The 49,354-nt window shown below is 50.9% G+C and carries 41 protein-coding genes; 22 read left to right on the top strand and 19 right to left on the bottom strand.

From position 1 onward, the window contains the following. The first annotated feature begins 606 nt into the window (after positions 1–606). From AC2215_RS09300 to AC2215_RS09290, 3 genes are all read left to right on the top strand, one after another. Entirely contained in the window at positions 607–3,141 is a 2,535-nt protein-coding gene (locus tag AC2215_RS09300; RefSeq protein ID WP_486809702.1) for a CHAT domain-containing protein, read from the top strand. Positions 3,142–3,215: 74 nt separating this feature from the next. After that, positions 3,216–4,010, top strand: coding sequence for a DUF928 domain-containing protein (locus AC2215_RS09295; RefSeq protein ID WP_486809701.1), 795 nt, complete (start codon positions 3,216–3,218; stop codon positions 4,008–4,010). A 395-nt stretch (positions 4,011–4,405) separates the two neighbouring features. Continuing rightward, positions 4,406–4,948, top strand: coding sequence for a GNAT family N-acetyltransferase (locus tag AC2215_RS09290; protein ID WP_486809700.1), 543 nt, complete (start codon positions 4,406–4,408; stop codon positions 4,946–4,948). 22 nt (positions 4,949–4,970) lie between these two features. Here AC2215_RS09290 and AC2215_RS09285 read toward each other — a convergent pair whose 3' ends face one another. After that, positions 4,971–5,900 (bottom strand): LysR substrate-binding domain-containing protein, encoded by a 930-nt coding sequence (locus AC2215_RS09285; protein ID WP_486809699.1) that lies wholly within the window; start codon positions 5,898–5,900, stop codon positions 4,971–4,973. 330 nt (positions 5,901–6,230) lie between these two features. Between AC2215_RS09285 and AC2215_RS09280 the strand changes: the two genes are divergently transcribed. After that, positions 6,231–8,306 carry a cation:proton antiporter domain-containing protein gene (locus AC2215_RS09280; RefSeq protein ID WP_486809698.1) on the top strand — a complete coding sequence of 692 codons (2,076 nt, stop codon included), beginning with the start codon at positions 6,231–6,233 and terminating at the stop codon, positions 8,304–8,306. Between the two features lie 324 nt (positions 8,307–8,630). Here the strand turns inward: AC2215_RS09280 and AC2215_RS09275 are convergent, their stop codons facing one another. Together AC2215_RS09275 and AC2215_RS09270 are read right to left on the bottom strand one after the other, a co-directional pair. After that, on the bottom strand, positions 8,631–9,533 hold the full coding sequence (locus AC2215_RS09275) for a bestrophin family protein (RefSeq protein WP_486809697.1): 903 nt from the start codon (positions 9,531–9,533) through the stop codon (positions 8,631–8,633). A 644-nt stretch (positions 9,534–10,177) separates the two neighbouring features. Continuing rightward, positions 10,178–10,684: a DUF4214 domain-containing protein gene (locus tag AC2215_RS09270; protein ID WP_486809696.1), complete on the bottom strand. Its 507-nt coding sequence runs from the start codon at positions 10,682–10,684 to the stop codon at positions 10,178–10,180. A 366-nt stretch (positions 10,685–11,050) separates the two neighbouring features. Between AC2215_RS09270 and AC2215_RS09265 the strand changes: the two genes are divergently transcribed. From AC2215_RS09265 to argJ, 5 genes are all read left to right on the top strand, one after another. After that, positions 11,051–11,302 (top strand): hypothetical protein, encoded by a 252-nt coding sequence (locus tag AC2215_RS09265; protein WP_486809695.1) that lies wholly within the window; start codon positions 11,051–11,053, stop codon positions 11,300–11,302. A gap of 275 nt (positions 11,303–11,577) precedes the next feature. Beyond that, complete coding sequence (locus tag AC2215_RS09260; protein WP_486809694.1) at positions 11,578–13,149, top strand: PhnE/PtxC family ABC transporter permease; 1,572 nt, start codon at positions 11,578–11,580, stop codon at positions 13,147–13,149. 51 nt (positions 13,150–13,200) lie between these two features. Continuing rightward, positions 13,201–13,629, top strand: coding sequence for a hypothetical protein (locus AC2215_RS09255; RefSeq protein WP_486809693.1), 429 nt, complete (start codon positions 13,201–13,203; stop codon positions 13,627–13,629). A gap of 335 nt (positions 13,630–13,964) precedes the next feature. Further along, a complete protein-coding gene (locus AC2215_RS09250) occupies positions 13,965–16,220 on the top strand; it encodes a DUF5682 family protein (RefSeq protein ID WP_486809692.1) in 2,256 nt (751 codons plus the stop codon). Between the two features lie 238 nt (positions 16,221–16,458). Next, positions 16,459–17,709 (top strand): bifunctional ornithine acetyltransferase/N-acetylglutamate synthase, encoded by a 1,251-nt coding sequence (argJ, locus tag AC2215_RS09245; RefSeq protein WP_486809691.1) that lies wholly within the window; start codon positions 16,459–16,461, stop codon positions 17,707–17,709. Between the two features lie 128 nt (positions 17,710–17,837). On the opposite strand, the gene AC2215_RS09240 is transcribed toward argJ, so the two are convergent. The 3 genes from AC2215_RS09240 to AC2215_RS09230 all read right to left on the bottom strand — a co-directional run bounded on the left by AC2215_RS09240 (position 17,838) and on the right by AC2215_RS09230 (position 20,768). After that, the gene (locus tag AC2215_RS09240) at positions 17,838–19,142 is read right to left on the bottom strand and encodes a homoserine dehydrogenase (protein ID WP_486809690.1); all 1,305 of its coding nucleotides are present in this window, start codon (positions 19,140–19,142) and stop codon (positions 17,838–17,840) included. Between the two features lie 164 nt (positions 19,143–19,306). After that, positions 19,307–20,122, bottom strand: coding sequence for an alpha/beta hydrolase (locus AC2215_RS09235; RefSeq protein WP_486809689.1), 816 nt, complete (start codon positions 20,120–20,122; stop codon positions 19,307–19,309). An 85-nt stretch (positions 20,123–20,207) separates the two neighbouring features. After that, positions 20,208–20,768 (bottom strand): NUDIX hydrolase, encoded by a 561-nt coding sequence (locus tag AC2215_RS09230; protein WP_486809688.1) that lies wholly within the window; start codon positions 20,766–20,768, stop codon positions 20,208–20,210. A 273-nt stretch (positions 20,769–21,041) separates the two neighbouring features. Between AC2215_RS09230 and AC2215_RS09225 the strand changes: the two genes are divergently transcribed. The 3 genes from AC2215_RS09225 (at position 21,042) to AC2215_RS09215 (ending at position 23,789) form a co-directional block, all read left to right on the top strand. After that, positions 21,042–21,581 carry an O-acetyl-ADP-ribose deacetylase gene (locus tag AC2215_RS09225; RefSeq protein ID WP_486809687.1) on the top strand — a complete coding sequence of 180 codons (540 nt, stop codon included), beginning with the start codon at positions 21,042–21,044 and terminating at the stop codon, positions 21,579–21,581. 136 nt (positions 21,582–21,717) lie between these two features. Then, positions 21,718–23,148 (top strand): DUF2157 domain-containing protein, encoded by a 1,431-nt coding sequence (locus AC2215_RS09220; RefSeq protein ID WP_486809686.1) that lies wholly within the window; start codon positions 21,718–21,720, stop codon positions 23,146–23,148. Continuing rightward, the gene (locus tag AC2215_RS09215; protein ID WP_486809685.1) at positions 23,145–23,789 is read left to right on the top strand and encodes a GDYXXLXY domain-containing protein; all 645 of its coding nucleotides are present in this window, start codon (positions 23,145–23,147) and stop codon (positions 23,787–23,789) included. Before AC2215_RS09220 ends, AC2215_RS09215 begins: the two co-directional genes overlap by 4 nt. Positions 23,790–23,812: 23 nt before the next feature. Here the strand turns inward: AC2215_RS09215 and AC2215_RS09210 are convergent, their stop codons facing one another. Then, the gene (locus AC2215_RS09210; RefSeq protein ID WP_486809684.1) at positions 23,813–25,207 is read right to left on the bottom strand and encodes a CRTAC1 family protein; all 1,395 of its coding nucleotides are present in this window, start codon (positions 25,205–25,207) and stop codon (positions 23,813–23,815) included. Positions 25,208–25,740: 533 nt separating this feature from the next. Beyond that, positions 25,741–25,977, bottom strand: coding sequence for a DUF7219 family protein (locus AC2215_RS09205; protein WP_486809683.1), 237 nt, complete (start codon positions 25,975–25,977; stop codon positions 25,741–25,743). Positions 25,978–26,956: 979 nt separating this feature from the next. On the opposite strand from AC2215_RS09205, the gene ntcA reads away from it, so the two are divergent. Beyond that, positions 26,957–27,628 carry a global nitrogen regulator NtcA gene (gene ntcA / locus AC2215_RS09200; protein WP_486809682.1) on the top strand — a complete coding sequence of 224 codons (672 nt, stop codon included), beginning with the start codon at positions 26,957–26,959 and terminating at the stop codon, positions 27,626–27,628. A gap of 151 nt (positions 27,629–27,779) precedes the next feature. Next, entirely contained in the window at positions 27,780–29,297 is a 1,518-nt protein-coding gene (locus AC2215_RS09195) for a DUF3084 domain-containing protein (RefSeq protein ID WP_486809681.1), read from the top strand. A gap of 199 nt (positions 29,298–29,496) precedes the next feature. Here AC2215_RS09195 and AC2215_RS09190 read toward each other — a convergent pair whose 3' ends face one another. The 4 genes from AC2215_RS09190 to psbE form a co-directional block, all read right to left on the bottom strand. Further along, entirely contained in the window at positions 29,497–29,616 is a 120-nt protein-coding gene (locus AC2215_RS09190; protein WP_486809680.1) for a photosystem II reaction center protein J, read from the bottom strand. Between the two features lie 68 nt (positions 29,617–29,684). After that, on the bottom strand, positions 29,685–29,807 hold the full coding sequence (gene psbL, locus AC2215_RS09185) for a photosystem II reaction center protein PsbL (protein ID WP_486809679.1): 123 nt from the start codon (positions 29,805–29,807) through the stop codon (positions 29,685–29,687). 9 nt (positions 29,808–29,816) lie between these two features. After that, complete coding sequence (psbF, locus tag AC2215_RS09180; RefSeq protein WP_486809678.1) at positions 29,817–29,951, bottom strand: cytochrome b559 subunit beta; 135 nt, start codon at positions 29,949–29,951, stop codon at positions 29,817–29,819. A gap of 22 nt (positions 29,952–29,973) precedes the next feature. After that, positions 29,974–30,222 carry a cytochrome b559 subunit alpha gene (gene psbE, locus AC2215_RS09175; protein ID WP_486809677.1) on the bottom strand — a complete coding sequence of 83 codons (249 nt, stop codon included), beginning with the start codon at positions 30,220–30,222 and terminating at the stop codon, positions 29,974–29,976. Between the two features lie 651 nt (positions 30,223–30,873). On the opposite strand from psbE, the gene fabI reads away from it, so the two are divergent. Beyond that, positions 30,874–31,650, top strand: coding sequence for an enoyl-ACP reductase FabI (gene fabI / locus AC2215_RS09170; protein ID WP_486809676.1), 777 nt, complete (start codon positions 30,874–30,876; stop codon positions 31,648–31,650). 290 nt (positions 31,651–31,940) lie between these two features. Here the strand turns inward: fabI and ctpC are convergent, their stop codons facing one another. From ctpC to rpsT, 4 genes are all read right to left on the bottom strand, one after another. Further along, entirely contained in the window at positions 31,941–33,200 is a 1,260-nt protein-coding gene (gene ctpC, locus AC2215_RS09165; protein WP_486809675.1) for a carboxyl-terminal processing protease CtpC, read from the bottom strand. A gap of 136 nt (positions 33,201–33,336) precedes the next feature. Further along, positions 33,337–34,563, bottom strand: coding sequence for a (E)-4-hydroxy-3-methylbut-2-enyl-diphosphate synthase (gene ispG, locus AC2215_RS09160; protein ID WP_486809674.1), 1,227 nt, complete (start codon positions 34,561–34,563; stop codon positions 33,337–33,339). A 326-nt stretch (positions 34,564–34,889) separates the two neighbouring features. Continuing rightward, on the bottom strand, positions 34,890–35,666 hold the full coding sequence (locus AC2215_RS09155; protein ID WP_486809673.1) for a TatD family hydrolase: 777 nt from the start codon (positions 35,664–35,666) through the stop codon (positions 34,890–34,892). Positions 35,667–35,758: 92 nt separating this feature from the next. Further along, positions 35,759–36,067: a 30S ribosomal protein S20 gene (gene rpsT, locus AC2215_RS09150; RefSeq protein WP_486809672.1), complete on the bottom strand. Its 309-nt coding sequence runs from the start codon at positions 36,065–36,067 to the stop codon at positions 35,759–35,761. A 209-nt stretch (positions 36,068–36,276) separates the two neighbouring features. Here rpsT and hisD point away from each other — a divergent pair, with 209 nt between their 5' ends. The 7 genes from hisD (at position 36,277) to AC2215_RS09115 (ending at position 45,623) form a co-directional block, all read left to right on the top strand. Next, a complete protein-coding gene (hisD, locus tag AC2215_RS09145) occupies positions 36,277–37,602 on the top strand; it encodes a histidinol dehydrogenase (RefSeq protein ID WP_486809671.1) in 1,326 nt (441 codons plus the stop codon). Between the two features lie 291 nt (positions 37,603–37,893). Next, positions 37,894–39,354 carry a WD40 domain-containing protein gene (locus tag AC2215_RS09140; protein ID WP_486809670.1) on the top strand — a complete coding sequence of 487 codons (1,461 nt, stop codon included), beginning with the start codon at positions 37,894–37,896 and terminating at the stop codon, positions 39,352–39,354. Between the two features lie 154 nt (positions 39,355–39,508). Continuing rightward, positions 39,509–40,105: a hypothetical protein gene (locus tag AC2215_RS09135; RefSeq protein ID WP_486809669.1), complete on the top strand. Its 597-nt coding sequence runs from the start codon at positions 39,509–39,511 to the stop codon at positions 40,103–40,105. A gap of 343 nt (positions 40,106–40,448) precedes the next feature. After that, complete coding sequence (locus AC2215_RS09130; protein WP_486809668.1) at positions 40,449–40,700, top strand: hypothetical protein; 252 nt, start codon at positions 40,449–40,451, stop codon at positions 40,698–40,700. Positions 40,701–41,635: 935 nt separating this feature from the next. Next, positions 41,636–42,916 (top strand): serine--tRNA ligase, encoded by a 1,281-nt coding sequence (gene serS, locus AC2215_RS09125; RefSeq protein WP_486809667.1) that lies wholly within the window; start codon positions 41,636–41,638, stop codon positions 42,914–42,916. A gap of 187 nt (positions 42,917–43,103) precedes the next feature. Beyond that, on the top strand, positions 43,104–44,195 hold the full coding sequence (gene rseP, locus AC2215_RS09120) for an RIP metalloprotease RseP (protein WP_486809666.1): 1,092 nt from the start codon (positions 43,104–43,106) through the stop codon (positions 44,193–44,195). A gap of 438 nt (positions 44,196–44,633) precedes the next feature. After that, positions 44,634–45,623 (top strand): glycosyltransferase family 2 protein, encoded by a 990-nt coding sequence (locus tag AC2215_RS09115; RefSeq protein WP_486809703.1) that lies wholly within the window; start codon positions 44,634–44,636, stop codon positions 45,621–45,623. Between the two features lie 398 nt (positions 45,624–46,021). On the opposite strand, the gene AC2215_RS09110 is transcribed toward AC2215_RS09115, so the two are convergent. The 3 genes from AC2215_RS09110 to AC2215_RS09100 form a co-directional block, all read right to left on the bottom strand. Next, positions 46,022–46,471, bottom strand: a complete 450-nt coding sequence (locus AC2215_RS09110; protein WP_486809665.1) for a YlqD family protein — start codon at positions 46,469–46,471, stop codon at positions 46,022–46,024. Between the two features lie 291 nt (positions 46,472–46,762). Next, positions 46,763–48,748, bottom strand: a complete 1,986-nt coding sequence (locus tag AC2215_RS09105; protein ID WP_486809664.1) for an AMP-dependent synthetase/ligase — start codon at positions 48,746–48,748, stop codon at positions 46,763–46,765. A 415-nt stretch (positions 48,749–49,163) separates the two neighbouring features. Continuing rightward, positions 49,164–49,354: hypothetical protein (locus AC2215_RS09100; RefSeq protein WP_486809663.1), on the bottom strand; the 191-nt coding region annotated here is incomplete at its 5' end.

Genomic DNA, 49,354 nt, shown 5'->3' with positions numbered 1-49,354 from the left:
ATAGCAACCGTCAGGGCGGTTTAGGCATCGTGAAGGTGAGCTTTCTTGAGCAGGCAATCGCGGTGAGTAGGGGGAGAGAAGAAAATGCGAGCCTTGAGCTTGATTTCTCGAGTGTCCTAACCGCCTTGGCGACGGCTATATTATCCCGTTGAGGCAGTTAGAAATTGACTATTAGCCAAAACTAATATTAAATTCAGATTATTTTTTGATGTACGATCTAGGTTAGAATCTCTTAAAAAATACAGTATTTTGAGAATTTATAACTAAGCTACAAAATATGAAATTTGTGTAAAATAAAATCGATCGTGTCGTAAATATACTGAATTTGCTTATAATTATGGAGAAAGTTAACAATCTTTCCTCAAACAGTATAAATTGATGAAACGATACGAAGAGCGAATTATCTAACACTCCGATAAAAATTTATGAGATTCATCGGAGAAAGGCAGACACTTGGGTGTACGAATCGTTTCATGAATCTCCAAGCCGATCGAGGTCTCCCGAACTTGCGACGGAGATCGAACTTAACTCACTCGATTTTGCTCGATCGCATCTCAAAACGAGATAAATTTGTTCGAGTTCCGCTCTCGAACCCACCCACAGGCTATGCATCTTTCCATCCGCTTCCAACTGCTGGCACTTTTATGTGTCAATCCCCTACTGACGGGGTTGGCCCTGCCCGCGACCGACTCAGTCCTCGATCGCCCCGCGATCGCCGATGCCCATGGAACCTCAACCCTCCTCGATCGAGGCAGACAGCATTATCGTCGCGGACAATTTGTCGAAGCGATCGACGTCTGGGAGCAAGGTGTACGAGAATACCAAAACCAACCCTTGCATCAAGCTCTGAGCCTGAGTTCCATCGCCCTCGCCGCACAAAAATTAGGACAGTGGGAACGGGCCGCCGAGGCCATCGCCCAAAGCCTGAACCGGCTGCAAGCCCAACCAGCATTAGACGATCGCGGTTTAGCCATCTTCGCCCAAGCCCTCCACACCCAAGGGGTGCTGCAACAAGCCATGGGGCAATCGGAAGCGGCCCTGGAAACCTGGGAACGGGCCGAAGCCACCTATGCCGAAGCCGGAGATGAAGTGGGAGTCTTCGGCAGCCAGATCGATCGCGCCCAAATTTTGCAAACCCTGGGATTGTACCGACAGGCAACCACCGTGCTAGAGGAGGCTAACGCGGGAGTGCAAAGCCAACGGGACGACGGGCTGAAAGCCTCGGGACTGCGAAGTTTAGGTGTTGCCCTACAAGGGTTGGGACGCTTGGAAGAGTCGAAAGAGGTCTTGGAGCAAAGTTTAGCCATCACCCGATCGCTCAACGATCCAGAGGCAATCGCTGCCACCTTATTCCAGCTCGGCAATACCGTCCGTGGCTTACCCGACGGTACCGAAGCGGCGATCGCCTATTACCAGCAAGCAGCCACCACTGCCCGAACGCCCCTCACGCAACTCCAAGCGCAGCTCAACCACCTCAGCTTGCAGCTAAAAACCGATGATTCTGAAGACGTCGCGGGACTTTTCGCGGCGATCGAATCCAATCTCGATCGACTGCCTCCCAGTCGGGGCGGCATTTACGCTCGGGTGAATTTTGCCGAACTCTCGATGAGGGAACCGACCGCCAACCATCGGGAAATCGCGCGCTACTTAGCCACTGCTATCGTCCAAGCCAAAGACCTCCAGGATACGAAAGCCGAATCCTACGCCCTGGGTTACCTCGGTCAACTCTACGAGAAACAAGGGCAGTGGCAAACCGCTCGCAACCTCACCGAGCAAGCCCTCGTCCTCGCCGAAGCCGCCAACGCAGCGGAAATTGCCTATCGCTGGCAGTGGCAGCTCGGTCGCATTCTCAAGCAAAACTCCGAGATCTCCGGAGCCATTGCGACCTACCAAGAAGCGGTCAAAACCCTGGGCAAGCTGCGGGGGGAGCTCGTCCGCGATGCCGAAGCTCAAGCCTCTTTTCGAGAGCGGGTCGAACCGGTTTACCGAGAACTGGTGGATTTACTCGTGCGATCGAATCCCAGTCAAGCCCAGCTCCAGCAAGCCCGCGAAGTCATTGAATCCCTGCAACTGGCCGAACTCGATAACTTTTTCCGGGAAGCCTGTTTGGATGCCCAACCCCAGCAAATCGACGAGATCGATCCCAGCGCTGCCGTCATCTATCCGATTATTTTACCCGATCGCCTAGCGGTGATTCTCTCCCTACCGGACGGCACCCTGCGCCACTACGATACCGCCTTGTCCGAGGCAGAAGTCGATCGCCTCGTGGGTGAAATGCGACAATCCCTAAACCCCGCTTTTCCCAACCAATTGCGATTGCAACTGTCGCAACAGCTCTACGATTGGCTTTTGCGCCCCATCGAAGCAGAACTGGCGGCGAACGCCATCGAAACTCTGGTCTTTATCCCCGATGGTCGATTTCGCAATATCCCCCTTGCTGCCTTGCACGATGGAGAGCGCTACACCATCGAAAAATACGCAATCGCCATTTCCCCCGGACTACAATTGCTCGAACCCAGAGCCATCGATCTCGATCAACTCGCCATTTTCACCGGCGGACTCACCGAAGCTCGTCAAGGATTTTCTGCCTTACCGGCCGTGGAATTTGAAGTCAGCCAGATTGCCGCCAAAGCCACCTCCGAAATTGTTCTCAATCGGGAATTTACCGAACTCACCCTCCAAGACCGGATCGATTCCATCGGCTTTCCCATCATTCATTTAGCCACCCACGGTCAATTTAGTTCCGATCCCGAAGAAACCTTTATTTTGACTTGGGACGATAAAATTCGAGTCAAAGAATTTACAGACTTGCTAACAGTGCGAGAACAAAATCGTGCCACCCCCATCGAGTTATTGGTGCTGAGCGCCTGTCAAACGGCCTTCGGCGATAGCCGAGCGGCATTGGGGTTGGCCGGATTAGCGGTGCGGTCGGGAGCGCGCAGTACCCTGGCAACCTTGTGGAACGTCAATGACGAGTCTACTGCCGTGCTGATGGTGAAGTTCTACCAGCAACTCACCCAAGAGCCGGGAATTAACAAAGCCAAGGCACTGCGAAACGCTCAACTTTCCCTGTTGCAAGATCCCCAATACAAACATCCCTATTTTTGGGCTTCGTTTATCCTCGTGGGCAATTGGCTGTAATGGCAGACCTCTGACAACTAAAGACTTCCGTTACCCCAGTCCCCGATTTCACGATCTAAGGAGACATGAAAATCGTGCATTTAAAAGATTCCTGGCACTTACCGACTATCGCATCTCTCGGATTGAGCTTAGCCGTGGCGACGATCGCCCAAACACCGGCAACGGCTCAGTCAAACCCGAGCGTGGAAACCCACATCGAGACTCAAGTCACCTTCGATCCACCGGCCGACCCAGCACCGCATCAAACGACCGGTGGTGCGTCTCGCGATGGAGGAGCTTGTACGCAAACCTCCAGCTCGACTTATCCAAACACGGCAAGTTTAGTTTCCTCTAGCCCGAGTACAACTTCGGTCACGTCTCTGATTCCGACGAGCAATCACGGATTAACCACCGAAAAGCGACCGACACTGTTTGTCTACCTTCCCCGTTCTTCCGCCAACGAAGTCTTCATCAGCATGGAAGACGAATACGAAAACTACCACTACCACACAACGGTGCCGATCTCCGACGCACCGGGGATTTTCAGTTTTACCGTGCCCGACTCCGCACCCATTTTAGTCACCGGCAAAAACTATAAGTGGTCGGTTTCTCTCATCTGCGGGGCCGAACTCGATCCCGGAGACCCGAAAGTGGAAGGATGGGTCCGGCGTATCGACCCTGACGCAGCATTGACGGCCGAGTTGGAGGAAGCCGCACCCTTAGAACAAGCCGTGTTGTACGCTGCTGCTGGCATTTGGTACGATACCCTCGCCATTTTGGCAGACTTGAGACGCTCCAATCCCGAGGATTCCCGATTGGAAATAGAGTGGAGCGAACTGCTAAAATCTGTCGAACTCGGAGCCGTGGCACGGGAACCGCTGCTTCGGTAAATCCTGAAGGGTGAGCGGGTGTGGGGTGTAGGGTATTGGTGAAACGGGCGCGGAAATCTCTCGGTTGTCAAGCCCCATATTTAGTGTTGGTACTCAACTGACTCTTGGGATCTAGACGGTTTCCGATGACCGAGCCATGCTCAGAGCCCATACCCAAAACCTCAAACCGTTCCCCGATCGGTCGTTCCCCTTGACAGGTGGCACGTCAGCTTAACCTTTCACCAATGGGTGTAGGGGTAAAGTGTCCGACGATGGCTCGTGCTTGGAGTCGATCGGATCGAGTGGGGGAGAGGTTCTTCTACCCATGGCTCCAATCCACATCACCTCGCTGGACTTTCAAACATTCTTCGCCCGTACTGACGTTACGATCGAAGCGCGATCGGGTTACTCGAAACATGGATGATGTCACCGGATTTTTCAGAGAACGTGCCGATTACTCCGTCAAACTCCTCTCGATCGAAGATGCGGATGAACTTCAACTCCTCTACGATCGGTGTACGGATTTTTTCCGCTTTTCCGACGGATTACCCCCCTCTCCCACAGCGGCTCGCGAAGAATTTGAGACCCCACCAGAGGGGAAAACGCCCCAAGATCTGTACCTGTTTGGTTTATTCGAGCCAAACCACAGACTGGTGGGGGTCATCGAATCCGTTCGCCACTACCCCGACCCTCGAACGTGGTGGGTAGGACTGATGCTGCTCGCTCCCGAATACCGCGGTCGGGGGTTGGGGAAAGACTTTTACAGAGGCTTCGAGGGTTGGGTGTTGGCACGGGGTGTACCCCAAATTTCTTTAGCGGTTTTTGCCACCAATGCGTCAGGATTGGGATTTTGGCAGAATATGGGGTTTACAATCGGGCGCAAAATAGAATCCCAACCATTTGGTATCAAAACCCACGAGCGTTACGTACTCAGTCGGGGGATCTCGAGTCGAACCTGAATGCATCTTAAACGATCGAGGTCTACTTTGACGATCGTTTAAGATGCCCGCTATCAACGTACTCGGGACTTTTGGCGAGCAGGTGTTGCAAGAACGCACTTGCGATCACCGAGAGCTGTTTTCCCCCTAAGTACGCGACGTACCAATGACGCTGAATGGGAAAGTTTTGCACGTCGAGTACGATTAATTCTCCTCGTTCGAGTTCGTAGCGTAGGGTATGTCGGGATAAAATAGAAATACCCAAGCCCCCTAAAATCGCTTGTTTAATGGCTTCGTTGCTACCGAGTTCCAATCGAACTTCGATCGAAAGCTGATGTTTTTTTAAAAGTTTTTCGATGGCTTTTCTTGTTCCCGAACCGGGTTCTCGCATAATAAATTTTTCTCGATCCAAACATTCGATCGGAATATTTTTTTTGCCGGCCAGTTTACTATCGGAACGGGCGACGACCACTAAAGGATTCTCTAAAAATGCTTGAATCTGTAAATCGAGCTCTTCAGGAGGTTGGCTGAGGATATAAAGATCGTCTTCGTTTTCGAGCATTCTCCGCTTGAGCTTCTGATGGTTCGTCACCTGAAGGGAGATCTCGATCGCCGGATATTGCTGACAAAATGCACCGAGAAGTTGGGGGACGAAATATTTCGCTGTCGTCACCACTGCTAAACGTAGTTTTCCTTCTTTGGTGCCCTTAAAATCGGCAACTTTCATCTCGAAGTTATCGAGTTTTTCAAACACATCTTGACTCGTCACAAGCAATTCTCGACCCACATCTGTGAGATAGAGCTGTTTGCCAATTTGCTCGAATAGGGGTAAACCGATAGATTTAGTGAGTTGTTTGACTTGGCTCGAGACCGTCGGTTGAGAAATAGATAACTCTTGAGCCGCTCGGGTAAAGCTCGAATGGCGAGCGACGGTCTCGAACACTTTTAACTGATGCAGGGTTGCATGTAGCAAGGACTTTTCTCTCCACGAATTCCCGGTTGGGCGATCGATGGTTGCCATCTCTCAGGATATCTCTGGGGAGACTCTGGGATGGGACAGAGAAAAACTGCGGCCAGATCGCGTCGTGCCTCTTTCTCTCCCATCAATAACCCACGCCGATCGCGCACCCGGAAAAATGACATTGACTTTACATTTCTATACCTAAAGTAGTATAGTTTCAATCAAATAAAAAAGCGAATAATAATAGACTTAATTCTATTAATTTTCCCGATCGGGCTGCACGGCAGTTTTTGATGTCAGAATAATCTCTACACTCGTCCACCTCTATCCATACACGCAAAAATGCTCGCCGTTTTGCAAGCTATTCCCGATAGCCCCCTGGTTGCATTTACCGTCCTGCTACTGGTCATCCTGATCGTGCCGCCGATTTTCGAGCGGTTGCGCCTGCCGGGACTGGTGGGATTGCTCGTTGCGGGTATTCTCCTTGGTTCTAATGGTTTGGGCATCCTCGATGCCAAATCGGAAACGATGAAGTTGCTTTCGGATGTCGGGAAAATCTACCTGATGTTTGTTGCCGGACTCGAAATCGATCTGGCCGAGTTTCGCAAAACCAAAGATCGGTCTTTAGGATTTGGGGTCGCGACGTTCTTGATTCCCCTGCTCGCCGGTTCTCTTGTCGGTTTGCTCTTCGGCTTCGGTCCGAACGCATCGATTCTCATCGGTTCCCTGATGGCCTCCCATACGCTTCTGGGCTATCCCATCGTCAACCGATTGGGGGTGGTGGGCAACCAAGCCATCACCGTCACCGTTGGTGCCACCATTTTTACCGATATTGCGGCGTTGCTCGTCCTCGCCATTTGCATCTCAATTCACACTGGAGACTTTTCCCCCACTAATCTCATCTTGCAGTTGGTTGCTTTAGCCATCTACTCGGCACTGATTTTATTGGGCTTAGATTGGATCGGGAAAGAATTCTTCCGCAGAACCGGCGATGAAGAGAGCAATCAGTTTTTATTCGTCCTGCTGGCAGTGTTTGTAGCTGCCGTGGGAGCGCAAGCGATTAATGTGGATAAAATTGTCGGTGCGTTTTTAGCCGGACTCGCCGTCAACGATGTCGTCGGACGGGGACCGGTGGAAGAGAAAGTCGAGTTTGTCGGCAGTACCCTCTTCATTCCCTTTTTCTTTGTCGGCATGGGGTTACTCCTCGATATTCCTACCTTTCTCACCAGTTTGCGGGAAGATTTGGGCTTGATGCTGGCCATTGTCGGGGGACTGCTCGGAGCCAAGTTCCTCGCGGCTGGAATGGCCAAACTTCTCTTCGGCTATAACTGGGACGAAACGTTCACCATGTGGTCTCTGTCATTGCCCCAGGTGGCGGCGACTCTGGCGGCAGCGTTAGCCGGTTTGAATGCCGGCTTGATTCCCGAGTCGGTGTTTAACACCACCATCGTCCTGATGCTGGTCACTTCGATTCTCGGACCGGTGATGACCGCTCGTTTTGCCAGTCGATTGCCCCGCGCGCGCGCGCAGACGCATCCAGACATCCCTTACAGCCCGGAACTCGCCAACGATGTTTTCAACTCTCCCATTGCCAGCACCCACCCCTTCAAAGTGGTCGTGCCGATTTATAATCCCCTCACAGAGCGTTATTTAGTGGAAATGGCGGCGCTTTTGGCCCGTCACGAGTCGGGAAGCCTCGTTCCCCTTTCGATCGCCACGGCACACATTCACATGGACGAACCAGACTTAGAAGTGTCCCTCGAACGTTCCCGACGATTGCTCAAACGCGCGGTACAGGTGAGTGAAGAATTTGGCGTAGCGGCCGCTCCGAAAATTCGCATCGACAACGATATCGCCCACGGCATCAGTCGAACCGCTCGCGAGAATGATGCCAGTTTAATTATCATGGGTTGGAGTAAAACCAAGGGATTGCGAGCGAAGTTGTTCGGTAATTTAATCGATAGCGTTTTTTGGTCGTCCCATTGTCCGGTGGCGGTGATGCGCCTCCTCAACGATCCCGCGAACATTCACCACATCCTCGTTCCCATCAAAAACCTGCGACCCAAAGCGGTCGAAACGGTACGATTTGCCCAACTCTTTGCCGATGCCAACCAGGCTAAAGTGACGCTGCTGCACGTTTACGATCGCTATACTCCCGACGAACAGCTTGCGGATTTTGAAGCGGAACTCTCCCAAATTTTATTGCGATCGGAGTTTCCCGTAGAATCAAAAATTGTCATGCTTCCCGGCGACGACGCAGCCAAAATAATTGTGAAAGCCGCCGGCAGCATGGATATGGTGGTGTTGCGTTCTCGCCGCCGCCGTACCGCTGGGGGATTGGCCGTCAGCGATGTCACCACTCAAACAATCGCCAAACTCAATTGCTCGATGGTATTGCTCGGAGAACCCCATTCTTAGCCTGCATTATTCATGAGGTTCGACGAAAATTGCCCCAACCCTGGTCTCGCAAGCAGATTGGCACTTTACCTGAAAAACAGTCTGTTTTTTGAGATTCGAGAGAGATCGGGATTTGAGCTTTTGATGAATAATCCAGGTTAGGGAACAAGGGAGGCAGGGGAGAGTGTTGAATTCGGAATTCGGAATGGGGGGATGTGGTGAGGCGAAATGCTTTGTGTTGAGGAGGTTGATTGTCTCCCTTGTCTCCCTTGTCTCCTTGTCTCCTTGTCTCCTTGTCTCCTTGTCTCCCTTCTCCCCTTGTCTCCCCTGTCCCCATCCCCCCTCTCAATCCACGTGCGAAACACTCGGATCGAGCAGCATCAAATCTTCGATGTTGCGCTGCATCGTCGAACAGATGGTATCGAGGGGTAAATCGTTGGGATCGCGGCCGAAGGGGTTCTCGATTTCCAAACCGATTTCTTCAATTCCGAGCAGGGTAAAACTAATCAAACCAATAGAAAGACCCGTCAACCAACCTAAATCTGCTACGAGTTGAAACGGTAAAATCAGGCAGTAGATGAGGAGTAACTGCGCTAAATGAATGGAGTAGGCGGCGGGTAATGGTGTTTTTAAAATCCGTTCGCAAGATCCTAAAGAGTCCACCAGCTTGTTGAGCAGTTCGACGATCGCACTCACCTGATAGATATGCAAGCAACCCCGCTGATGTTGGAGGTGCAAGTAATCGTTAATCCAAACGACCACTTCTAGGGGGGGATGATTGATAGTTTTCAACTTTTTGTATTGTGCTGGGGACAGTAACCCTTCGAGTTCGTAATTCACCGATTCGCTGCGTAAATGGAACTTGGTGGAAATGGCAAACGCAACGACCAAACGCAAGATGGCTTGCTTTTCGACTCGATCTTGGGGGTCTCGCTCTTCCACAAAAACCCAGATTTGTCGGGCGATATTACGAGAAGTATTGATGATACCGCCCCATGTTTTACGACCTTCCCAAAAGCGATCGTAAGCGGTGTTCGTCCGGAAAACCAGTAATAAACCCAATACCAGAGTCGGGACGATATTCCCGATTCCGGGCTTAGAAATCGGCACACCTAACATATACAAAAAAGATACGAGAGTGCCAAACGCACTGCACAACAGAACTCGAGGCCAAATTGCAGGAATCACCGATCCTTTAATTTGTAACAGTCCTCTGAGCCATTGACGATTTCCTCTGGGTACCTGCATCTTAATTTTCTGACGGAATTTGAGTTGGATTTGGACGCAATTCGATCGACGATTTCGCTTTAAAAAGCATTAAGTCGTAGGATTCTCATGGTGTTTTGAATGTCACTTCAAGATATGGCGCTTCGCGTTAGTTTATTTACACGATTGAAGAAATAGGTTTTGTCTATTCCCCGTTCCCCATGACTGAAAATGTGTCATGAAAAAGCCGCGAACTGCGATCGAACCATTTTCGACGATAATAGAGAACTCCGGAATGGAGAACTGGGAATGGGGAATAGAGTTCGCATTCATCGCACACCAGATTCTTGCCGGGTTCTGCCCTCGATTTGGATACACCGAGCCCGATGTCCAATGCGAATTGTGCATTGGGTGAAACTCAACTGATATTATTTTTAAGAATTTTTCGATTCGATCGCCATCGCACCCGAGGGCCGAGTTTACCAAGAATTTTCTGACTCGTAAACCCAGACCGACCCCCTTTCGGTCTCTCAAAGAGCGATCGTCTAGGATAAATCTGACCAGAAATTGCCCATCGATCTCGGATAAATAGAGGCAGCGTTGCGGTTTTTCTCGAGTCTTTTCACCTTCCCCCAGACCCTTTCTTTACCCTCAAGGCAAAGCAACGATCCAATTCGATCGAATCCTCAGCTTCGTCTGGCTGCAGCCTCTTCACTCGATTCGATTTCCCGGCGAATGTCAGCGAGGGTCGAACCCCGTGCGAGTTTTTGCGTCCAAGTTTCGAGACCGCTACTGTCGACATCCCGTCCGAGAACTTCCTGATAAATGCCATTGATATTGGCCTCGGCTTCGGGACTGTTAGCGATTTCCTGACGCACCCGAGATAGAGGCATCCCGTCTGCCAACTCGTCAGACCAATGGAGGAGAGCTTCCACATCGGCTTCGCGTCCGAGAACATCTCGGTAAATCCGATCGACATCGCCGTAATAATCAGAGGGTTGGCGCGGTTTTTCTTCATCGAGGTAGTTGCGCCAGTCAAATTCTCGATCGATTTCATCGTAGTAGCGCAACCAGTCCGTATCGAAGCACAACGTATATTCCTCGCTTTCATAACACCGTTCCCGAGCAAACCCAGGTACGGTCCAGCCGAAGGCGATTAGAAGGGTGGAAATAGCCAATTTCGAAAATTTCATTGGCAATCAGACGAACAGAGTGTGGAGTGAATGGAGAGGCAATCGTCGCGATTCGATGTCGATCTAAACCCTGAGAAAAGTATGGGAGGCTCGCTCGAAGTGGGCTAGATGTTTCACTACTACTAGTTTACAGATTGCTGGAAAAAGCGAGCGACTCAATTTTTCAGAGATTTCTGAGTCTTTGGTTAGCTCTTGTCGATCTCGCCCCAGTGGATCTCGTTAAAAACCCCCCTTTATAATCACTAGTGCATACATTAGCGAAAACATTGAGATTTTAAGATTGAATTCAGGTGAAAACACCGATGGTTGCGAGCGCACCACCTGATTTAACATTGACACATTACATAGATTTCTGAGAAACACGCCATGTCATTTCAAGATTCAGTTCCCTCCAAAGCTCATATGGATAGCATTATCCTAGAACTCTATGCTAGAACCATTTCCACGGGTTGTATTACACCAGCAGATTGGTTTTTGTTGACAAAAGCGATGTTTTCAGACAATTTGACGATCGAACAAGGTGACATGATTCGCCGGATTCTCTACGCGATTCGGCGACGGTTTATTAAACGAGTTCCTCTTCATACTGTTACTAACTATCGTTATTATGTGGCTTAATGGATGGGTTAATGGATAATGAATGCCACGTGTAACTTAAGTATCCAAAACCTTGCAACGAGGTAAAAGGGGAAGGGGAAAGGAGGAAGAGCGTCTGCGAAGCCGCCACATAGCTGAGGACGAAGTTGCATATGGCGTAATTCATAATTGACAATGGTGAGTTGTGACGCTCTTCCCCATTTTGCCAACTCACCCATACGTATATCGTTATGCGTTCGAGCAACGCGATTCCCCCTCGCCCTTCCGTTTTTAACGAGCGATCGCTCTGGTTCGTTATGTTTTGGGTTACGCTCATCTGGAGCGCCAGACAAACGGGAATCGGGGAAGGAGAATGGCTGAATTTGGGGGGATTGCCCCAGGTTCGAGAATGTTTGAGTGCCGCGTTGCATCCCAACCTCAGCCGCGATTTCCTTCGCCTTACCGCTGAGGCAACCTTCAAAACCCTCGCCTATGCCGTCTGCGGCACGACCTTTAGTTTAGGACTGGGCTGTGTCGGAGGAATTGTTTCCTCGGAAATTTGGTGGCGATCGCATCAGACTCGCGCTTCAACGGAAAACCCAAAGATTTGGCTAGCTATTCGCGCTATTCTCAGCATTCCCCGTGCCATCCACGAAATGGTGTGGGGACTATTTTTCGTCAATATTTTCGGACTCGATCCCATTGTCGGGATTCTTGCCATTGCCCTTCCCTTTGGGGCGATTACGGCGAAAGTGTTTGGAGATATTTTAGATGAAACCCCGCGCGAACCCCTCTATGCCCTTCTCAACGCCGGAGTGCCCCCCGCTAAAGCCTTTCTCTACACTCTAATTCCCCAGGCATTTCCCGGTTTGCTATCCTATGCCTTCTACCGCTTTGAATGTTCGATTCGATCGGCTGCCGTACTGGGAATTATTGGCGCGGGAGGGTTGGGTTACCAGCTCAATTTGAGCCTCAAATCCCTGCGCTACGAAGAGATGTGGACGCTGTTGGGGGCGCTGGTGTTGCTGTCGGGGATCGTGGATTTTTGGAGTGCGTCGGTGCGTCGCGGTATTGGCGCACCGAGTCGGTTGGATTTGAATGCGGGGAAGCCCAAAGGGCGATCGAATCCTGCCTCGAATTCCGTTCGTTCTTTGTGGAGCGTTTTGCTACTGGTTCCGGTTTCGTTTTGGGCAGTTGGGGCAGATTTTGGCAAGCTTTGGCAGCCGAGAACTTACGTGCTGTTGGGGGAGATTCTCCAAGGGGCTTTTCCCCCAGATTGGGCTGAATTTACCGCTTTGGTTCCCCTGTGCGCCCAGACGCTGGCAATGTCGGTGTTGGCGATGGTGGGGGCGGGATTGGGGGCTATATTACTGTCGTTTCCCGCTGCGATCGCACCGGAAGCGGGAGGCAGAAAATCGGCAATTCTTCTGCGGTTTCTTTTCCTCGCCACCCGCGCTGTCCCCCCACCAATTTGGGCGTTAATTTTACTTTACGTGCTGCTGCCGGGAATTTTGCCCGGTGCGATCGCCTTGGGGTTGTATAATTTCGGCATCCTGGGACGATTAATGGCAGAAGCGATCGAACATCTCGATCGACGACCGGCACAGGCGATCTCCGCCATGGGAGCAACGGACGCGCAAGTGTTTCTCTACGCCATTCTCCCAGCTACCCTTCCCGGCTTCCTCGCCTACATCCTCTATCGCTGGGAAGTCTGCATCCGCGCTACTGTCATTGTCGGGTTAGTCGGAGCGGGAGGATTGGGGCGCACCCTGGCAGAACAACTGAGCAGTTTCGATTATCCGGGAGTCGTGACGACGTTGCTGGGGTTTGCGGCATTGACGTTTGGAGTCGATTGGGTGAGCGGGAGGGTCAGGCGATCGTTACGATGAGAGTTCGGAATTCGAAATTGGGAGTTTGGATATTTTTAAATGTAATTTTTAATGATATTTACGAAGTTTCAGACAAAATATATAGAATGGGAACTCGATATTGAAGATGAATTAGATGCTGACGATGCGTTAGGAAAAATCGTTTTTCTTGGAAATGAAGGAAAGATAGAAGATGATTGTACGTATCTCGATTCTTTCTTTGAGGCTCTTGCTCTAGGATTTCCACAGATTGAAGTGGGGAAAACAATTGTCATCGATCCAATCGTAGAACCGAACGATATTATATTTGAATGCATGTCCGATCGGCTGAAAATCAGTTATGGCTCTCAAATTGCTATTGTTTTCAACTTAGTCGAGTTTTTAAATGATTGTCGAGAGGCAATAGAGAGATTTGTGGAGACGATCGACACTTTGACGCACCAAGCCAAACAGGAGAAGCGAAGACTTTTTTACCTACGTGAATATCTCGATCGAACATAGATTATATTTATAGCAGTTCGCGCACTTTATCGTTAAAAATTTTCAGTAACGGGAAAAGGGGAAAGACCTGTTTCATCGATCGCATCAATAAACTTCGGACGTTGCGCTATATGTATTGAAGGAGTAAGTAGGTGGGCGTTAAAATCTTTATCTATGTAACTAAATGTAAATAGCCCCAACTCCTCTCTCCAAGAGAAATAGGAGTTATTTTACAAATTGCAACATAACATAGCTTTTCAGTGCTTACCTACTTAACCGGTTGGTTCGAGGATTTATCCCGAAGAAGGCAAAGTACCCCGTCTCCACCTCTCCCCATCTCCCCCTCTCCCCATCCCATGTCCTCCATCCATCTGTTCGGTATTCGCCATCACGGCCCCGGTTGCGCCCGCAGTCTCCTTCAGGCATTGGAAACCTTGCAACCCGATCGCATTTTAATTGAAGGGCCCCCCGATGCCGATCGGATTTTGCCCCTGGCAGTACATCGGGATTTGCAGCCTCCGGTGGCGCTATTAGTGTATCGGCGCGATCGCCCCCAAGCTTCCGTATACTACCCCTTTGCGGAGTTCTCCCCAGAATGGCAGGCGATGCGCTACGGCTTGCAACACGATATTCCGGTGCAGTTTATGGATTTGCCCCAAACCCATCGGCTGGGGGTGGAATGGCCGCAGAGTCCTCTGGAGGGGATGGAACTCGACCCCTTGGGAGAACTGGCGGCGGCGGCGGGATACGAAGATGGAGAACGGTGGTGGGATGCGATGGTGGAACAACGCCGGGATAGCACCGATTTGTTTGCCGGGATTTTGGAAGCGATGACGGCATTGCGGGAGGAGTTGGTTGTCGAGGGGGGGCAAGATTCGCTTTCCCCGAAAGAGGCAGCGCGGGAAGCCTATATGCGGCAGAGGTTGCGGCAGGCGGCGCGGGAAGGCGAACGAATTGCCGTAGTGTGCGGTGCGTGGCACGTTCCGGCGTTAGTGCAGATGCCCCCAGCGGAAGACGATGCAGCGCTATTGGCTGATTTACCCACCCATCCAACCCAAGCCACCTGGGTTCCCTGGAGTTACGGACGACTGGCAGCGCGGCGCGGTTACAGCGCAGGAATCGAGTCACCGGGATGGTACCACCATTTGTGGGAAGCTTCGGGGGCTAAATCTTCTCACAATTCTCCCGTTTCCGATACTTCCCAAATTGCGATCGGGTGGCTGACGCGGGTGGCACGACTGCTGCGACAAGAAGATTTTGAAGCATCGTCGGCACAAACCATCGAAGCGGTAAGGTTAGCAGAGGCATTGGCTACGTTGCGCGATCGCCCCATGCCGGGATTGGCGGAACTTAACGAAGCCACTCAATCTGTGTTTTGTGGTGGTAGTGACGTGCCGATGCAACCGATCCGCGATCGCCTGATTATTAGCGATCGCCTCGGAAGCGTACCGTCGGAGATTCCCCAAGCACCGCTGATGGCGGATTTGCACCAACAGCAGAAGCAACTGCGCCTGAAACCGGAACCGACGCAGCGCCGCAAAACCTTCGATTTGCGCAAACCCACGGATCTCAAACGCAGTCATTTGTTACATCGATTGAATTTCCTGGAGGTTCCCTGGGGGAAATGCCAGCAAGCGCAGGGGTTGGGGACGTTTAAAGAGGGGTGGCAGTTGGAATGGAAGCCGGAATTTGCTACCAGGTTACTCGAAGCTTCCGGTTGGGGCAGTACGATCGCCGAGGCGGCAACCGATCGCGCGGCACAGCTGACGGCAAGGGCAACGGAACTAGCGGAACTGACGAAGTTACTCGATCGCCTCCTGCTGGCAAACCTCCCGGAGGCGATCGCCCAATTAACCGATAAATTGCAAGCAGAAGCCGCCCTCACCCGCGACGTATTGCATTTGATGGATGCCCTGCCGCCGTTGGTGCGAGTGCTGCGTTACGGCAACGTTCGGGAGTACGATCGCGATGCGGTGGGGGCGATCGTCGATGGATTGGTGGCGCGGATTTGTATCGGTTTGCCTGCCGCCTGCGCCCCCCTCAGCGATAAGGCGGCTGCGGGGGTTTATCCTCGATTGCGGCAGTTTGACGAGGCGATCGCATCTTTACCGAAATCTGGGAGAACTGACGATCGCCTCAAATCCTGGATGGCGGTGCTGATGAAGTTCGTCGGGGGGGAAGGGTTGCTGGCGGGATGCAGTTGTCGCCTGTTGCTCGATCGTCGCGTATTCGATGCCGACGAGGCAGTGCGGCGCATGGGACTTGCCCTCTCTCCTGCGAGCGATCCGGCGCGAGGTGCCGCTTGGATCGAGGGTTTTTTGGGGGATAGCGGTCTGTTTTTGATACATGACGATCGCCTGTTTGGTGTTATCGATCGTTGGGTGCGATCGCTCGATGACGATCGGTTTTTGGCGGTGGTTCCCCTGCTGCGGCGACAGTTTGCCACGTTTTCCCCCGCAGAACGCCGTCAAATTTGGCAGCGCGTTTGTCGGGGTTCGGTGATGCCGGAGATTGAGGTGGGGTTCGAGGGCGATCGGGCGGATGCGGTGTTGCCGTTGGTGGGGCAGTTGTTGGGGTTATCGGTCGGTGGAGATGGTAAGAAACTCCATTGAATTATCGACGAACCAGAACACCTGAGCGATCGCCCGAACCTGGAGAGTCTAGAAAAATTGCCCCTTGCTGGATGAGGTCGGCTCTCATTTCGTCAGAAATCCCGGTATTCGTTAAAAACTATTCCCTGTGAGCACCCCATTCCCCAGGGTTTTAGATCGTTCGCATTGGACATGAAGAGTCGTTGACAAGAGATAATCGACAATGAACAATTTTCAAGATAAGTAAGGACAAAATCAGGTGGTAAACTGGCAAGAAATTCCGGGTGGGGTCACAGCCCCTAGAGGCTTTAAAGCAGCGGGCATTACAGCGGGGTTGAAGCCCTCGGGTGCCAAAGACTTAGCATTAATCGTATCGGATAGTGAGGCGATCGCTGCTGGGGTATTTACCACCAGCCAAGTGCGGGCCGCCTGCGTGGACTACTGCCGAGAACGCTTGCAAGCCAAACCCCGCACCCGCGCCATTCTCTGTAATGCGGGTCAGGCCAATGCCGCTACCGGTTCCCAGGGTTGGGAAGATGCGATCGAATGCGCCGAGTTAACGGGCCAGGCGTTGGGCGTTTCCCCGGATTTAGTCTTGCTCGCCTCCACGGGAGTGATCGGACAGCGCATTAAGATGGATGCCATGCGCGGGGGAATTCCCAAAGTGGTGACGGCTGCATTGAACGATGGGGAAAATGGAGGAGACGACGCAGCAAACGCCATCGTCACGACCGATTTGGTCAGTAAATCCATTGCCATTGAAGCCCCGTTCGGCGATCGCACCATCCGCATAGGCGGCATTTCCAAGGGATCGGGGATGATTCACCCGAATATGGCGACGATGCTGGCTTTCGTGACCTGTGATGCGGCTGTTTCTTCCCAACTCTGGCAGGAAATGCTGACGCGGGCAACTCAGCGCAGTTTCAACCAAATTACCGTCGATGGCGATACTAGCACCAACGATACCCTAATTGCTCTCGCTAACGGTCAGTCTCGCACTACCGCCATTACGAAGATGGGACCCGATGCGAAGAGGCTAGAGGCGATGTTGACCTATGTGTGTCAGTATCTGGCAAAAGCGATCGCCCGGGATGGCGAAGGGGCGACTTGTCTGATTGAAGTAGAAGTGTCTGGCGCACCGGATGATGCGGCAGCCCGGCAGGTGGCAATTACCATTGCCGGATCTTCTCTAGTGAAATCGGCCGTTTTCGGTCGCGATCCCAACTGGGGACGGATTGCCGGGGCAGCCGGTCGGGCGGGAGTCAGTTTCGACCAAAACGAATTGCAGGTCAAATTAGGGGATTTCCTATTGCTGGAGAAAGGGCAACCCCAAGACTTCGATCGGGCCGCCGCCAGCGAATACCTCAAAGCCAAAGCTGCTGGGGAATACCTCAAAGACGATACGGTCTCGATCTCGGTGAAGATTGGTAGCGGCACTGGTACGGGAACTGCCTGGGGATGCGATTTGAGTTACGATTACGTGAAAATTAACGCCGAATATACCACTTGATTTGTGCGATGGAGTAGTCTCCCCATCACCCGGAGAGGGCGTTAGCGCTAGCCATGCGTGAGGGCTATAGCATTTGGATATATAAGGTGTCGTTCTAGCAATGAGATGTCGCCCAAATGCGCGCGCCCCTACAACACGCGCAACACGCTGGGAATATCGCTCACGGCATCCAGATTGCGAATTTCTGCGAGGGCTTCATTAAAGTTGCCTTCTCGGACGTGGTGGGTGACGAGGACAATTTCCGCCAGTTCCCCGCGCATCCCGATTTGCACCACCGATTCCAGGCTGACGCCGTGGTAGCCAAAACTCATCCCCAAATGCCCGATGACACTGGGGCGATCGTGGGTGAGAACCCGGGCGTAAAATCGACTCACGGAATCTTCCATTGGGGCGATCGCGCAGTAGTGCTGGTGAGAACAACTCAGCAGGGGATGGGGGATGGGTTCGGTTTCGGTTTTGAGGATAGCGGCAATGTTGAGGATATCGGAAACCACAGCACTGGCGGTTGCCCCAGCCCCCGCACCGGGCCCGAAGAACATCACCTGTCCTAGGGGTTCCCCTTCCACCAAAATGGCGTTGTAGACGTCGTTGACGTTGGCGAGGGGATGGGTTTTGGGAATCAGGGTGGGGTGGACTTTCACTTCCAGTTGCTGGGGTGTATCGCCCTCTGCGGGGGTATCTTCTTGGGCGATCGCCAGCAGTTTGATGGTAAAGTCGAGTTTCTCCGCGTAGGCGATATCGGCAGAACTGATGCGACGAATCCCTTCACAGTAAATGTCGTCGAGTTTGATACGTCCGCCAAAGGCAAGCGAGGCAAGAATGGCGATTTTATCGGCGGCATCCAATCCATCGACATCGGCGGTGGGATCGGCTTCGGCGTAACCCAGGCGTTGGGCATCGGCGAGCACGTCGGCAAAGTCCGCCCCTTCGGCTTCCATCCGGGTGAGGATGTAGTTGGTGGTGCCGTTAATGATGCCGGTGACTCGTTTGATACGGTTGACACCGAGGGCTTGCTTGAGAGGGCTGATGACGGGAATACCTCCCCCCACCGCCGCTTCGAGCATTACGTACACGCCTTTTTCGTTGGCGGCACAGAAGATTTCGTCTCCGTAGCGAGAAATCACAGCCTTGTTAGCAGTCACGACGTGCTTTCCAGATTCGATCGCCTTGAGGATTAGCGATCGAGCCGGTTCGAGTCCACCAATCAGTTCGACGATGATATCAATTTCGGGATCGGTGACGATCGCATCGAGATCGGTGCCGACCACTTCGGGGGGAAGTTCCACCGAACGGGGCTTATCGGGCGATCGCACCCCCACTCGCGTGATGGCTAATTCTTGGAGTAGGGGATGCCGCCCCGCAGCGTCTAGCAAAATTTGGGCAGTTCCCGTACCCACTGTGCCTAATCCCAGTAAACCGATCTTGAAACCCACAATAAGTAAACCTGCACCAACATAACGCGACTTCTTTTATATTCTAAAGGTTTCTTGACACTTGCGTTGAGTATTTATCTCTTTGTCTCAAAAAAATAGTGACCTAAAAAGTCAATTAATTTGGCTCTATATCGAAAATAATTCAATTTAAAGATTAAATCATTTCACGATATCTTTTGTATAAAATATTTCAGGGCTTTCCCATAGCGTTCCCCTGCGACTTCTCTTAAATCTTGGTGTCCGGCATCCAAAATCCACAGGCTTTGTTTGGGAGGTTTTGCCGCCTCAAAAAGTTGCTTGCCGTGCCAGAATGGAATCACTTCATCTGCCGTTCCGTGCATCACCAGAACCGGACAATCGACGCGCTTAATTTTTTCAAGATTGGCAAATTTATCGAACGGAAAAAGGGGAATGCGAGTTACCACCCGAAACGCCGTCACAAAAGAACTTTCCACCACTAACCCGGCCACCGCTTGGCGAGAGGCTAAATCGATCGCCGAACCGCCACCCACCGAACGACCGTAAACGATAATGCGATCGGGGGGAATCTCTAAAGTTTGAGTAAGATAGGCATAGGCCGCGTCAATATCTTCGTAGGCATTACGTTCTGAGGGTTGACCGTCGCTGGTTCCGTATCCTCGGTAATCGTAGGCAAACACCCCAAAGCCTAATTCGTTCAGATGAAGTAAAACTGGTAATATTTGCCCTAAATCTTCGTTATTTCCGTGAGCGTAAAGTATCGTATAGGTTGCAGAAGAATTAGGAAAGTACGTCGCTGAAATGCTTTCTCTATCTCGAGTCTCTAGTCTAATAATATTAGCGCTGTCTTGGTAAGTTGGTGTCGGGGGTAAAAAAATTAGGCGATCGGCCCCGAAAAACAGATAAACGCTAACGGAGGCATAAATAAATAAAATCGATCGAATGAGTCTTTGCCAAGAAAACTCCCCAATCAAGAGTTGCTTCCACTTTATTTTTGCCATGACTCTATCGTTTTTTAGTGACTGAGAAAAACTAGGATTTATCTTGATATCGTTACGATTTTCGCACCCTTTTAATCTTTTTCAGTCATTCAATCCGCTTAGAGCGAACCTCAAGAGCACTCAATCCTAAAAACAGAGCGGTCACCGTTCCGGAAACGCAAATCTCTCCGGATTTTATCTTGCTCTCTACCTCAGCAATCGGGACTAAAACCACTTCAATCTCTTCCGTGCGATCGAGCTGCTGTTTCTCCATCAACACCACATTCCGAGCCAGAAATAAATGAAGTTGATTGGTATCTTTCACGGGATTATCGTAAAACGTCGCCAGTTTTGTTAATCGATCGGCCACGTAACCCGTTTCTTCCGTCAGTTCCCGCGCCGCCGCAACTTCAGCATCTTCACGTGCCCGATCGAATCCCCCCGCCGGCAGTTCGAGTAATATCTCCCCAACGCCGTGTCGGTACTGACGCACGAACACAATTTCATCATTGCCCGTTACTGCTAAAACTAAGGCAATATCGGGTCGAACGTTCACGAAAAAATCATCGACGATCTCGCCATTGGGCAATTGCACTTCATCTCGTCGAACCTGGCACCAACGATGGGTTAAAACGGGTTGAGATTGTAAGAGTTGCCATTTTTTCATAAACCGAAATCGAGTCGCGTACTCTTTTGTTTTACTCTACGCGGATTCTCCCTAGTGCAGCGTGGCAGAAATAACTGACCAGCTCTCAACCACTGAAAGCGATGAAGCATAAGCATTTTTAATTTTGCGTGCATCGCGAGCGGTATCGGTTTGGGTCCCGTTCCACTTTTCAATACGCATTTTTAATGACCCGTAGCGGCATTAGCTTCCGATTCTCTCCGTTTAAAATGAGATCGACGGGTGGTGCGGGAACGTTCAAGATGAGGTCACGCGATGGAAGAGCGAATTCAAGTTATCCAAGGAGATATTACCCAACAACAGGTCGAGGCGATCGTCAACGCGGCGAACACTTCTCTCCTGGGAGGAGGTGGCGTTGATGGGGCCATTCACCGCGCAGCAGGGCCAAAGTTACTCGCCGAATGCCGTCAGTTGAACGGATGCGCCACGGGCGAAGCCAAAATTACCCAAGGGTATAACCTGTCGGCGAAATGGGTCATTCATACCGTCGGTCCGATTTGGAAAGGCAGTTTTTTGGGGCAAGAGGATTCCCGTCCCGAAGATGAGTTGCTGGCGCGATGTTACCGCAATTGCTTGGAATTTACCCACGAGTACCCGATCGCCACCCTGGCATTTCCAGCCATTAGTACGGGGGTCTATCGTTTTCCCAAACTGCGCGCGGCAAGAATTGCCGTTCGGGAAGTGCGACAGTTTCTGGTGGGAAATGGGGCGATCGAATCGATCGTGTTTGTTTGTTTTTCCGATGGCGATCGCGCGATTTACCAGAAAGTTCTGGAAGATTCCGATGCAGTTTAACCTTCAGCGACACCCCACACCAATACATATCAACAAAAACCTTCCAATCTGCCATCAACCCCTTTGACACCCTAAAATTTCAGAAGTATCGAACCCATCGAGACTCCATTGAGTCTCGGGTAACCCCCGCAAGACTATGGTTTCCGAAAAGTTTCGCCGCCAACTGCGTCAAGAAGCTCAAACTTGGCGAGATCGAGGAATCATCGATCCGCCGACCTATGCCAAACTCGCCGAATGCTATCAGTTTGCGGAAATTGAGAGTGCGGCACGCAACCGTTTTATTGCGATTTTAATGGCATTGGGGGGCATCTTGATGGGTTTGGGGGCGATCGCCTTTGCCACGGCGAATTGGGGAATTTGGCCGCGCGCCTATCGCTCAATTCTGCTGGTGAGTTTATTTGTTGGGGTCAATAGCACGGGATTTTATCTGTGGCGCACCCCCTCTTTACCCAAAGCCTATCGAAGTTTAGGTCAAGGATTGTTAATCCTTGGGGCGATCGTTTTAGGGGCAAATATGATGCTGATGTCCCAAATGTTCTACGAAAGTGGAAGAGTTTGGGAACTATTTCTAATGTGGGGTTTGGGAGTCTTGATGATGGCATTTAGCCTGCGCCTCACGTCTCTAGGAGTTCTGGCAATTCTCCTCATTGAAACGGGATATTGGCTGGGAGTATTTGGAGATAGAAGTTGGGAAACTTTAGCCTGGGTGGAATGGACCCTCGATCGGATGTCTTTGGTGGCGGCAGGTCTTTTTATTCCTCTGGCTTATTGGTGTCGTTCCCGTACGATTTTTGCCTTAGGGGCAGTGGCGATTACCGCCTCGCTAGTCGTGACCGTTTTAAGTTGGCAGGGCTGGTTTTTGGAAGTTGCATTCGTACTTCCACCCGCACTTTTATGGGGATATAGCGATAATATTTGGCGATTTTCTCTTCAAGCTCGCCCATCTAATTCTGTATCGTTACCAGAGCAATTTCAATCCACGAGTCGGAGTTTAGCGGTTTGGTTTTTAGCGCTTTTATTTTATAGCCTTTCGTTTAATCGATGGACTTATATCGATCGACTCGATTTACCCCCCCTACAGTGGCAACAAAACTTGCCGACATTCCTCGATATTGGTATTCTAAGTAGTATAGCAATGCTGGGGTGGATACAGTTTCGATTCCGTCCCAATGGCTGGAAATCTATCCCGATAAAAGCAGTTAATACTGGCTCGATCGCCTGTTTTTTAACGATTGCTGGGTGCGTCACTTATCGGCATCTCAGTGTCGAGCGAATGCCTACAGCGATCGCCCTCGTTTTTAACGTCATGCTGTTTGGTTTGGCGCTCGCTCTGATTTGGGATGGTGTGACTTTAGGAAGTCGCCGAACGTTTTGGGGAGGGCTACTGTTGTTGGTTCTGGGCATCGCGACCCGGATGATCGAATACAACACGGGATTAATCTTAAAATCTCTTGTCTTTGCATTGTGTGGTGTTGGTGTGACGATTGCCGGACTTTGGTTCGAGCGCAACGAGAAAAAACTTAAGCATCGATCGAAAATCGATCTGACTCGCGAGGAAACTTCATGAGTAACGATCTAGCCTCACCTGCGACCGAGAGTTCATCCACGCCTCAACCCAAAAAACGGTTGTCATCTTGGCGCTTGTGGGTTCCGTTGCTACTGCAATCGGTATTAGCAGTCTTGGTTCCCCTGCAAGATGTCTATACTTACGTCACGGGGAAATCCATCGTCCTGCAAACCACTGGGGGCAATTCCGCCAGTCCTATTGGGCGCGATCGTCGAGAACTCAGCTACGAAATTTCCCACCCGGAAACCTTAAGGCAATTACCCGGCAGCGAGCAGTTTTTCGATCGCCATTGGGGACAACGGAATTTTACTTTTTACATTACTCTCGAATCCCCGATCGTCCGCTATGCTAACTCGCCCATTCCCTGGCAACCGGTTGGGATTTCGGCAGTTCGTCCCCACAATTTAGCTCGCAATCAAATTGCCCTGCGAGGCCAAGTCAAAGGACGACGAATCCTATACGGTCTCGAAACCTATTATATGAGCGAGGAACGTCACCAACAGGTCGATCGTGATGCGATTCGGGTTCGGAATTTGGGCGACACTCCGGGAGGTTCTTTCGTGGTTGAAGTTAAAGTCGACGATCGCGGCCATGGAGTTCCGGTGAGTCTGTGGGTCGGCGATCGTCACTACCGCTTTTAAGATCGAGTTCGGTTAAATACAATTCAAATCATTTTTTTCGAGTCGGAACTGGGGTGAGGCACTTGAATAAGCTGATTGACCGTCGGATTGTCGATAGCAACTTTCTCGCCGCCGGGCCAATAAATTTCGAGGCGTTCGACCCGAGGATAGGTGCCTAAGCCAAAATGAGCGACGGGTTCCATCTGGCAGAGGTAGCCGCTACCGGCATCGATGGCGCGGATTTGTCGCCGTCCCCCGGCAATCAGGGTACAAACGGCTCCCCGTGCCGGTGCGCCGTAAACCGTTAAAGGTAGAACTCGCAGCCAATAATTGTTGTTGGGCGCACTGCGATACAAAGACAGGGGTTGGGCCCCCGACTCTCCATGGGAAATGAGGAGTTCGAGTTGACCGTCTCCGTCAAAATCCCCGACTGCTGCCCCCGTCCCAAGACCATCAGGTTCCCAGGCTTCTCCGACATCAAGTCGTCGCCAACTACCATCGCGCAAACCAAACAAACGGTTGGGTTCGCCAATATTATTGAAAAATAGCTCTTCCACTCCGTCGTTATCGAAGTCGGCGGCGATGACGGTGCGAATGCGGGACGGTCGGGCCATCTCTTCGGGGGCGACATTGCGGAAGTGGCCGGTTGCCCCTTGTAAAAATAGCCGATGGTGTCCTTCCCAGTTACCGTAAACTAAATCGAATTTCCCATCCCCATCAGCATCCAGGAACGCCACACCGCGTCCGTGTTCGCGAAGATCGCTCAATCCAGCCTCTCGAGCGGTTTCTTCGTAAGTGCCATCGCCGCGATTGCAAAATAAGAAATTCGGACCGTTCTCGTTGGCTGCGAAGATGTCCATGTGAGGGGTCACTAAAGGTAGGGAGACCAAACCCCGTCCACCAGCGATCGCGGCGAGTCCAGCATCGGGAGCGGCATCGATGAGCTTTTCGGCACCATTGGTCTTGTCGAGTTCGTACAAGCGCATGGGACCGCCGTAGTTGGCGATAAAAAAGCCGTAGCGACCGTTCCCAAACCGATCGACGCAGACGACGGAACGTCCGGCCGTTAGGTTGAGAACCGGGCGATATTCAGCCTGGGAACACAAATCGATCCACCCTCCATCTTGGTAACGAAAGAGGCGATCTCCAAATTGTTTTCGACCGGAGAACGTATCGGTATTAAGGATGTAAATTTCTTCGCCCCCGTCTCCATCAATATCTCCGGCTGCCACGCCAATGGCTTGTCTCCGGGGATCGGCTAAAGTGGGGTCGGCAATATTCACAAAGCCTTCGCCGTTCCATTTTAGTACCAGATTGGCACCACCAAAACCTGCAACGAATAGCTCGAATGCACCATCTCGATCGAGATCGGATACGGCAATGCCGTAGTTCAGTTGAGCGGGATTGTCCAGTAGCAAGTGACTGTAATTTCTAAACATGGCAGTGGGGGTTGCGATCGGACGACAGCTTATACCATTTTAGAGTTGTCGTTCTGCAACTGCTCGACCTAAAGCGTCAGCAGCAGTTGACCTGAAGAGACTCTTTACTCAGTCAATTTACGCTGAATAATTGACGTTCAATGTATATAGAAGCTCAAACCCGAATTTTACCGTTACTTCTTGCGACCCGTTCCCCACTTTCTACCCTTGCTGCTGGTTCGAGATCGTTCGAATGAGACGTCATTGAGTCAATTGATTGGCTGTCGTCGGATTGGCAATTGCGACAAACCTAGAAGTGGATCGCTCGCGTTTTAGGCGATTGAGTTACATCTCCTCCAAGTCATACGAGTCATATCCCTCGGACCCAGGGGAGCGATGATGCTCGAACAATGAGCTCATGTAATTTTTCCCATGCACGTCTTGCCTCTGAGGTGCTCAACACTCTTCCAAACCCGTGTGTGCTGGTCTACTCGCGATCGCGAGGAACAATCTCTCAATCGATTGGATTGACGCCACGATTTAGGGAAGTAAATCTATGAAGAGCGATCGCCGATCTTGAGTTGCTTTTTTGAGTGTTTGAGCTGTTTCCAGAGTGTTTTAATTTCTTGGTAGGCTGTATCGGGAGACAGTTTGCCATTGGTCTCTAAATTACAGATGTAGGTCACTTTCTGAGCAAATTCTTGCAAATTTGCATTAAAGACGACATGTTCGGGTGTAAAGTCTCCGTGATATCGACGGCGGGGATATAAAAACTCCGATCGATCTTCCATATATTTTCTCCTAAAAGTAGGTGCTTTCGAGATTTCAATGGTGGGAAGGCAAATCCTCCGATCTATTTCGATCGACCTATTCTTTTGGTTGTTTTGAATGTCTCCATTCTAACCATTACCTCACCCCGAACATGACATCTGTATCACTTTGATGCCTGAGGATTGGAGTTGCGTTCTGGTTTTTTCTGACGTACCGGTTCCCCTTTCGCTTGTCCTGCTTGACACGCGGCACCTCAAGTTCAATCTTTCACCAACGCCTCTTGTCTCCTAACTTTTCATGAATGAATGCGAGAGCTGCAGCCACCAGCATGGGAACAGCCCGATCGTACACCCGTCAGTTAACGTGCACTTAGGGGTGTGCGGGTTTAGAGTGTACTCATCGTCGGGGTCAACGGCCGCATTCCTCCTACCGGTGTATCTTTGATGAAGCGGGTAAGTAGGTAGGCACTGAAAAGCTGTGTTATGTTGCAATTTGTAAAACAACTCCTATTTCGCCTGGAGAGAGGAGTTGAGGCTATTTACATTTAGTTACATAGGTAAAGATTTTAACGCCCACCTACTTACTTTATGTCTTGGCAAGTCCCTTACATGGGTATACGCTCGCTTTCACGCAAGTCAATTCCTTTGTTCCGATCTCCCCCACCAACTAAATGTACAATTTAAATGGGTTTAAATAGGTGAGAGTCCATCTGCCTCCCGAACCGACCTAAATCCTTCATCACACCGAGCTAGAACGATATCCTGCGTCGATCGGGACCGATCGCTTTCAACATCGGGATAATATGGATGTTGATGCCATCGATAGAACCCACTTGAGAATATTGGGTTGTCAATTGCCCCAAATGAATCTTGTATGGGGAATTTTGAAGTATCCTATGTTAAAGTGCGTCAGATATTTCTGACGGTCGATCGCCATGTAAGACAGGCTTAGCTCGACGGGCCAAAAAGCATCCACAATATATCGCAGAGGGAGAAAAAGATGGTTGTAATACCAGATAGACCGCTTGCAGCCATGTTTTGTCAGATGGGTACCGGAGTGTTTCCACCTGTCGTAGAAACTTTCGATCGGGGTAAGACTATCTTTTTTCCCGGAGATCCGGCCGAGCGAGTTTATTTCTTATTAAAAGGAGCCGTAAAACTCTCCCGTGTTTACGAAGCGGGGGAAGAAATTACCGTGGCGCTGTTGCGAGAAAATAGCGTTTTCGGGGTTTTGTCTTTGATCACCGGTCATCGTTCCGATCGGTTCTACCATGCGGTAGCATTTACTCCCGTAGAGCTGTTATCGGTTCCCATCGAACAGGTCGAAAAAGCCCTCAAAGAAGACCCCGATCTGTCGATGCTGATGTTGCAGGGCTTGTCTTCGCGCATTCTGCAAACAGAAATGATGATCGAAACCTTGGCCCATCGGGATATGGGATCGCGGTTGGTGAGTTTTTTGTTAATTTTGTGTCGAGATTTTGGCGTTCCCAGTGCCGATGGCATTACCATCGATCTTAAGCTTTCCCATCAGGCGATCGCCGAAGCCATTGGTTCGACTCGCGTTACTGTCACCCGATTGCTCGGAGATTTGCGCCAAGAAAAAATGATTTCGATTCACAAAAAGAAGATTACCGTTCACAACCCCGTCGATCTCAGTCAGCAATTTACATAGCACTTGAAATCGTTCGATGTCATCCCCAAGTGGATCGTCCGTTGCATTTTCGAGTTTTAACCCGGTCGGATTGCCAAGATTCGGAAATCCGACCGCGCGGAATGCCCGAGCAATGGCACAATAAGCGTAGTTCTTATGGCAAGTGATATTAATGACCACCGGGTATATCCTGATTGTGGCCGTTTTGGTACTGGGGGGGGCGCTCGCCACTGCAGGGGATCGAATCGGCACGAAAGTGGGCAAAGCGCGGTTGAGTTTGTTCAAGCTGCGACCTCGCAAAACGGCGACTCTGATCACCGTTCTCACGGGCAGTGTAGTCGCCGCCTCGACATTGGGAATTTTACTGGCTGCGGATAAGCAACTGCGAACGGGGATTTTCGAACTAGAGGAACTCCAAGAAGATTTAGTCAAAGCACGCAAGGATCTCGATCGCACTCAAGCTCAGAAAACCCAGGTGCAGCAAGAACTGGCTACCGCCCAAACTGAGGCCAAGCAGCGCTTGGATGCGATTAACGAGTCTCTGGCTGCCGTATCGACCAAACAAGAACAAACCCAGGAGCAACTCGACCTCACTCAAGAGGAATTGGAAGGCGTGGAAACGCAACTGAGTCAAAAAGACGACCAACTCGCCCAAACAGAAGCCCAATTGAGTCAAAAAGACGACCAACTCACGCAAACAGAAGCCCAATTGAGTCAAAAAGACGACCAACTCAGTCAAATCTTGGCTCAGGAGGAAAGACTGCGCTCGGCAATCGATAACTTACAAAGAGAGCGCCAAGCTGAGGAAGAAAGACTGCGCTCGGCGATTGAAAATCTGCAAGGGGAGCGCCAACAGCTCGTGCGACGTAACGAAGAACAAGTCCAGACTCAAAAGCAGCAGCTCGCGGAAATCGCCGAACAAGAAAAGCAATTGAGCGAGCAGGAAAAAATATTGGTCGAGCGCGAAGGCTTGCTCGAAGACTTGGGAGATCGGCAACTCCTGCTCCAAGAACAAGTGAGCGTTTTGGAAAATAACTTTCGCTTGTTGCGAGAGCGTCGCGTGGCGATCGGCCGCGGACAGGTTTTAGCGTCGGGTGTGGTGCGAGTCGCGCGCGCTCATGCCACTCAGAGAAATGTCGATCGGGCGATCGGACAGATTTTGGGGGAAGCCAATCACGTCGCTACTCAGCTCACTCGTCCTGGTACCACTCAGGAAGAACTGATTATTCAGCCACTGCCCTTGGAATTAGAGGCATTGATGGAAGAAATCCAAAGCGGGGAAGAATATGTGGTGCGGGTTCTTTCTGCAGGAAACTACATCCTGGGGGAAAATGAAGTCGATGTTACGATCTCGATCGCGCGGAATCAGTTGGTGTTTGACGAGGGAGAGGCGATCGCAGAAGTGTCTCTCGATACTGCGACGATGAGCGACGATGAAGTCCTCGAACGCATCGAGGTGTTACTCGAAGCTTCTAAATTGCGAGCCGTCCAGGAAGGTATTCTCGCCGAGCGCATTCAAGTGGCTGACGGTCGTCCTGAAAGTGCGATCGATTTTATTAAAGCCCTTCAAGAACAGCAAACTCCGATCGAGGTTCAGGCGATCGCAACGGAACTGACCTATACAGCCGGTCCTCTCAATCTTAAATTGGTTGCCATTCAAAATGGCGAGGTGATTTTGGAAACCAGTTAGGGAATCCGGGTAGAATACACAAAAGCTACCTTTCTCAATCGAACAGGCAGCTTCTGGAGGATAGAATCTAAGCTCGGTTAAATACTTACGCTGAAAAAGTACTCTCATAATAAATACTGCTATATGAGAGATCTTTCTCTTGACAAGCGATTATACGAACTGAAGAGAGTTTTAAGTCTATTTTGCGTATCGAACTTGCTTACAGAGCAGAACCGACACCCATATAGGAACCGTAAAAGAATAAAAACAAGATGCCAACAGCACCTAATCCGGCGATCGTACCAACAATCCACAGAGGGATTTTGCCACCTTCGGACATATTTAAAAGACCTCCAACAACGGACAAAAGTAATTTAGACTGACTTAACTTGAATTTTTTAAACTCAGTTAGTTAAAGAAGTAGCTGGAAAATAAGATACCCAGCACAAAAATCAGCAGAAGACCCAGGTAAAGCGAAGTACGGTTAAGCTCAACGGGTTGTCTGTTTGGGTTGGGACTACGAGTCGGCATGGCGCTCTCCTAGCGTTGAATAAATTGCATGGCGGCGATCGCGCCCAAGAAGAAGATGGTGGGAACGGCTAAAGTATGTACCGAGAGCCATCTAACGGTAAAAATAGGATAAGAAACGGGTTCGTTGGATGTAGGACCAGTCATTGTTTAAAAACTCCTGTGGTGGTTATTTACCCATAAATTCTTCAATTTGCCCGGTCCCTTCAAAGCGATCGGTGACGATGGGCAATTCCAAGCGATCTTGAGTGTAGTACTCGTCCGGTCGGGGAGTACCAAACACATCATAAGCCAAACCGGTACTGACGAACAGCCAACCGGAAATGAATAGCATGGGAATGGTTAGGGCGTGAATCAGCCAATACCGAATGCTAGTAACAATGTCTGAAAACGGACGTTCTCCGGTCGTACCCGACATAAAAAGTTCTCCTATGGAAACAGTTTGAGATTCTAAAATCTATGCATATGATACAAAAAATGAGGGATCTTAATCAAGCTAAATTTTCGGATATTTTTTGAAACCTTTGAGCTGGAGTGCCTACCACTCGATCGAGAAATTTTTGGGAGATTCTCGCTTCTGGCATCTTTTGAAACCCGAGCTTCCCCGAGCTCAAAAATCTAGCTCGATTTTCCTGCAATTACCCTGGCAAACGCGATCTAGAAACCTTCGCCACCTGGGGCAAACCGCAGACGCTCGCGACCTTCAATTGAGTTGGGGGCAAGATAAAAGCGACGTTCGATGTTCTCTAAACGAGAATTTAGCGGAAAAGATGGGTCAGATTTGAGGACAATCTCAAAGCCATTCGAATAGGAAACCGATCGAGTATTCGGCGCTCTTACCTGTAGAGGCTTTGACCTCACAGAACGGAATCAGTTTGGACCCAAAAAAGGACTCTCTGTTTTGCCCGAATGTTTTTCAATGTCGAGCTTTTCTGAGAATCTTTCAAAATTTGTTACAAAAGATACTGTACCGCGATTGTAGATTTTTTGCCAAAAAAGCGGCGAAACGATCCGATAATGATATTCGGACAATACGCACGCCGATCGTCGCTCGAAACGATAAACCCTTATGCTAGACTTGACTGGAAAAAAAGCCCTGGTCACCGGAATTGCCAACAACCGCTCCATTGCGTGGGGCATTGCTCAGCAGTTGCACAAAGCCGGAGCCACCCTGGGTGTGACCTACTTACCCGACGATCGCGGTCGCGCCCAGAAGAAAGTTACTGATTTGAGTGCCCCCCTCAATCCGGAGTTGGTGTTGCCGTGCAACGTGCAAAATGAAGCACAGCTCCAGTCTACCTTCGATGCGATCGCCGAAAAATGGGGTCAATTCGATATCCTCATCCACTGTTTAGCCTTTGCGGGGAAAGACGAACTCAGTGGCGATTTCAGCCAAACCTCGAAATCGGGTTTTGCCCAAGCTTTAGAAATCAGTGCCTATTCCCTCATCCAAATGAGTGCCGCAGCCAAACCGCTGATGTCGGAAGGGGGAAGTATCCTCACCCTCAGCTACCTCGGTGGCGTGCGAGTCGTCCCCAACTACAACGTGATGGGGATTGCCAAAGCGGCACTCGAAATGAACGTCCGCTATCTGGCTGCGGAATTGGGATCGCAGAACGTGCGCGTCAACGGGATTTCTGCCGGTCCGATCCGAACGTTGGCTTCTTCAGCAGTGGGTGGAATTTTGGATATGATCCATCACGTCGAAGAAACCGCTCCTTTGAAACGAACGGTGACACAGCTTGAAGTGGGTAATGCGGCGACGTTCCTGTGCAGCGATCTCGCCAGTGGGATTACCGGACAGGTGTTGTATGTCGATTCAGGTTACTCGATTATGGGAATGTAGGATCGCAGATGGGGTGATGGGGAGACAAGGAGGACAAGGGAGACAAAGGAGAGGGGTAATGTCGCAACTAACCCATTGTCAATGGTCCATTCATTCCTCCTGAAGCCTCCGAACTCCCATTGCCCCTAAAGCTCCCGTTGCTTAGCAACACCACGACAACTGTATGTATTGCTAGATCCCGAACGGAGGCTAAAAAGAATCGTTCCCAGAGAGACTGAGAACGAGGAATTTAGGGGCGATCTCCCGATCGATAATTTTGAATAGAGGCAACGACTCGTGGAGTCGGGTGGTTATTGGGCTGCCACCTGCTGGTTTAAAATTTCCAAAGCTTTTGCGTACTGCGGATCTTGCAGGGTTCCGATCAGAGTCCGATCGAGCCGCAGTTCTTCCCGTTGTTCCTCCGTTAGCTCGATGGCAACATCGGGGCTAATCCCTTCTTCGTTGATATCCCGACCGCTAGGAGTCAAATACTTGGCAATGGTCACGGCAAGTCCCGAGCCATCTCCCAAGCCCCGCACGGATTGAACTAACCCTTTACCAAAGGTTTGAGTTCCCACGAGGGTGGCGCGACCGTTGTCTTGCAAAGCCCCCGAGAGAATCTCGCTCGCACTGGCAGAACCACCATCCACCAGAACCACGAGGGGTTTGTCGGTGAGAGCGCCGCCGTCAGCTTGCTGGAGGTCGATCGAGCCTTGACGGTTCACGGTCGAGACGATCGAACCTTCATCAAACCACATCCGCGCGATTTCAACACTGGCATAGAGTAGCCCACCGGGGTTGGAACGTAAATCGAGAACGTAGCCGACGACATTTTGATTTTCGAGGTCTTCGATAGCTTCCTGCATTTCCTCAGCGGCATTGGCGCTGAAGTTGGTCAGGCGGATGTAACCGATGCCCCCGTCTTGGTTTTGATAGCTGTAGCGAACGGGGTGCAGTTCGATCCGAGCGCGGGTGATGGGGAATTCGAGGGTTTCGCTCTCGTTACGTAAAATCGTCAGGGTAACGGAGGTTCCCACTCGTCCGCGAATCAAGTTTACCGCTTCGTTAATGGTCATCCCTTCGGTGGTCTGACCGTCGATGGCCGTAATGACATCCTTGGCTTTAATTCCCGCGGCAAAAGCCGGAGTATCTTCGATGGGGGCCACCACCATCAGTTTGTTGGTTTCTTCATCCTGAGCCAGTTGAATTCCCACCCCCGTCAGTTCGCCGGAAGTATCGATTTGCATATTCTCGAACTCTTCCGGGTCCATGAAGCGGGTGTAGGGATCTTCGAGTTGCTCTAACATCTCCCGGATGGCAGTGTAGGCTTCCTCTTGATCCGTGTAGGGACGACCGAGATACTCTTCGCGAGTGGCTCGCCAATCGACGTGGTTGAAGGTGGCATCGACGTAGTTCTTGTCGATAATTTGCCAAACTTCATCCACTAACTCTTTAGGGCTATCTTGAAAAAAGGCTTGACCTTTTAAATGAAGACCCGCACCTACGATAGTCACCGTGCTGAGCATCACCACGGTTGCGCCTACAACTAGCCCACGAGTTGTCATTGCCATCTGCCTACTACGAATATTGGGAGTTTTTTTCATATTAAGTTATGCCCACTTTAACACAAGCAACTATGGAAGGTCGATCGCTTATTTACCTATGCGATCGCCTCTGGGAATTCTCCGGAAATCTTGTTAAAGCCCTTTACGGATCGATCCAACGTCCATCAGCTTTAATCAAATCGATTAACTCCTCCACACCTTGTGATTCGGGCACTTTTTTGATTTCTTCTCGACCCCGGTATAGAGAAATGTAGCCCGGTTGCTTGCCGACATAACCGTAGTCAGCATCGGCCATTTCTCCCGGACCGTTGACGATGCAACCCATCACGGCAATATCTAATCCGGTTAGATGTTTGGTGGCTTCGCGAACCCGATGCAGCACTTCTTCTAAATTGAATAAAGTGCGACCGCACGACGGACAGGCGACGTATTCCACCATGGTTTTACGCAATCCCAGTGCCTGCAAAATACTGTAGCAAACTGGGATTTCTTTTTCAGGGGCTTCAGTGAGAGACACGCGAATCGTATCGCCAATTCCATCGGCTAAAAGCGTGCCAATCCCGGCAGTCGACTTGATTCGACCGTATTCTCCATCTCCAGCTTCGGTCACCCCCAGGTGCAGGGGATAATCCATACCCAATTGGTCCATCCGCTGCACCATCAAACGGTATGCCGCAATCATGACCGGTACTCGAGAGGCTTTCAGGGAAATTACAATGTTACGAAAATCCAAAGATTCGCAAATTTTTATGAACTCCAGCGCCGATTCCACCATCCCTTCGGGGGTATCGCCGTAGGTAAACAACATCCGTTCTGCCAGGGAACCGTGGTTGACCCCGATGCGCATGGCTTTACCTTGTTCTCGCAGGGATACTACCAACGGTTCGAGGGTGGTGCGGATTTTGTCCCCGATATCGTCAAACTCCGCTTGGGTATATTCGTCGCGATCGGCTTTTGGCTTCTCAAACACGTACAGACCTGGATTGATGCGCACCTTATCCACGTGCTTGGCCACTTCGAGGGCAATTTTCATCCCGTTGTGGTGAACGTCAGCCACCAACGGAACATCTTGATAAGTCTCGATCAGTTTCTGCTTGATGTCACCTAGGGTCTTTGCGTGGGATAAACTCGGCACAGTCACGCGCACGATTTCGCAGCCAATTTCGTGCAAGCGGCGAATCGCAGCCACCGATCCTTCCACGTCCATGGTGTCTTCGTTAATCATCGACTGCACCACCACGGGAAACCCACCCCCGATAGTGACGTTGCCCACTTTCACCGGACGAGTTTTGCGGCGGCGAATGGTGGTATCGATGGGGGCAGACAAAGGAGTAGATGCCGTCTGGGGAGCGTTAGGCAGTGTTTGCATAGTTCGAGCTGGGGAGTTGCGACGATCGAATCAGTTGAATGGCAGATAATAGCTATGTATTCAGGTTGCCATAAATGGGGAGAATTTTGAATTCGGAAGCGCGGAATTCGGAAATGGGGTGTGGGGTGTGGGGAAAAACGCAGCGGGAGCGGTGACACGGAGAGAGGAAGACAAGGAAGAGCGTCGCAACTAACCCATTGTCAAATGGCACTGACATAAGCACAAATCGGTGGCTAAAATTCTTGCCGTTCCGTACTCACTCAGTAGCAACTCAGTCTTAATTCAGTGCCATTCACCCATTATCAATTGTCCATTACCCAAAACCTTCACTCCAATCCAAACAATGCCCGAGCATTGCGGGTGGTTCCCTCGGCAAGAGTCTCTAGGGACACCTCTCGCAATTGGGCGACGCGCTCGGCAACGTAGCGGACGTAAGCAGGTTCGTTGCGTTTTCCCCGTTTGGGAACTGGGGCGAGGAAGGGACAATCGGTTTCCACTAACAGGCGATCGTCCGGGACGATTTTCACCGCTTCGTGGACTTGGGTGGCTTTTTTGAAGGTCGCCACGCCGCTAAAACTAATGTAGAATCCCAAATCTAAAAACCATTGGGTTTCTTCTGGGTTACCCGTCCAGCAGTGCATGACGCCCCGCACCGGACCGTGTTGCCGCTCGAACTTTTGCACGATTTCCACCATCGATTCAGCGGCATCCCGACAGTGAATAATGACCGGTAAGTCTAAATCCCGCGCGATTTCGAGCTGGGTTTGCAGAGCTTGGTATTGCTGCTCTTTATTGTCGGCTTTGAAAAAATCCAGCCCCGTCTCACCGATGGCGACCACTCGGCGATCGGAGCGGGCGCGGGTGCGAATTTCCTCCCCCATTGCGGCCGTCCACTTGTGGGCGTCGAGGGGGTGCAACCCAACGGCGAACGAGAGTTCGGGGAAGCGATCGGCTAGTGCTTGAATGCCTTCAAACTCAGACGGTTCGACACACGAATGCACCAATCGCACCACTCCCGCTTCGCGCCAGCGAGAGCGAACCTCGTCGAGTTCTGCTTGGAACGTTTCAAAATTGATGTGAACGTGGGTATCGATCAGTTGCATCGCGCCGTGGTATTTTTTCGGGTCGCCTAACAAATTCGATCGGGGACGATCGAAGGTTTCATCTCCCCGTCTCGATTCTCTTGGATGCCGTTTTATGCCGTTGCTGCTTCGGGAGCGCTTTGGTACTTCTTGAGAGCCCGAGCCAAGCGAGACTTCTTCCGCGCGCCGTTGTTGGCGTGAAGAACTCCGCGCTTTACCGCTTTATCAATTTTGCTGTAGGCGGCTGCCTGATGTTTTTGGACTTCTTCTAGGGCGTCCGAATTGGGGTCGGCACCGTAGGTTTCAACGGCAGCAAAATATTTTTTCATCAGGGTTTTAATCGCCGATTTGTAAGCACGATTGCGGAGTCGATTGCGCTCGGCAATTTGGATGCGTTTTGCCGCAGATTTAATGTTAGCCACTCGATATTCCTCGCTAGTTTACGATGTTAGATTTGGGTGAAATTTTGAGTCTCCAGACAAATTAATATAACATCTTGAAAGGCTCGGATCGCGCTCGGGTTAAAAATTCGCGTTAAGCTATATACAGAATGCGGGAATGGGACGAGCAGCGAGCCTGCACCCCAAGACCCACGACCAAATTACTTAAAACGATAGGCGCAACGGATTTCATGCTGCGAATTCTCACAGAGCGGGCCCAGGCAGAAGCCGAATTGCGGCGAATCTGCGACCGCACCCACGACGATCGCGTGGCGGACAAGGAAGCAACGGTGCGTAAAGTGCTTCAGGCGGTCAAGGATCGAGGCGATCGCGCGCTACTCGAGTATACTCGCGAATTCGACGGTCAAACCCTCAATCTTGAAGAACTCCGAGTCAGCGGCTTGGAACTCGATGCTGCCTACCAGCAGCTTTCGCCGGAGTTACTCGCAGCGATTCAACTGGCCGGCCGTCAAATCGAAGCGTTTCACAAACAGCGCCTCCCAAAAAGTTGGGTTCAATTTGGAGAAGATGAGATCGTTCTGGGGAAACGCTACAACCCGGTGGATTTGGCGGGGATTTACGTTCCTGGAGGACGCGGCGCCTATCCGAGTACGGTGTTGATGAATGCGATTCCCGCTCGCGTTGCCGGCGTGCCTCGAATCGTGATGGTCACCCCTCCCGGACCGGAGAAAGCAGTGAATCCCGCTGTGTTGGTGGCCGCTCAGGAAGCGGGAATTGAAGAAATTTATCGCGTGGGTGGGGCGCAGGCGATCGCGGCGCTGGCCTACGGAACGGAAACGATTCCCTCCGTTGACGTGATTACCGGCCCGGGAAATATCTACGTCACCCTGGCGAAAAAACACGTTTACGGCACTGTGGGAATCGATTCTTTGGCCGGACCTTCAGAAGTGCTGGTGATTGCCGACGGGAAAGCCAATCCGGTGTACGTGGCAGCCGACTTGCTCGCCCAAGCCGAACACGATCCCATGGCCGCCGCAATTTTGCTGACGACGGATTCCGCCCTCGCCCGCCAGGTAGTGGCGGAAGTGGAACGGCAGCTGGAAAATCACCCCCGTCGGTTGCTCACGGAAAAAGCGATCGCCCATTACGGTTTAATTGCGATCGTCGAATCCCTCGACGAAGCCGTCGAACTCTCCAATACCTTCGCCCCCGAACACCTGGAACTGGAAGTGGAAGATCCCTGGGCGCTTCTGGAAAATATTCGCCACGCTGGGGCGATTTTCTTGGGCAGTTCCACCCCTGAAGCGGTGGGAGACTATCTCGCCGGTCCCAACCACACCCTACCCACATCTGGTGCGGCGCGCTACGCTTCGGCGCTGGGAGTGGAAACCTTCATGAAGCATTCGAGTCTGATTCAATACTCTCCGATGGCATTGCAGAAGATGGGCAGTGCCATTCAAACCCTGGCGCAAGCAGAAGGTCTGCACTCCCATGCCGAATCCGTGCGGTTGCGGTTGGAGGAACCCACGCCCGAAGGGGGAGAGGGGGAGGAATGACACGAGCGGTTTAGATTTTTAACTTTCGGGTGGATTTGAGCAGGCAATCGCTAGGGGAGGCAGGGGGAGTAAAACCCTTGAATTTTCGTTTTCGTCACGATCGATAATTGCCCAATTGTAAATAATCATTCCCTGTCAGTAGGCTCTCGGGAGGTGGGAAGAGCGTCGTCACCGACCCCTTCTCAATTATTCGTTCACTCCTGGTTTACCTCCGGTTTCCCGTTCCCCAGTCAAGATTTAAAATCATTCATCTTCGGCATAAATTTTGAAGTTTGAATAGGAGTCAAGGGATTGAAGATCGATCGGCAAGATTATGAAATCCTCGGACTTCAACCTGGCGCGTCTGGGGAGGAGATTAAGCAGGCTTATCGCAAGTTGGTGAAAGTCTGGCATCCCGATCGATTTGTGGGGGAACCCCAACGCCAGCGAGAGGCTGAGGCGAAAATCAAGCAGATTAACGAGGCGTACAATCGGCTGAAATCGAACCCAGTGCCAGCCAAAATCGACGATCGCCCATCAACGGGAACCCAAAAGACATCCGGGTCTGTAAAGTATACAACGGGTCAATCGGCAGTCGAGACCTATTACCATCGCGGCGTGGCAGCATTCGAGCGCGGTGCGTTTCACGAGGCGATCGAGGAAATGACCCAAGCGATTCGTCTGGATGGAAAATATATTGAGGCCTATCGGGTGCGCGGACGGGCCTGTTCCCAGTTGGGGTACGAAAATCGGTTTCGATCGGATATGCGGCGCGCGTTGGAGTTGGAGTTAGAGCGGCGATCGAATCCACCTCAACCCAAACCAGATTCTAGACCCTCTTCTCCAGCATCTTCCACAGGATGGCGGCACCTCGGTCGGCGGCGAGAGCATTCCGAGGCGGTGTCGTCTCTGGCTGTGAGTCCCCAGGGTACGATATTGGCCAGTGGCAGCTTCGATCGCACCATTAAGCTGTGGCATCCCAAAACCCGCAAACCCATCCGTACCCTCAGCGACCATTCCGGACGAGTGCGATGTCTGGCAATCGATGGCAGCGACCGGATACTCGCCAGTGGTAGTGCGGATAAAACGATTAAAATTTGGGACTTGAAAACCGGAAACCTGTTACAAACCCTGGGTGGCTGGTTTTTTGGGCATTCCGATGAAGTCTCAGCGCTGGCATTCGATCGAACCGGTCGCATCTTAGTCAGCGGCAGCACTGACAAAACCCTGAAAATTTGGGATTTGAGAACGGGTCGGGAAATCGATACGATTACTGGGAATGCCGCCCAAATTTTATCGCTGGCGATCGATCCAGCGGGAAAAACCATTATCAGTAGCGGGTTGGAAAAAAATATCCGAGTTCGCCAACTCAAAACGGGAAAGTTAGTGCGATCGATTTCGGGGAATGCGGGTTACGTGTTTAGCGTTGCCATTCATCCTGCGGGTCAAATTTTAGCCAGTGGCAGTTTATCGAAAATCAAGCTGATGCGCCTCGATCGAAAAGAAGAACTCCATACCCTTAGCGGGCATTCTAACTCCGTATATGCTCTCGATTTTAGTTCCGATGGGAAGATGTTAGTCAGCGGCAGTTTCGATCGCACCGTTCGGCTGTGGGAGGTGGAAACGGGTAGAGAAATCGATCGGCTTTCGGAGAGTAAAACGCCGATTTACGCGATCGCATTTTTGCCGGATGGTCAGACGATCGTCAGTGGCTCGGAGGATGGTACGCTGAACTTTTGGCAGCGCAACCATAGTAATCGCCATAGTCAGTGAGATGCTCGTGAAGCTGAGCCGGGGGAGAAAGCGAGCGCAGGGGAGGCAGGGGGGAGGCAGGGGGAAGACTGCGACCAGATGACATAATTATCTGGTGTTCTCCTAACGGTCATGGCAGCTGCTAGAAGTCTAAAATCTAAAATCTAGAACGCTTGTGAATACTCCAGGTCATGCCGTACTCAACTTGGCATTGCTAAGCGATTTATCTCCTCACACCAAACTCGCCATTTTTACCGGGGCTGTTTTACCCGACTTACCGATTTTCGGTTTCTACGTTTGGGCAAAATTTATCGATCGTCTCCCCGAGAAAAAAATTTGGACAGAAGCATACTGGCAGCCCAAAATTCAAACTTGGGTCGCAATATTTCACTCTATTCCCCTGGCTACTATCGGATGGTCGATCTCCTATTTCTTAAGTTGGGAAATTCCTCAAATTCTATTTCTCAGTTTATTGTTACATTCCCTAGAAGATTTACCGGTGCATCACGACGACGCACATCGCCATTTTTTTCCGTTTAGCAACTATCGTTTTATCAGTCCATTTTCCTATTGGGACCCAAAGCATTACGGTCGGATTGTGGCGGCAATCGAACTCGGTCTCGTTTTAATGGCAACGGTTTGGATCGGTCCCAAAATCACCTCTTTTTGGGGGTGGGTCTTACTGGGTTTAGCCAATCTCTATTATTGGCTGGGATATTATCGTTTTTATCTGCGTAAGTACCACAAGCATCCTTGTGAAGTAAAGGATTGAGTCGGGAAGTCAGTTGAAAAATAGTTTAAACAAGAGATTGCTGAAGACTCGCTTCGCAAAAATAAGATAATTAAAAATTTTGTCGAGGGTATCTTCCAATACTAAACCCAAATACAATTTGGGTCGTACATTCCGAATTTATAAATATTTGTAAAATAGGCATTCTAGTTTGTAAACTTTAAAATAGGTTTATAAATTTTGACAAAAATATAGTATTAAGGTTTCTAAAATTTTGTAATTTGGAGTACAGCAAAAATATAAACTTTAGCAGCTAAGTTGAGAACCTTGTATTTCAAGTGATAAAAATCCTCGATCGAGCTGCTAATTCAGGAGTTCAATTATAATGGCGCAGCCCACTTTCAATTCTCCGTTCCCCTCTCCCATTTCTTCCGAAACTCACTTGCTCGAACAAAAAACCTTAGAATCCGGATCTTGGGTTCGCTTGCTTGAAAAGCCGAATCACTTTAGTTTTGAAGAAGCACTGCTACTTTGTGAAATATCCGATCGCGAATGGTTGACGTGGATTCCCAACTACGGACAACAGACTCTCAACTTACGACAATTTGTAGCGAGTGGTGAAAATTCACTGGATTAAAGTGGTGCTTTTCTCTCGTAAAGCTTTAATTAGCTTTCTGGGAAATTGTCCGATTGAGAAATAAAAGCAAAAGAAAGTTTGTGCGAGAAAATTCTTGGGTTTATCCCTAAAATTTTTCTCGCATTAGTCATAAAAATAGATTAAAAAAAATATTTTTATGATGTTCTCATCATTTTAGCTTGAACTTGACGAGTGCTCGCTTATTGCATTTATCACCCATCAGAAAAAAGCTTTCATCGTTTTTTTGCGACCAATATCTTGACTCCTTTTAACGTATTTGGGCAAATTTTCAACAAGCTCTAGAGCCGGAAAAATTTCACTCCGTTCGACTGGAGCATATTTGCCATCGGGTTCGAGTCATTAAAGCATTTCTCGATTTTTAAAGGTTGTCGACCCCAACTCAAAAATTTAATGTCTTGCTCTTCGAGAATCGCTGTAATAAATGCCCCCACGACCACTTTTCCACTTTCATGTTCTGGTAATGGAGTAATAATTTCCAAGAGTCTGTTATCGTAGACACTTCGTGCAGTACGTCGTTCTCCCAAATCCTCTAAAATTGCTTCAAATTCATCCCAGCTTACTTCTTCCAACAGCAAGCGCTATCCGGGCGGTACAGTTAAGCGTCTGGGTTCGACAAGCTTTCTCGATCTCATGACCTCAGTCTCAAACATCCAATCTTCTATGATGCTAATGCGATCGCCTCAGGAATGCTAAAGCGTCTTCCTTCCTCCGTCGAGCGAAAAACTGGTAGCGTAGATAATTGTCAATAAACTCCAGTTGCGTCAAGCCAAAGACTTACCAGCTTAACCGAGGGTGAGCTTCGGAGGCGAAGGATGCTTCGGGGGGCAACGGATGCAGGATACTGGTGACGCTCGGATTGTCCTAATCCAGATAAATACAGCGATACACATAATATTTAGGAGGGGAGATCGGTCGTGCTAGATCTCAAACAAATTCGCAAAAATCCAGAAGCAGTGCAAGCGCGCCTCAACCTACGCGGTGCGGGTTACGACGTGAGCGAGATCGTCAGTTTCGAGCAACAACAACGGGAACTCGAAACCCGACGCACCCAACTCCAGGCGCGCAGTAACGAAATCGGCAAACTCATCGGTCAAAAAATCAAATCCGGCAGCAATCCCAAAGGGGAAGAAATTGCCGCGCTCAAAGAAGAGGGAAACCAAGTCAAAGCGCAACTGGGAGAGCTCGAACCCCAAGAGAAAGAACTCAAAGGACGGATCGAGGCGCTGCTGCTGGCACTTCCCAATCTCCCCAGCGAGTCTACCCCCGTTGGGAAAAATGAAACGGAAAACGTGGAAGTGAGGCGGTGGGGCGATGAGTATTTGCCGCAAAATGCCGAGATTTGGCCCCATTGGGAGATTGGCGAAAAGCTAGGCATTTTACTGTTCGATCGCGCCGTGAAAGTCGCTCAGAGCCGATTTGTGGGCTTGATGGGCGCTGGGGCAGCCTTGGAACGGGCGCTGATTGCATTTATGCTCGATCGACAAATTGAAGCGGGTTACATGGAAGTGATACCCCCGGTTCTGATTAATAGTGCTTCCCTGCAAGGTACGGGGCAACTGCCGAAATTTGCCGAAGAAAGTTTTAAGTGCGATTCCGACGATTTGTGGCTAGCCCCGACGGCAGAAGTTCCCGTCACCAACCTGTATCGGGATGACATCCTCAGCGACAAAGATTTGCCCATTCGCCACTGTGCCTATACCCCCTGTTTCCGTCGGGAAGCTGGCAGCTACGGCAAGGATACCCGAGGGCTGATTCGGTTGCATCAATTTAATAAAGTCGAACTGGTGAAAATCGTGCGTCCCGAAACCTCTGAGGAGGAGCATCAATCGTTGGTGCAGAATGCAGAAGCGATTTTGCAAGCACTGAAACTGCCCTACCGGGTGCTGGAACTATGTACGGGAGATTTAGGTTTCGGGGCGAATAAATGCTACGACTTGGAGGTGTGGTTGCCCTCATCTGAGAGTTATCGGGAGATTTCGAGTTGCTCTAATTTCGGTGATTTTCAGGCGCGACGAGCTAATATTCGCTTTAAAGAAACCGGCAAAAAAGGCACGCAATTCGCTCATACGCTCAACGGTTCTGGATTGGCGATCGGTCGGACGATGGCGGCGATTTTAGAAAACTACCAACAACCAGATGGAACGGTGAAAATTCCTGAAGTTTTACAGCCCTATTTGGGTCGAGAAGTACTTTAGAGATTCTTGAGAAAAGTTGGCTCTTTGAGGGCGCCCCACGGGATCGAGCATGGTCGAATTCGGTTCTAGCTCGCGCCATTGCGATCGAAACGCGGCGATCTCTCGATTTATCGCATCTACCTGCCTTCGATCGAGCAACTCAACATCGCGATAAGATAAAAGAAAAACGTCATCGACTCGATAATTCATGTCAGTATTGGCCGCGATTGCAGTTATTCTCCTTCTTATCGTCGTTCACGAGTTAGGTCACTTTTTAGCCGCTCGATTCCAAGGAATTCACGTCAATCGTTTTTCGATTGGTTTTGGTCCGATACTGTGGAAATATCAAGGTTCGAACACAGAGTATGCCATCCGCGCATTTCCATTAGGGGGGTTCGTCGGTTTTCCCGATGACGATCCCGAAAGTACCATTCCCGATAACGATCCCGATCTGTTGCGCAACCGACCCGTCCTCGATCGGGCGATCGTCATCAGTGCCGGGGTGATTGCTAACCTGATCTTTGCCTATTTGGTTCTGGTGCTGCAAGTGGGCGGCACGGGGATTCTCAACGGATTTAACTACGAACCGGGGATACTGGTTCCCCAAGTGATTTCCGCAGATTCTCCAGCTGCGCGGGCTGGACTTCGATCGGGAGATGTAATTTTAGCCGTTGGCGACACCACCTTAAGTGCCAGCGAAGACACCGTCACCGAGTTCAAAGACATTATCGAAAGCAATCCCGATCTCCCCCTATCCCTGTCAGTCGATCGCAACGGTCGTCAGAAAACTCTAGAAGTCACCCCCAAAGCCGACTCTAACGGTTTGGGACGCATTGGCGTTCAACTGGCCCCCAACGGAGACCCCATCTATCGCCGCCCCAGCAGCATTTTTGAGGTATTAGGCTTAGGGGCCGAGCGCTTCCAGAGGATTTTGGTGGGTACCGCCGGGGGTTTCTATCAACTGATTACCAATTTTGGCGACACTGCCAGCCAGTTGGCCTCTCCGGTCAAAATCGTGCAGCAGGGTTCTGAGGTGGCTAAAGACGATGCCCTCAATCTGCTGCTATTTGCCGCGATTATCAGCATCAACTTAGCGATTATCAATATTTTGCCCCTGCCGGCGCTCGATGGCGGACAGCTTGCCTTTTTGGTTGTGGAAGGATTGCGTGGTAAGCCGGTTCCGCTGCATATCCAAGATGGATTCATGCAATCGGGAATGCTAGTGCTGCTGGGTTTGGGGGTGTTCTTAATCGTGCGCGATACCACTCAGTTGGAATGGGTGCAGCAGTTGATGGAATAGTTCGCTCTCGGGTTGAGATGAAGCTCGCAACGGGAGCGAGACGCTCCCACGATGGCAAGAAATCATCTCGTATCGGACAATTCCCCGAGCCGATCCCGTACCAATTTGAATATCGAACTGATAGGGTTTTCATGTTTGTCGACCCCAGGCAATCGAAACGATGCCGGTAGGGAGGTAAAATCCTGACCGATTGCATACCGGCGTGGGATAACATTCAGTTCGACGGCATACCGTTCTCGATCGTGGGTTAAATTATAGCTAGCCGATCGCCAAACCGGGTGTATTTGCAACGCACATCTTCCGATAAGGCGATCGCTCGCGCGTCTGAAGTCCAATACTTACGATTGAAAGAAGATTGCCGTGACAGCTAACCATTCCGAAGCGAATATTCCCGCGAACACCTCAGAATCCGAACCCGCATCGAATCACGATCGGCCGATAAATGGGCTGGTAGCCATCGGACGCAATGAAGGGGAACGCTTGCGTCAATGCCTGCTTTCCGTAGTGGGAAAGGTGGAACGGATCGTTTATGTCGATTCCGGTTCCACCGATGGTAGCGTGGAAATGGCGCGATCGCTCGGTGTGGATGTCGTCGAACTGGATTTGAGCATTCCCTTTACCGCGGCTCGCGCCCGAAATGAAGGATTCGATCGCTTGCAACAAACTGTCCCCAACCTGGAATTTGTCCAATTTGTCGATGGCGACTGCGAAGTGGTCGAAGGATGGATCGAACGGGCCGCCCAGGAACTGATAGCAAAGCCTGAAGCTGCCGTCGTGTGCGGTCGCCGTCGCGAGAGTTTCCCAGAACAGTCGATTTACAACCGGCTGTGCGACCTGGAATGGGATACTCCCGTGGGGGAAACCAAAGCCTGCGGTGGCGATTCGATGATGCGAGTGGCCGCACTCCAACAAGTGAAGGGGTTCGATCCGAGTTTGATTGCCGGGGAAGAACCGGAATTGTGCGTGCGGTTGCGTCAGCAGGGTTGGAAAATCTTCCGTCTGGATGCGGAAATGACCCGCCACGACGCGCGGATGATGCGCTTTAGCCAGTGGTGGATGCGAATGCTCAGAGCGGGTCACGCCTATGCGGAGGGGGCGTGGTTGCACGGTAGCAGCCCGGAACGCCATTGGGTGAAAGAGACCAAAAGTATTTGGCTGTGGGGGTTTGCGATTCCGGCGATCGCGTTGGGAATGGCGTGGCCGACTCATGGGTTGAGTTTGTTGATGTTAGCGGGTTATCCGCTGTTGGCTTACAAAGTCACTCGCTACATGCAAACCATCGGCAAACCGAAAGAAGATGCAACGCTGTATGGTGTTTTTTGTGCGATCGGGAAATTTCCCAGTCTGTTCGGACAATTGAAATTTCACCTCAATCGATTGTTGAAAAAGGAAAATCGCTTGATTGAATATAAGACAACGGATAATTGACAATTAAAAACCCCATCGGGAGGCGCGGGAAGAGTGTCTCCCTTTCTTGTTCTCTTTGTTGAGGGTTTTTCGAAGTTTCCGTGGGAGTTATCTGCGATCGGGGTTTGGCATGACTGGGTGCTGCATCTCGCCAAAGGTCAACCAATCGTATTGCGCCATCCCGAGGGTAAAGATTAGGGGGAAGCGCAGGAGTTGAGAGAAAGTTCGATCGCGACTCTAGTATTTCCCGATGTCCAGATATCCCTCAATCGATTATTTCAGTATTAGTTTGTTTAAATTGGGCAGCAATTGCTTTCGAGCGCAACGCTCCGAAATTTTGGCAAAATATGCTGTGAAAATTCACCAAAAAAGAGAGAGGGATAATTTCCCTCCCTCTCAACATTTCAATCGCGCCGTTTTTAGATATCGCCGCGCATTTCTACTACTTCTCCATCCCGAAGAAGAATTTCAACCTGCATCTTTTGCAACAAGTTATCTCCCGTTTTCAGATAGACGAAACTTTCAATTTGCCCCTGAGAAACTTCTTGCTCCAGCTCTAAAACTTGCACCTGTTGGAGTTGCTGCAAGATTTGATTTTTCTGTTCCAGTCGCTTGCTTTTTTCTTGGTTCAGTTGTGATTTGATGCCCTCAATTTGTTGTTGAACTTGGGGGCCGGGGGGTTGGACGCTTTGCTTTTGCACTTCTGCAATCATCCGCTGACCCTGCATTTCCAACTGTTGCAACTGCGAATCCAACTTATCGATTTGTTGTTGGAGTTGCTGCTGGGCTTCTTCTTTCCAGCGCGGTGTCACGATCGCCTTAATCGTGACTGGGCGTTTGACAAGGAGTTGTGAATCCGAAATATCCATAAAATTTATTCCCAAGGTAACAGCCGAACAAAAACGAGTGCCAGGGGGCATCCTTCATGTTAGCTGGCAAATATGACAACTACCAGCTTATATCAGGTTCGGTTGAGTGCTGAGGGGGAGATGGTGCAGGGGAGCAGGAGAGGCAGGGAGATGCGGGGAGGTGGTGAGGGAGAAATGGGAGAAACGGGAGCATCGGGAGAAAGTTTAGCGCTCGTTGCCCTCCCTTGCCCCCGAAGCCCCCAAAGCCTCCGAAGTTCCCAAAGCCTCTGATGCTTCCGATGCTCCCGATGCTCAACTCTCAAACATAGACGCGATCGCATCCCGGTAGCGTTCCCGGACGACGGGGCGCTTGATTTTCATAGTTTGAGTCATCATCCCATTTTCGATCGAAAAGGGTTCGAGGATGAGGCGGAAGGTGGCGATGCGATCGTCCGGGCGATATCCGGGGCGGTTTTTCACTTCGCGGGTGAGTTCGTCGCGGAACAACTTCTGCACGGCTGCCGCATCTAAATCCACCGGCGGCATGGCATCGGGATTCACCGCCATCCCCTGCTGCGCTGCCCACTTTTGCAACACTTCCAGATTGGGGACGATAAGCGCGCCCAATTGTTTCTCATCTTGCCCCACCAGCATCATCTGGTCGATAAAGGGACTGCGGATGCAAGCATCTTCGATCGGTTGCGGTTCGATGTTTTCCCCGTTGGTAAGGACGATGGTATCCTTAGCACGACCGGTGAGGACGAGATCGCAGTTGGGGGTGAGTAAGCCCAAATCCCCGGTATCGAACCAACCGTCGGTATCGATCGCCTTTTGGGTGGCTTGGGGATTGTTGTAGTAGCCTGCCATCACCTGGGGACCGCGCGCCAGCACCAATCCTCGCTCTCCCGTTGGTACGGCTTGGCGGGTTTCGGGATCGACGATTTGCAGTTCCGTATGGGGGAGGGGTTTGCCGGCCGAACCGCGCAGATTTCCCCAGATACGCCGTCCTGTCAGGACTGGGGCGGTTTCTGTCAAGCCGTAGCCGACAATGACGTTCAAACCGACAATTTCAAAGAAGTCTTCTAAATGCATTGCCAGGGAACCACCACCGCTGAGAACGGCGTTGAGTTGACCGCCGGTGGCTTCGCGAACTTGTTTGTAGACGAGGCGTTCTCCGGCGGCGTGGAGGGGAGCCAGGGCGATCGATTTTAAACTAGCGATCGCCTTTTGCATTCCGGAGGGAGTTTCCAGAGTGGGGACTAATCCCTGAGCGATGCGACGGGCGGTAATATATTGTGCGGACATCCCCAGGAAGAAGTTGACCAGTTTTTGCTTGCCTTCGGGTTGTTCCCGGAATCGCTTCTGCACTCCTTCGTAAATGGATTCCCACAACCGAGGAACGCCGGTCATATATTGGGGTTTATATTCTTTGAGGTCGTTTTTGATATAGCGAATGTTGGTATAGATTCCCGTTGCCCCTTGGGAGAGGAAGAAGTAGTCGGCAGTGCGACCGAAACTGTGCCAGGTGGGGAGGATGGAGAGGATGCGATCGCCCGGTTGAGGTTGCAGAACCGCGCCGATATTGGCGAGTTGGTGCAGGAGGTTGCCGTGGGAGAGGCGAACTCCTTTGGGTTTACCGGTGGTGCCAGAGGTGTAGAGGAGGGTGGCCAGGGTTGGGCGGGAGTATCGGGCAGATTCGAGGGGACGATCGACCCCAGCAGCCATCAATTGCGTGTAGTTGAGGATTTTCAGAGAATCGCCCTCGGCAGGGGTTTCGTCTGAGAGCAACACCACCCACCGAACTTGTTCCTCATCGAAGCTAAATTCACCGTCAGCGCGCGATCGCAGTTTTTTGAGGGTTTTCAGGTTTTCGACCACTAAGCCGCTGCTACCGCTGTTTTGGAGGATGTACAATAATTCATCGGCATCGGCACTGGCAGAACGCACCACATCCGCACCTCCGGCTGCCATAATTCCCTGGTCGGCGACGAACCAGCGGGGGCTGTTGTCGGCAATCAAGGCAATTCGAGGGGGGTCGCTGTCGGTGACTGGGGCAACGCCCAAGCTTTGCAAACCCGCAGCAAATTGTTGGATTTTGTCCAGGAGTTTGGCGAAGCTCAGTTGGACGACGGGTTTGGTGTGGGGGTCCCACAGGGCGATCGCCTCGGGAAAGCGTTTGGCGGTTATCTCCCAGACTTGGGGGAGGGATTGTACGTCGTTATAATCGATGACTTGCCCCAGGCGAGCGCGATCGTTTACATCCAAGGCATTGGGGTGAGAAGGTGCGAGAGAGGTCATGGTTATGGGCCCACACAACGGATACTTACCACTCTAGTATCTAAAGTGACGCGCCCAAAATTGGTGGTCGAGGGACAGTTTGCAGATTGCCGATCGCTCGTTGCTTATCCGTATATTCAAAGTTGTTAAGACACTGGTGTTGGTGAGCAACGGGGCTTCGGGGGTTCTATCAAGTTCGGATCGTTCATGACAAAAAGAGTGTAATTGCTGAATCTTTCCTCTCACCCTCTCCCCATGCCCCCGAAACCCCCGATGCTCACCTCAACAGTCATTTTATAGCAGTCGCTACTGTGATTAAGACATAAGTGACTGTGGGCAGGGGGGGAAAGGCTGGGGGTCTGGATTTGAGGCAGTTGAGGGTTGGTGCGGCACTCCCATGGCGATCTCGATCGCACTCGAGACCGGATTTCGATCGTCATCTACCCCTGAGTGCGATCGTCATGACCTCAGAATATCGATCGTCCGAAATCTTCGTACAACTCACCGCACAACCCAGGATTCGATCGCCCAAAATCTTCGTATGACTCACCGCACAACCTAGGATTCGATCGCCCGAAATTCCCGTACAACTCACCGTATACCCCCGTGGGAGATCGCCAAAAAACT

It is taken from the genome of Zarconia sp., from assembly GCF_057467645.1.
The sequence above is the reverse complement of the archived record's forward strand: the minus strand, read 5'-3'. Positions and strand labels throughout refer to the sequence as shown.

Excerpts from the sequence above, each read along its gene's own strand:
- AC2215_RS09300 (WP_486809702.1), top strand. The coding sequence starts at position 607 with ATGCATCTTTCCATCCGCTTCCAACTGCTGGCACTTTTATGTGTCAAT.
- AC2215_RS09290 (WP_486809700.1), top strand. The coding sequence starts at position 4,406 with ATGGATGATGTCACCGGATTTTTCAGAGAACGTGCCGATTACTCCGTC.
- AC2215_RS09280 (WP_486809698.1), top strand. The coding sequence starts at position 6,231 with ATGCTCGCCGTTTTGCAAGCTATTCCCGATAGCCCCCTGGTTGCATTT.
- AC2215_RS09275 (WP_486809697.1), bottom strand. The coding sequence starts at position 9,533 with ATGCAGGTACCCAGAGGAAATCGTCAATGGCTCAGAGGACTGTTACAA.
- AC2215_RS09270 (WP_486809696.1), bottom strand. The coding sequence starts at position 10,684 with ATGAAATTTTCGAAATTGGCTATTTCCACCCTTCTAATCGCCTTCGGC.
- AC2215_RS09265 (WP_486809695.1), top strand. The coding sequence starts at position 11,051 with ATGTCATTTCAAGATTCAGTTCCCTCCAAAGCTCATATGGATAGCATT.
- AC2215_RS09260 (WP_486809694.1), top strand. The coding sequence starts at position 11,578 with ATGTTTTGGGTTACGCTCATCTGGAGCGCCAGACAAACGGGAATCGGG.
- AC2215_RS09255 (WP_486809693.1), top strand. The coding sequence starts at position 13,201 with ATGATATTTACGAAGTTTCAGACAAAATATATAGAATGGGAACTCGAT.
- AC2215_RS09250 (WP_486809692.1), top strand. The coding sequence starts at position 13,965 with ATGTCCTCCATCCATCTGTTCGGTATTCGCCATCACGGCCCCGGTTGC.
- AC2215_RS09235 (WP_486809689.1), bottom strand. The coding sequence starts at position 20,122 with ATGGCAAAAATAAAGTGGAAGCAACTCTTGATTGGGGAGTTTTCTTGG.
- AC2215_RS09230 (WP_486809688.1), bottom strand. The coding sequence starts at position 20,768 with ATGAAAAAATGGCAACTCTTACAATCTCAACCCGTTTTAACCCATCGT.
- AC2215_RS09225 (WP_486809687.1), top strand. The coding sequence starts at position 21,042 with ATGGAAGAGCGAATTCAAGTTATCCAAGGAGATATTACCCAACAACAG.
- AC2215_RS09220 (WP_486809686.1), top strand. The coding sequence starts at position 21,718 with ATGGTTTCCGAAAAGTTTCGCCGCCAACTGCGTCAAGAAGCTCAAACT.
- AC2215_RS09215 (WP_486809685.1), top strand. The coding sequence starts at position 23,145 with ATGAGTAACGATCTAGCCTCACCTGCGACCGAGAGTTCATCCACGCCT.
- AC2215_RS09210 (WP_486809684.1), bottom strand. The coding sequence starts at position 25,207 with ATGTTTAGAAATTACAGTCACTTGCTACTGGACAATCCCGCTCAACTG.
- AC2215_RS09205 (WP_486809683.1), bottom strand. The coding sequence starts at position 25,977 with ATGGAAGATCGATCGGAGTTTTTATATCCCCGCCGTCGATATCACGGA.
- ntcA (WP_486809682.1), top strand. The coding sequence starts at position 26,957 with ATGGTTGTAATACCAGATAGACCGCTTGCAGCCATGTTTTGTCAGATG.
- AC2215_RS09195 (WP_486809681.1), top strand. The coding sequence starts at position 27,780 with ATGACCACCGGGTATATCCTGATTGTGGCCGTTTTGGTACTGGGGGGG.
- AC2215_RS09190 (WP_486809680.1), bottom strand. The coding sequence starts at position 29,616 with ATGTCCGAAGGTGGCAAAATCCCTCTGTGGATTGTTGGTACGATCGCC.
- psbL (WP_486809679.1), bottom strand. The coding sequence starts at position 29,807 with ATGCCGACTCGTAGTCCCAACCCAAACAGACAACCCGTTGAGCTTAAC.
- psbF (WP_486809678.1), bottom strand. The coding sequence starts at position 29,951 with ATGACTGGTCCTACATCCAACGAACCCGTTTCTTATCCTATTTTTACC.
- psbE (WP_486809677.1), bottom strand. The coding sequence starts at position 30,222 with ATGTCGGGTACGACCGGAGAACGTCCGTTTTCAGACATTGTTACTAGC.
- fabI (WP_486809676.1), top strand. The coding sequence starts at position 30,874 with ATGCTAGACTTGACTGGAAAAAAAGCCCTGGTCACCGGAATTGCCAAC.
- ctpC (WP_486809675.1), bottom strand. The coding sequence starts at position 33,200 with ATGGCAATGACAACTCGTGGGCTAGTTGTAGGCGCAACCGTGGTGATG.
- ispG (WP_486809674.1), bottom strand. The coding sequence starts at position 34,563 with ATGCAAACACTGCCTAACGCTCCCCAGACGGCATCTACTCCTTTGTCT.
- AC2215_RS09155 (WP_486809673.1), bottom strand. The coding sequence starts at position 35,666 with ATGCAACTGATCGATACCCACGTTCACATCAATTTTGAAACGTTCCAA.
- hisD (WP_486809671.1), top strand. The coding sequence starts at position 36,277 with ATGCTGCGAATTCTCACAGAGCGGGCCCAGGCAGAAGCCGAATTGCGG.
- AC2215_RS09130 (WP_486809668.1), top strand. The coding sequence starts at position 40,449 with ATGGCGCAGCCCACTTTCAATTCTCCGTTCCCCTCTCCCATTTCTTCC.
- rseP (WP_486809666.1), top strand. The coding sequence starts at position 43,104 with ATGTCAGTATTGGCCGCGATTGCAGTTATTCTCCTTCTTATCGTCGTT.
- AC2215_RS09110 (WP_486809665.1), bottom strand. The coding sequence starts at position 46,471 with ATGGATATTTCGGATTCACAACTCCTTGTCAAACGCCCAGTCACGATT.
- AC2215_RS09105 (WP_486809664.1), bottom strand. The coding sequence starts at position 48,748 with ATGACCTCTCTCGCACCTTCTCACCCCAATGCCTTGGATGTAAACGAT.